This window comes from Lacunisphaera limnophila (assembly GCF_001746835.1).
GTDB classification, from domain to species: Bacteria; Verrucomicrobiota; Verrucomicrobiia; order Opitutales; family Opitutaceae; genus Lacunisphaera; species Lacunisphaera limnophila.
Map to the genome: position 1 here is coordinate 2,557,501 of NZ_CP016094.1, position 56,523 is coordinate 2,614,023.

50 protein-coding genes and 2 rRNA genes (2 of these 52 cut by a window edge) are annotated in these 56,523 nt (G+C 65.9%); 34 read left to right on the plus strand and 18 right to left on the minus strand.

Annotated features, from left to right (window positions below; all coding sequences use genetic code 11):
* From Verru16B_RS10595 to Verru16B_RS10605, 3 genes are all read left to right on the plus strand, one after another.
* Nucleotides 1–1,608: ribosomal RNA gene (locus Verru16B_RS10595) — 23S ribosomal RNA — on the plus strand (it extends 1,302 nt beyond the left edge of the window).
* A gap of 95 nt (nt 1,609–1,703) precedes the next feature.
* Nucleotides 1,704–1,819: ribosomal RNA gene (rrf, locus tag Verru16B_RS10600) — 5S ribosomal RNA — on the plus strand.
* 209 nt (nt 1,820–2,028) lie between these two features.
* Nucleotides 2,029–2,751 (plus strand): TonB family protein, encoded by a 723-nt coding sequence (locus Verru16B_RS10605; RefSeq protein WP_069962257.1) that lies wholly within the window; start codon nt 2,029–2,031, stop codon nt 2,749–2,751.
* Nucleotides 2,752–2,766: 15 nt separating this feature from the next.
* On the opposite strand, the gene Verru16B_RS10610 is transcribed toward Verru16B_RS10605, so the two are convergent.
* From Verru16B_RS10610 to Verru16B_RS10640, 8 genes are all read right to left on the minus strand, one after another.
* Complete coding sequence (locus Verru16B_RS10610; protein ID WP_069962258.1) at nt 2,767–3,378, minus strand: RNA polymerase sigma factor; 612 nt, start codon at nt 3,376–3,378, stop codon at nt 2,767–2,769.
* A gap of 25 nt (nt 3,379–3,403) precedes the next feature.
* Nucleotides 3,404–3,859 (minus strand): Spy/CpxP family protein refolding chaperone, encoded by a 456-nt coding sequence (locus Verru16B_RS10615; RefSeq protein WP_069962259.1) that lies wholly within the window; start codon nt 3,857–3,859, stop codon nt 3,404–3,406.
* A complete protein-coding gene (locus Verru16B_RS18335) occupies nt 3,856–4,197 on the minus strand; it encodes a hypothetical protein (protein WP_157772380.1) in 342 nt (113 codons plus the stop codon). Before Verru16B_RS18335 ends, Verru16B_RS10615 begins: the two co-directional genes overlap by 4 nt.
* A gap of 201 nt (nt 4,198–4,398) precedes the next feature.
* Nucleotides 4,399–4,773, minus strand: a complete 375-nt coding sequence (locus tag Verru16B_RS10620; RefSeq protein WP_069962260.1) for a hypothetical protein — start codon at nt 4,771–4,773, stop codon at nt 4,399–4,401.
* Nucleotides 4,739–6,139 (minus strand): tetratricopeptide repeat protein, encoded by a 1,401-nt coding sequence (locus tag Verru16B_RS10625; protein ID WP_069962261.1) that lies wholly within the window; start codon nt 6,137–6,139, stop codon nt 4,739–4,741. The genes Verru16B_RS10620 and Verru16B_RS10625 overlap by 35 nt, the downstream gene beginning before the upstream one ends.
* Nucleotides 6,139–6,672: a hypothetical protein gene (locus tag Verru16B_RS18130; RefSeq protein ID WP_069962262.1), complete on the minus strand. Its 534-nt coding sequence runs from the start codon at nt 6,670–6,672 to the stop codon at nt 6,139–6,141. The genes Verru16B_RS10625 and Verru16B_RS18130 overlap by 1 nt, the downstream gene beginning before the upstream one ends.
* Nucleotides 6,673–6,886: 214 nt before the next feature.
* Nucleotides 6,887–8,788 carry a hybrid sensor histidine kinase/response regulator gene (locus Verru16B_RS10635; RefSeq protein WP_083270277.1) on the minus strand — a complete coding sequence of 634 codons (1,902 nt, stop codon included), beginning with the start codon at nt 8,786–8,788 and terminating at the stop codon, nt 6,887–6,889.
* A 130-nt stretch (nt 8,789–8,918) separates the two neighbouring features.
* A complete protein-coding gene (locus Verru16B_RS10640) occupies nt 8,919–9,845 on the minus strand; it encodes an HDOD domain-containing protein (RefSeq protein ID WP_069962264.1) in 927 nt (308 codons plus the stop codon).
* Nucleotides 9,846–10,070: 225 nt separating this feature from the next.
* Here Verru16B_RS10640 and Verru16B_RS10645 point away from each other — a divergent pair, with 225 nt between their 5' ends.
* Nucleotides 10,071–11,984, plus strand: coding sequence for an O-linked N-acetylglucosamine transferase, SPINDLY family protein (locus Verru16B_RS10645; protein ID WP_069962265.1), 1,914 nt, complete (start codon nt 10,071–10,073; stop codon nt 11,982–11,984).
* A 20-nt stretch (nt 11,985–12,004) separates the two neighbouring features.
* Here the strand turns inward: Verru16B_RS10645 and Verru16B_RS10650 are convergent, their stop codons facing one another.
* Entirely contained in the window at nt 12,005–12,466 is a 462-nt protein-coding gene (locus Verru16B_RS10650; RefSeq protein WP_157772381.1) for a hypothetical protein, read from the minus strand.
* A gap of 50 nt (nt 12,467–12,516) precedes the next feature.
* Here Verru16B_RS10650 and Verru16B_RS10655 point away from each other — a divergent pair, with 50 nt between their 5' ends.
* From Verru16B_RS10655 to Verru16B_RS10670, 4 genes are all read left to right on the plus strand, one after another.
* A complete protein-coding gene (locus Verru16B_RS10655; protein ID WP_157772382.1) occupies nt 12,517–12,909 on the plus strand; it encodes a hypothetical protein in 393 nt (130 codons plus the stop codon).
* A gap of 20 nt (nt 12,910–12,929) precedes the next feature.
* On the plus strand, nt 12,930–15,134 hold the full coding sequence (locus tag Verru16B_RS10660; RefSeq protein ID WP_069962268.1) for a tetratricopeptide repeat protein: 2,205 nt from the start codon (nt 12,930–12,932) through the stop codon (nt 15,132–15,134).
* A gap of 196 nt (nt 15,135–15,330) precedes the next feature.
* Nucleotides 15,331–21,249 (plus strand): glycosyltransferase, encoded by a 5,919-nt coding sequence (locus Verru16B_RS10665; RefSeq protein WP_157772383.1) that lies wholly within the window; start codon nt 15,331–15,333, stop codon nt 21,247–21,249.
* Nucleotides 21,250–21,340: 91 nt separating this feature from the next.
* A complete protein-coding gene (locus tag Verru16B_RS10670) occupies nt 21,341–22,309 on the plus strand; it encodes a hypothetical protein (protein ID WP_157772384.1) in 969 nt (322 codons plus the stop codon).
* A 264-nt stretch (nt 22,310–22,573) separates the two neighbouring features.
* Here the strand turns inward: Verru16B_RS10670 and Verru16B_RS10675 are convergent, their stop codons facing one another.
* Together Verru16B_RS10675 and Verru16B_RS10680 are read right to left on the minus strand one after the other, a co-directional pair.
* Complete coding sequence (locus tag Verru16B_RS10675; protein ID WP_069962271.1) at nt 22,574–23,386, minus strand: flagellin; 813 nt, start codon at nt 23,384–23,386, stop codon at nt 22,574–22,576.
* Between the two features lie 210 nt (nt 23,387–23,596).
* Entirely contained in the window at nt 23,597–24,409 is an 813-nt protein-coding gene (locus Verru16B_RS10680) for a flagellin (RefSeq protein ID WP_069962272.1), read from the minus strand.
* 312 nt (nt 24,410–24,721) lie between these two features.
* Here Verru16B_RS10680 and fliD point away from each other — a divergent pair, with 312 nt between their 5' ends.
* The 5 genes from fliD (at nt 24,722) to Verru16B_RS10705 (ending at nt 28,336) form a co-directional block, all read left to right on the plus strand.
* Nucleotides 24,722–26,434 (plus strand): flagellar filament capping protein FliD, encoded by a 1,713-nt coding sequence (gene fliD / locus Verru16B_RS10685; protein ID WP_069962273.1) that lies wholly within the window; start codon nt 24,722–24,724, stop codon nt 26,432–26,434.
* On the plus strand, nt 26,434–27,105 hold the full coding sequence (locus tag Verru16B_RS10690) for a hypothetical protein (protein ID WP_069962274.1): 672 nt from the start codon (nt 26,434–26,436) through the stop codon (nt 27,103–27,105). Before fliD ends, Verru16B_RS10690 begins: the two co-directional genes overlap by 1 nt.
* Before the next feature lie 148 nt (nt 27,106–27,253).
* Nucleotides 27,254–27,535: a hypothetical protein gene (locus Verru16B_RS10695; protein ID WP_069962275.1), complete on the plus strand. Its 282-nt coding sequence runs from the start codon at nt 27,254–27,256 to the stop codon at nt 27,533–27,535.
* 4 nt (nt 27,536–27,539) lie between these two features.
* Nucleotides 27,540–27,968 (plus strand): flagellar export chaperone FliS, encoded by a 429-nt coding sequence (fliS, locus tag Verru16B_RS10700; protein WP_069962276.1) that lies wholly within the window; start codon nt 27,540–27,542, stop codon nt 27,966–27,968.
* Between the two features lie 2 nt (nt 27,969–27,970).
* The gene (locus tag Verru16B_RS10705) at nt 27,971–28,336 is read left to right on the plus strand and encodes a hypothetical protein (RefSeq protein ID WP_069962277.1); all 366 of its coding nucleotides are present in this window, start codon (nt 27,971–27,973) and stop codon (nt 28,334–28,336) included.
* Nucleotides 28,337–28,423: 87 nt separating this feature from the next.
* Here the strand turns inward: Verru16B_RS10705 and Verru16B_RS10710 are convergent, their stop codons facing one another.
* On the minus strand, nt 28,424–28,831 hold the full coding sequence (locus Verru16B_RS10710; RefSeq protein ID WP_069962278.1) for a hypothetical protein: 408 nt from the start codon (nt 28,829–28,831) through the stop codon (nt 28,424–28,426).
* Between the two features lie 149 nt (nt 28,832–28,980).
* On the opposite strand from Verru16B_RS10710, the gene Verru16B_RS10715 reads away from it, so the two are divergent.
* The 4 genes from Verru16B_RS10715 (at nt 28,981) to Verru16B_RS10725 (ending at nt 32,264) form a co-directional block, all read left to right on the plus strand.
* Nucleotides 28,981–30,426 (plus strand): sigma-54-dependent transcriptional regulator, encoded by a 1,446-nt coding sequence (locus Verru16B_RS10715; protein WP_069962279.1) that lies wholly within the window; start codon nt 28,981–28,983, stop codon nt 30,424–30,426.
* Between the two features lie 103 nt (nt 30,427–30,529).
* Nucleotides 30,530–30,754: a hypothetical protein gene (locus Verru16B_RS18855; RefSeq protein WP_237023389.1), complete on the plus strand. Its 225-nt coding sequence runs from the start codon at nt 30,530–30,532 to the stop codon at nt 30,752–30,754.
* Nucleotides 30,712–31,077, plus strand: a complete 366-nt coding sequence (locus tag Verru16B_RS10720) for a chemotaxis protein CheX (RefSeq protein ID WP_237023390.1) — start codon at nt 30,712–30,714, stop codon at nt 31,075–31,077. Before Verru16B_RS18855 ends, Verru16B_RS10720 begins: the two co-directional genes overlap by 43 nt.
* Before the next feature lie 20 nt (nt 31,078–31,097).
* The gene (locus Verru16B_RS10725; protein ID WP_069962280.1) at nt 31,098–32,264 is read left to right on the plus strand and encodes a response regulator; all 1,167 of its coding nucleotides are present in this window, start codon (nt 31,098–31,100) and stop codon (nt 32,262–32,264) included.
* Nucleotides 32,265–32,448: 184 nt separating this feature from the next.
* Here the strand turns inward: Verru16B_RS10725 and Verru16B_RS10730 are convergent, their stop codons facing one another.
* Nucleotides 32,449–34,902, minus strand: coding sequence for a hybrid sensor histidine kinase/response regulator (locus Verru16B_RS10730; RefSeq protein WP_069962281.1), 2,454 nt, complete (start codon nt 34,900–34,902; stop codon nt 32,449–32,451).
* Nucleotides 34,903–35,072: 170 nt separating this feature from the next.
* Nucleotides 35,073–35,576 (minus strand): chemotaxis protein CheW, encoded by a 504-nt coding sequence (locus Verru16B_RS10735; RefSeq protein ID WP_069962282.1) that lies wholly within the window; start codon nt 35,574–35,576, stop codon nt 35,073–35,075.
* Between the two features lie 146 nt (nt 35,577–35,722).
* Here Verru16B_RS10735 and Verru16B_RS10740 point away from each other — a divergent pair, with 146 nt between their 5' ends.
* Complete coding sequence (locus Verru16B_RS10740; RefSeq protein ID WP_069962283.1) at nt 35,723–37,930, plus strand: chemotaxis protein CheA; 2,208 nt, start codon at nt 35,723–35,725, stop codon at nt 37,928–37,930.
* Between the two features lie 23 nt (nt 37,931–37,953).
* Nucleotides 37,954–38,832 (plus strand): HDOD domain-containing protein, encoded by an 879-nt coding sequence (locus Verru16B_RS10745; RefSeq protein ID WP_069962284.1) that lies wholly within the window; start codon nt 37,954–37,956, stop codon nt 38,830–38,832.
* Nucleotides 38,833–39,098: 266 nt separating this feature from the next.
* Here Verru16B_RS10745 and Verru16B_RS10750 read toward each other — a convergent pair whose 3' ends face one another.
* The gene (locus tag Verru16B_RS10750) at nt 39,099–39,620 is read right to left on the minus strand and encodes a chemotaxis protein CheD (protein ID WP_069962285.1); all 522 of its coding nucleotides are present in this window, start codon (nt 39,618–39,620) and stop codon (nt 39,099–39,101) included.
* A 182-nt stretch (nt 39,621–39,802) separates the two neighbouring features.
* Between Verru16B_RS10750 and Verru16B_RS10755 the strand changes: the two genes are divergently transcribed.
* Genes Verru16B_RS10755 through Verru16B_RS10765 form a run of 3 tightly spaced genes read left to right on the plus strand, consistent with a single transcriptional unit; the run spans nt 39,803 to nt 43,109 of the window.
* Entirely contained in the window at nt 39,803–40,993 is a 1,191-nt protein-coding gene (locus Verru16B_RS10755; RefSeq protein WP_083270278.1) for a hypothetical protein, read from the plus strand.
* 20 nt (nt 40,994–41,013) lie between these two features.
* A complete protein-coding gene (locus Verru16B_RS10760) occupies nt 41,014–41,442 on the plus strand; it encodes a type 2 periplasmic-binding domain-containing protein (RefSeq protein ID WP_069962286.1) in 429 nt (142 codons plus the stop codon).
* Nucleotides 41,443–41,471: 29 nt separating this feature from the next.
* Nucleotides 41,472–43,109 (plus strand): methyl-accepting chemotaxis protein, encoded by a 1,638-nt coding sequence (locus Verru16B_RS10765; protein ID WP_069962287.1) that lies wholly within the window; start codon nt 41,472–41,474, stop codon nt 43,107–43,109.
* A gap of 509 nt (nt 43,110–43,618) precedes the next feature.
* Here Verru16B_RS10765 and Verru16B_RS10770 read toward each other — a convergent pair.
* From Verru16B_RS10770 to Verru16B_RS10780, 3 genes are read right to left on the minus strand one after another with little or no spacing between them, the layout of a single operon-like run.
* Nucleotides 43,619–44,884: an HD domain-containing phosphohydrolase gene (locus Verru16B_RS10770; RefSeq protein WP_069962288.1), complete on the minus strand. Its 1,266-nt coding sequence runs from the start codon at nt 44,882–44,884 to the stop codon at nt 43,619–43,621.
* Nucleotides 44,877–45,965, minus strand: coding sequence for a protein-glutamate methylesterase/protein-glutamine glutaminase (locus Verru16B_RS10775; protein WP_083270279.1), 1,089 nt, complete (start codon nt 45,963–45,965; stop codon nt 44,877–44,879). The genes Verru16B_RS10770 and Verru16B_RS10775 overlap by 8 nt, the downstream gene beginning before the upstream one ends.
* Before the next feature lie 2 nt (nt 45,966–45,967).
* The gene (locus tag Verru16B_RS10780; protein ID WP_069962289.1) at nt 45,968–46,792 is read right to left on the minus strand and encodes a CheR family methyltransferase; all 825 of its coding nucleotides are present in this window, start codon (nt 46,790–46,792) and stop codon (nt 45,968–45,970) included.
* 222 nt (nt 46,793–47,014) lie between these two features.
* Between Verru16B_RS10780 and flgB the strand changes: the two genes are divergently transcribed.
* The 12 genes from flgB to Verru16B_RS10845 all read left to right on the plus strand — a co-directional run.
* The gene (flgB, locus tag Verru16B_RS10785; RefSeq protein ID WP_069962290.1) at nt 47,015–47,404 is read left to right on the plus strand and encodes a flagellar basal body rod protein FlgB; all 390 of its coding nucleotides are present in this window, start codon (nt 47,015–47,017) and stop codon (nt 47,402–47,404) included.
* Nucleotides 47,405–47,412: 8 nt separating this feature from the next.
* Nucleotides 47,413–47,826 (plus strand): flagellar basal body rod protein FlgC, encoded by a 414-nt coding sequence (gene flgC, locus Verru16B_RS10790; RefSeq protein ID WP_069962291.1) that lies wholly within the window; start codon nt 47,413–47,415, stop codon nt 47,824–47,826.
* Between the two features lie 26 nt (nt 47,827–47,852).
* Nucleotides 47,853–48,194, plus strand: a complete 342-nt coding sequence (fliE, locus tag Verru16B_RS10795; RefSeq protein ID WP_069962292.1) for a flagellar hook-basal body complex protein FliE — start codon at nt 47,853–47,855, stop codon at nt 48,192–48,194.
* A 47-nt stretch (nt 48,195–48,241) separates the two neighbouring features.
* Nucleotides 48,242–49,876, plus strand: a complete 1,635-nt coding sequence (gene fliF, locus Verru16B_RS10800; RefSeq protein WP_069962293.1) for a flagellar basal-body MS-ring/collar protein FliF — start codon at nt 48,242–48,244, stop codon at nt 49,874–49,876.
* A gap of 45 nt (nt 49,877–49,921) precedes the next feature.
* Nucleotides 49,922–50,941 carry a flagellar motor switch protein FliG gene (gene fliG, locus Verru16B_RS10805; protein WP_069962294.1) on the plus strand — a complete coding sequence of 340 codons (1,020 nt, stop codon included), beginning with the start codon at nt 49,922–49,924 and terminating at the stop codon, nt 50,939–50,941.
* A 5-nt stretch (nt 50,942–50,946) separates the two neighbouring features.
* Nucleotides 50,947–51,162 (plus strand): hypothetical protein, encoded by a 216-nt coding sequence (locus Verru16B_RS10810; RefSeq protein ID WP_069962295.1) that lies wholly within the window; start codon nt 50,947–50,949, stop codon nt 51,160–51,162.
* A 3-nt stretch (nt 51,163–51,165) separates the two neighbouring features.
* The gene (locus Verru16B_RS10815) at nt 51,166–51,747 is read left to right on the plus strand and encodes a FliH/SctL family protein (protein ID WP_069962296.1); all 582 of its coding nucleotides are present in this window, start codon (nt 51,166–51,168) and stop codon (nt 51,745–51,747) included.
* A gap of 34 nt (nt 51,748–51,781) precedes the next feature.
* Complete coding sequence (locus Verru16B_RS10820) at nt 51,782–53,107, plus strand: FliI/YscN family ATPase (protein ID WP_069962297.1); 1,326 nt, start codon at nt 51,782–51,784, stop codon at nt 53,105–53,107.
* Nucleotides 53,104–53,556 carry a flagellar export protein FliJ gene (gene fliJ, locus Verru16B_RS10825; protein WP_069962298.1) on the plus strand — a complete coding sequence of 151 codons (453 nt, stop codon included), beginning with the start codon at nt 53,104–53,106 and terminating at the stop codon, nt 53,554–53,556. Before Verru16B_RS10820 ends, fliJ begins: the two co-directional genes overlap by 4 nt.
* Nucleotides 53,553–54,164 (plus strand): MotE family protein, encoded by a 612-nt coding sequence (locus Verru16B_RS10830; RefSeq protein WP_069962299.1) that lies wholly within the window; start codon nt 53,553–53,555, stop codon nt 54,162–54,164. Before fliJ ends, Verru16B_RS10830 begins: the two co-directional genes overlap by 4 nt.
* A 1,237-nt stretch (nt 54,165–55,401) precedes the next feature.
* Nucleotides 55,402–56,034: a hypothetical protein gene (locus Verru16B_RS18340; RefSeq protein ID WP_157772385.1), complete on the plus strand. Its 633-nt coding sequence runs from the start codon at nt 55,402–55,404 to the stop codon at nt 56,032–56,034.
* 116 nt (nt 56,035–56,150) lie between these two features.
* Nucleotides 56,151–56,523: the 5' portion of a flagellar hook capping FlgD N-terminal domain-containing protein gene (locus Verru16B_RS10845; RefSeq protein ID WP_069962302.1), read on the plus strand. Its footprint extends 92 nt past the window's final position; the window shows 373 of its 465 coding nt (coding positions 1–373); its start codon is at nt 56,151–56,153; the stop codon falls past the right edge of the window.

Below are 56,523 nucleotides of genomic sequence, written 5' to 3' on the forward strand. Positions count from 1 at the left end.
GTAACGATAAAGCCGGTTTAAATCCGGCTCGCCTCAATTCCAAGGATTCCTGGGGTAGGTTCGTCCTCCCAGGGTTAGTCGGGAGCTAAGACGAGGCCGTAAGGAGTAGTCGATGCACAGCTGGTTTAATATTCCAGCACCACCTTATTAGAGTTCGATGCCAAGGAGTGACGGAGAAAGCTAACATGAGCGAGGCGCTGATTCTCGTTCAAGTGCGTAGGTTGCCTGGGGTTTAAATACCGGGTGTATCTGAAACACGACGAAAAGTGGAGGCTTCGGCCGAAGCAATTTGTGTGATGCTCAGCTTCCAGGAAAAGCTTCGTGGCTATTTGATAGGGTGCCCGTACCGTAAACCGACACAGGTGGAATAGATGAGTATTCTAAGGCGCGTGGGTTAAATCTCTCTAAGGAACTCGGCAAACTGACCCCGTATGTTAGCTATAAGGGGTGCCTCGCAAGAGGCCACAGATAAGAGTGTCAACCGACTGTTTAGCAAAAACACAGCTCTCTGCTAAGTCGCAAGACGACGTATAGGGAGTGACTTGTGACCAATGCGGAAAGGTGAAAGCGTGAGGTGCAAGCTTCGCGTCTAAGCCCCCGTGAATGTCGGCCGTAACTATAACGGTCCTAAGGTAGCGAAATTCCTTGTCGGGTAAGTTCCGACCCGCACGAATCAAGTAACGAGTTGACAACTGTCTCGGAGAGATGCCCAGTGAAATTGTAGTGGCGGTGAAGATGCCGCCTACCCGCAGCAGGACGGAAAGACCCTATGCACCTTTACTGTAAGCTGTTATTGTCGCTTGATTTTTAATACGTAGCATAGCTGGGAGACTGTGAAGCCTGCCTTCAGGGGCGGGCCGAGTCGAAATATGAAATACCAGTTTTTAATTGTTAGGCGTCTAACCTCGACCCATTATCTGGGCGTGGGACAGTGATAGCAGGTCAGTTTTTCTGGGGCGGAATCCTCCCAAAGAGTAACGGAGGATTACGAAGGTTCCCTCAGCCCGGTCGGTAATCGGGCTATAGAGCGCATGAGTATAAGGGAGCTTTACTGTGAGACCAACAAGTCGAGCAGTTGCGAAAGCAGGTTCAAGTGATCCGGTGGTTGAATGTGGAATCGCCATCGCTCATAGGACAAAAGGTACGCTAGGGATAACAGGCTGATCGCGCCCAAGCGTTCACAGCGACGGCGCGGTTTGGCACCTCGATGTCGGCTCATCACATCCTGGGGCTGGAGAAGGTCCCAAGGGTCCGGCTGTTCGCCGGTTAAAGTGGTACGCGAGCTGGGTTCAGAACGTCGTGAGACAGTTCGGTCCTCTATCCGCTGTGGGCGTTTGTGATTTGAGGGGTTCATTCTCTAGTACGAGAGGACCGAGAATGACGCACCTCTGGTGTTCCGGTTGTCCCGTCAGGGGCAGCGCCGGGTAGCTATGTGCGGAAGAGATAAGCGCTGAAAGCATCTAAGCGCCAAGCTCCTCCCAAGATAAGATCACAATCCGTCGCAAGACGGTGCAAGGTCCGGGTAGACCACCCGGTTGATAGGGCAGAAGTGCAAGCGTAGTAATACGTTCAGCTTACTGCTACTAATGACCTTGCCGGTTTATGCAGATCCAGTTTCTAGGCGTTTATTTGACCTCCTTACACACTTTGTTGGCTGTCTGAACTTTTTATCAATTACTCCGGCTCTGCCGTGAGTTTCCCTTCCTGGTGACCACATACCGGGGGTTCCACCCGTTCCCATCCCGAACACGGCCGTTAAGCCCCGAGTAGCCAATGGTAGTAGGACGTTAGGTCCCGCGAGAGTAGGTCGTTGCCAGGTTATGGCCCGGTTCTTCGAAAGAAGGACCGGGCCTCTTTTTTGCCCGGATGGCCCGCCTCGCGGACAATCGTCCCCCTGGCCTCCATCAACCACAACGTGTCGCGCCGCCGCTTGAGTTGTTTTCGACGTCGTATCCGTTCCACGGTTCTGCTGATGGCCATGGTTGCGGCGAAGGGATATGTTCGGCAGAGGTGTTATGTAGCCTACTGATGAAGATCCTGTCTCCGCTCATCCTCCTGCTGGTCGTTCCCGCCTTGGCGTGGGCGAGACAGGGGGCGTTTCCGGTTACAGAAACCGCGGCTAACGCCGGCATCGGCATCAAGCAAACGGGTGTCCTGACCTATCCTGCCTCCATGATGGGCGAAGGCATCTATTCCGGTGAAGTGCGCGCCGTGATCAGTGTGGACGCCGAAGGCAATCTATCGGACTGGCTTGTGACCGGCTACACCCAACCCGCGTTCGCGGAAGCGGCGTCCGCGGCGATCCAACGCTGGAAATATGAGCCAACCCTGGTCGACGGTCGCGCCCGCGCCTCCCGCGCGGATATCCTGTTTGAATTTCGCCTCGAAGGCGTGATCGTCATGACGCTGCCCGGCGCCTCGACCAAGCACGCGTTCCGGCAGATCCTCGAGGAGCGTTATGCCTACCGGCCTGTCCGTTTAAGCGAACTCGATCGGATCCCGACTCCGGTCCACGTCGTTCCGCCGGTGGCCCGCATTGACGGTCCGCCGCGCACGGTGACGGTCGGTTTCTACATCGACGAAGAGGGACGGGTCCGGATGCCCGCCGTCGAGCGCGAGTCGGCGGACGATTTACTGGCGGCGGCCGCGGTGGCCGCGGTCGAGCAATGGCGCTTCGAACCTCCGCTGCGCAAGGGCGGCCGCGTGCTGGTTTACGCGTATCAGGAATTCACCTTCAAGCCGAAGGAATGAGCCTCCTTCCGGCGATCAACGCCGGTTCGGCACCGGCAGGAGATCGACCAGCAGGTCACGCAACTGTTGCCGGGCCCGATAGAGCCTGGTCTCGATGCCGCGCTCCGAGCAGCCGGTGATCTTGGCGATTTCACGGTAGGAGAGCCGGTCGAAGTGATGCAAAAGCAAGGTCACCCGGAGGTCGTGCGGCAGGCGTCCGATCGCGGTCCGCACCGCAGTCTGGGTCTCATCTTGCTCCAGCAGTTGGTCGGGTGGTGCCTGCTCGGAGGGCAGATCCTCCTGGAACGGTCCCCCCGTGGCCTCGCCGCTGCCGTCGGCCTCCCGCCGCACGAGTGCCACGGTGGGGTGACGGCGTTTCCACCGATGGTGATTGTGGCACAGATTCGTCAGCGTGGTGAACAACCACGCGCTGAGTCGGGTGTCGGCGCGGAGACGCTGCCGCTGCTGGTACAGCTTGACGAAGGTCTGGGCGACGAGATCGTCCGCGTCCGCTTGGTTTTGGGTGTAGCGGTAGGCGAAGCTGTGCAACGGCCGTTGCCAGCGCTCGATCAGTCGGTTGAGGGCGGCCGCCTCGCCCTGTTGAAGTGCAAGCAGACAGGCCTGGTCGGTGGCGGGGTCGTTGGACACGGAGCGCGGGGTCGGCGCCAGATTTTTAGTTGAGCAAGGTTTCCACCAGGGGCTCGGCGGTTGGGACGATCCGGACAAATTGACGGCGTTGCGCGGGGGTCATCACCTCGGCCGAGGCGAGAACCAGCTGCCGGGTGGTGTCGAGGCACCGCTGATTCAGGTCGCGCCGGGTTTCCACAAAGCGGGCGAATTCCAGAAAATCCACCCGATCGGTGGTCTGGCGGGTGCGTTCAAATTCCGCAAATTCCGCCTGCATCAGGGCCACTTGCGCCGACATGGCCTGCAAGCGCGGCCGCGAGGCCTGGTGGAGTTCCTTGATGCGCGCAAATTGGCTGTCGGTCAGGCCAAGCTCGGTGCGCATCCACGCCAACTGGCCCTCCAGGGTATCGGTGCCGATGGGTTCCCGGTGTTGAAAATAGGCGAGATGGGTCGCCGTGCCGACGGCCAGGCCCAGCAACAAAATGAGGACCGGGCGCTTCATGAGCGTTTCTCCGGTTCGGCGCTGTCCACCAGCGGGTCGATCAGCTGCAGGTAGCTGCGGGCGAGCTGCGCATTCCGCTCTCGCTGCACCTGCCCAATGCGGAGTTCAGCCAGGAAGAGGCCCAACAGCGCACAGGCCGCGACAAAACCCACGGCAAAGGCCGGCCGTTCGAGCCACCGCCCAAAGGTGACCCAAGGTCCGGGCTCCAGGGTTCCCCGCGTCTCGCTGGTGGCGATCCGTTGCCAGATCTCGGCACTCAGTTGTGGAGAGGGCTCGGGGGTGGATGACCAGCGGTCAAGCAGTCGATCTAGCGGATCTTCTGGCGGCGGGGTAGGCATGGCAGGGGAATGCGAGGTTGGCCCGAGCATAACACCAGCCCGCGCGGCTGTCCTTCAAATTCTTTGCCTGCCTACTGGGCCAAAATGCCCGGCCAGGGTGGTGCGAACAGGCGCCCCACCGCACCGGACTACCGGGAACGGGCCGTGCAGGTGGAAGTGACCTTGCCGGCGTGGTATGCCCGGCTGGCCGATTCCTGCCGTTCAGGTGTGGCGCTGATAGATCCGCTGCAGGATCGATGCACTGGGCATTTGGGCCGCGGCCGGGGCGGAGGCGCTGGCTCCCGTCAGGCTGAATCGAAGCAGCAATTGCTCGTTTTCCTTGTCGAGTTGCAGGATCTGGAGAATGCGGGCCCGGGTCTTGTCCAGCGCCTGACGGAACGGCGCCCCCTCGGCACTGTGGCGCGGCACGGCGCGCAGGGCTGCGAGCGTATCATCCAGACGGGCCAGCAGGCCCTTCTTTTTCTCCAACAGCGCGGCGTCCGGCACCCGGCGGTGCTGCTGGAGAAAGCTGTTTTCCTCGAGGGCGAGCTGGTGGAGTTCGTTACAGAGTTCCTGATGCTGTTGCAGGGCTTCCATTGGCGTCATTGGCAGGGGTGGGGGGGGCGGGTGAGGGTGGGCTGACCGGGACGGCAGCGCTGAAGAATCGGTTCAATTGTTGCTCGGTCCGGCCGCTCCAGTCGAGCTGTCCGATGCGCCATTGAGCCATGCGGGCAAGCTCGATCATCTCGGGCGTATGCGGGACCTTACCGGGCGGGAGGGCGATCGTATCGACGATGTCCTGGTAGGCCTTGCCAGCGCGCTCGTTCTGACGGAGCCGTTCGTAGCACAGACCGGTCTGGTAGACGATGGGCAGGCGCCAGGTGGTCTCCTCGGAGAGCCGGGCCAGGCTTTCGTAGATGGTCACGGCGCTCATGGTGTCGCCACTCTGGAAGAAATCATTGGCGAGCTGGTTGCCGGTCCGGCGCTGCCAATAGGCCCAGCCCTTGGGGTCTGCGGAAGCGTTGCCATATTCATTGCGCAACAGGGCGAGCGTGATGCCCAGCGCCTCTTCGGTCCGGCCGAGTTTGCGGAGGGTGAGGGCGAGCAGGAACCGGGCCTCGGGCCCATGCGGGTCCGCAGGCCACTGGTCGAGGAACTGGTTCAGCTTGGTGACGGCAGGCTCGAGCTGACCGGCATTGAGCAGGGAACCGGCAGATTTGAAGTGGGCGCGGGCGCGGTCCTCGGGGGCCAGGTCCAGCAGGCGCAGGCGGTCATAGAACTTAGCCGCCTCGGCGAACTCGCCGACCTCGTAGTGGGTCTCGGCGATCTCGAATTGCGCGGTCTTGGCCAGCAGCTGGTAGTGCTCGTAGCTCTCGGGCGGCAGCTTGAGCGTGGAGTTGATGACATTGTAGAACCGGTTGATCGCGCTGCGGTAGGCCCCCATGGCGCGTTGCGACCGGCCGAGTTCCAGCAGTGCGTCGGGGATGCGCGGATCATCCGGATAAAGCTTCAGGAACTTCTCATACGTCGCGACCGCCTTGGTGAAAGTGGTTTGCTGGCGATACATGCGGGCCAGACCGAGGAGAGCGTCACGCTGGTCGGCGAGGGGAAAGCCCCGGTCGTTCATCACGCGTCGGTAGGCAATCTCTGCCGCGGCGTAGTCTTCGCGCTCCGTCAGGCTGTTGCCGAGATTGATCAGGCTGCGGGCCTCCTTCGCCTGCCACTCGGGTTTCTCCGACTTGCCAGTCGCGTGCGGCTCCGGGGCACCGTGGGCGACCGGCTCCGCGGGTTGGGCCGGCGCGGTCGGATCGAAATTGGGCGGCGGGACGGGTGGGGCGTGGACGGCGTGAGAGTCGGCGTGCGCGTCGGGGTGGGCCTCCTTGGCGACGGCCGGTGAAAGCGCGAGGCAGCCCGCGGTCAGGATTCCGCCAACGGCACGCAGGAAGGTGAACCAGGGAGGCACTACTCCACGCGATATGTGGCGGAACTGGGAGGCAGGTTGCCCGGGGCGGGCGGCACCGGTACGCCCGGCAAGATGACCGACATGTCCTCCACGGGACCACCCGAGCCAGGCAGGCGGAACAGAGGAAGAAAATCTTGGGATTGCACCTTGCGACGGGTGTCGTCGGGCAGGATTGGCAGGGCCTTCGGGGTCGGGGCTTCCGGTTTCGCGGTTTCCGACGGCAAAGGTTGCCCAGGTTTGGTCCCCGCCGCATCCGGCGATGAGACCGGGACAGGCATGGGAGGAGTGGAGGCAGCGGCTCGATCGTTGGCGAGCGAGACCGCGGCTTCTTCCGGCGCGCTGGCGGCGACGGGCGGTCCACTGGCGATCGCTTTTACCACCGGCGGCGGTACCGGGGCCGGATCCAGGAACCTCAACGCCGGCGCACCCATGGTCGCCAAGTAAGGCCGGGAGATCGGCGGTTTGATTCCCAGCGTCTGCTGCGCCGCGTAGGCGGTCGCCACCACCGTGAGATGGAGCAGGGCTAGAATCACACGGTACAGGACCGCAGTTGTCCCTCCACGCAGGTGGGACGTTGTTAAACGGCAAGGCATGAAAGGATGATGTTTCCATTTCAGCGGTGGATTCTGATTCGCTGACCTAAGACAACGGTCCATTCGGGGGACACTTGAGCGAAATAGCACGTCTCTTGCGATTTCGTTGCCTTGCTCAAGTTGCTTGAGCGCATGCTTTTGAGCAGCATCTCGCTCAGGCCAAAACGGCGCGGATTTGCCGGCCGAGCTCATCGAGGGTGTAGGGCTTGCGCAGGAAGTTCTTCTGGCCGAGTTGCTCGAACTCTGCCCGCACGTCTGGCGCCAGATGACCGGTTATAATCAGGACGCGCGCGTTGGGGTGGGTGATCTTGAGCACCTTCATCACCTCCAGACCGGTGGCGCCGGGCATGTTGAGATCGAGCAGGACCACGTCGAAGCGCTTCTCCATCCGCCCCAGCACATCGATGGCATCGAGGCCGTCGCGCGCGGTGGCCACGGTATAGCCTTTCCGGGTCAGCGTCGTTTCGAGCAGCTGGCGCAACGGGGCCTCGTCATCGACCACCAGGATGGACTCGGTGCCGCCGGGGAACTCCGTGGGTCGGGTGACCGCCGGGGCCAGCACGGCCGAATCGGCAAAGGGCAGGCAAACGCGGAATGTGCTGCCCTGACCCACGGTGCTGTCGACCTCGATGCACCCTTCGTGGCTGGCCACGATGCCATAAACCACGGCGAGGCCCAGCCCCGTGCCCTTGTTCACGCCTTTGGTGGTGAAAAAGGGCTCGAAGATACGCTCGCGCACATGGGCGGGCATTCCGGTGCCGGTGTCGCACACCTTCAGGCAGGCACAGGGCCGGCGGCCGGGCATGCCGGCGGGGATGGCGTCGCCTTCCAGCCGTTGCGTGGTCAGCGTGATGGTGCCGCCGCCGGCCATGGCATCACGGGCGTTCACACAGAGATTGAGCACGATCTGCTGCAGCTGGTTCTGGTCGGCGAGTAACGGGGGCAGGTTCTCGTCGAGGTTGAAATTGAAGGTGATGTTCCGCGGGAAGGTCTCGGCCAGCAGCTTCACGAGGTCCTGGATGTGCTGGTTGAGGTTCAGTGGTGAGACGCGCACCTCGGCCTTCCGGCTGAAGGTGAGGATCTGGCGCACCAGCCCCGTCGCCCGCTCGGCGGCGCGCTTGATCTCGCGCACGCTCTTCTGGATGACTGCGGGATCGGTGGAATTGAGCACGCACAACTCGGCGTAACCGTTGATCACGGCGAGGATGTTGTTGAAATCGTGGGCGATGCCACCGGCCAGCGTGCCGATGCCCTCCATCTTCTGCACCTGACGCAGCTGCCCCTCGAGCAACTTGCGCTCGGTGATGTCCTCCCGCAGCAGCAGCAGGTTGGAAATCTCGCCGTGGGCGTTCCGCAGGCAGCACACCTGCACGGACTCCCACACCGGGCGGCCGTCGGGGGCCTGCCGGCTGAGCTCGCCGCGCCACTCGCGGCCGGTCCGCACCTGCGCCCGGAATTCCTGATAGGCCTCCTCCCCGCTGTGGCCTTCGCGCAACACGTCGATTTCCCGATCGAGGATGGTTTCGAGGGTGAGACCGGAGGTGGCGGTGAACTTTCCGTTCACGTACTGCACGTTGCCGTCGGCATCGGTGATCGCGATCGCGATGGGACATTGCTCCACGGCGCTCGACAGCTTGTGAAACTGCTCCTCGGCCAGGCGCCGGCGCGTGATGTCGTGACCCACTGCGCGCACCGCGATGATCCGGCCCTCGACGTCGAAGATCGCCGATTCCTCCCAATCGATCCAGCGCCATCCCTGCGGCGTCAGCCAGCGCTGTTCATGGGCGATCGTATGCGGCGGCCTTTGGACCGACTCGTCGGCCCGGGCAAAGCTTTTGATATCATCCAGGTGCACCAGCCCGGGCACCGCTTTGCCCCTCAGCTGATCGGCCGGGCGGCCAAATTTCCGGGCAAAGGCCTCATTGGCCGCCATAAAGTGGCCGCTCAAGTCGCGGCAATAGGCAAACGCGGCGCTGCCGGTCCAGGCACCGAGCAAAGCCTCTGGCGGCGGGTTGGCGGAGGCCCCCGTGGGAGAATCACAAATCACGACTGGCATGTGGACTTGAAATCGGTCCGCGCCGGCAGAACTTGAGGCGCTTGTCGGGTGGGGGAGCCCCGCAGGGCCTGGCCGTCCGGGGTATTAGTTTTTACGCCGCTTGGTTCAATCGAACCTTACGGTCGGACGCTCACACCAAGCCGCTGAGCATCTGTGGCAGGCGGGGCAAGGCGTTGTCGATCGCGGCGCGGGCAATCTTGGTCTCCGGGCCGTCGGCCCCGTAGAGAATCTGCCAGCCCGCCAGATCCAGCCACGCGTCGCGGGCCACCGGCTGGATCTTTTCAAAGCCGCCATGGACCCCCGCATGGCGGACCAGGCAGTCAGCCACCTGCACGGCGGCGGCAAAGATCTGGTGCCGCGGCGCTGCCGCCGGGTCATTGTGGTACCGCACGGCGAGCACGATTTCCTCGCTCATCTTGTGCCGCTCCAGGTAGATCGCCCCGATCCGGCCATGGTCCCAGCCGATCAGCTCGGCCTCGCGTTGGCAGACGTCCGCGGAAGTTTCAAATTTCGTGGCGCAGATCTCCTCCAGTTCCTCGGGAAACGCATGCGCCATCACGACCTTGCCCACGTTGTGCAGCAGGCCCACGAGGTAGTCGGTGTCATCGTCGATGGTCACAGGCAGCGCGCGCATGATCTCGCGCGTGAGGATCGCGGTACCGAGGCTGTGCGCCCAGAGATCCTTCCAGGGCAGCGGCCTGCTGCCGGCCCCGGTCTGAAATGCGGCCATCTCCTCGATCACGGGCGTGGCCATGGCGAGTTCCCGAATCTGGCGCAGCCCGAGGAAGAAGATCGCCTCCTCAATGTTGCTCACGCTGTTCGAAAGGCCGTAGTAGACTGAATTCACCATCCGCAGCAGCCGCGCCGTCAGCGAGGGATCGCGCCGGATGATCTCGGCGATCTGCGATGACACGCTGCTCTCCGAGTTGACCAGCTCGCGCAGCGCTTGGTTGATCCGGCCCAGCGACGCGAGCTTCGGGCAGTTGTTGATCCGCTTCCGGATGATATCCTCCGAGTACCGGGCGGCGGCCATGGGCGGGTTGGATGTGATCGACATGGTGGGCGGAAATGCCTGCGCCCCGCCGGGGTGGCCGGAGGTGACGCAGGACTGGCCAAACAACGTCGCGCGCGGGATAATCTTGAGCGTTTTCCCTGTGTTTTGCCGGTACGAACTCACTGCGGCCCCGTGGTTTTGCGCTTAAGCCGGGGCCGCGGGCGCCGATGCAGGGGGAAGCGAATCTCCCCGTCTCCTTCCCGGCGCGGGACGTTTGCGTTTTCCCGCATGCCTCCCGCCCAATTCCAACGCCTCCTGCAGGAAGGTCTCGTCCACCACCGGGCGGGGCGGCTTAGCCAGACGGAGGCACTTTATCGCCGGGCACGGGCGCTGGCCCCCAACCACTTTGATACCCTGCACCTGTCGGGCATCCTCTCGCTGCAGACGGGCCGGACCGCCGAGGCGGTCGACCTGCTTATCCGTGCGCACCGGCTCGCGCCCAAGAACGCCGCGTGCGCCCAACGGCTCGGCCTGGCGCTGACCATCGCCGGGCGCGCCGTCGAGGCCGAGGCTCCGCTCCGCGCCTCGCTGGCGCTGGACGAGAAATCCGCCGAGGCTTGGGACACGCTCGCGCACTGTCTCAAGGTGCAGGACCGGCTCACCGCGGCTCTCGAGTGTCATCAGCGCGCGGTGGCCCTGCAGCCGGCGTTTGCGAAGGGACACTACAATTGCGGCCTCACCTTGAGCCTGCTGGGGCGCCACGCCGAGGCGCTCGCCTGCCACGACCGGGCCCTGGCGGTCGACGCCACCTACGCCAAGGGCCACTACGGCCGCGCCCAGGTGCTCCAGCAGATGCACAATATTCCGGAGGCCATCGCCGCGTATGATCGCTTCCTCGCGTTGGAACCCGCGAATCTCGAGGCGCGGGGCTACCGGCTCTACGCCCTCAACCACCTCGACGGTCTCGACCGTGACCGGCTCTTTGCCGAACACGTCGCCTATGGCCGCGCCGTCGACCGGCAGTCGGTGCCCGCCTTTGCCAACCTGCCGACTCCCGAACGCCGGTTGCGACTGGCCATCCTTTCGCCGGACCTGCGCTCCCATTCCTGCGCCTGGTTCCTGGAGCCGCTGTTGCGGCATCTCGATCCCGCGCAGTTTGAACTCTATCTTTACCATGATCACTTCCGGGAGGACGAGGTCAGCGCGCGGTTCAAGGCCCTGGCCACCGTCTGGCGCAACTTTGTGGGCCGCCCGGCCGATGACGTCGAGCGCGCCATCCGGGCCGACGCCCCCGACATCCTCGTGGATCTGGTGGGCCACACCGGCATGACGCCGCGGCTCCCGCTCTTCGCGAAGCACCTCGCCCCGGTACAGGTGAATTACCTCGGCTATCCCAACACGACCGGCCTGACTGCCATGCACTACCGCTTCACCGACGCGGTGGTGGATCCCGTGGGTGAAGCCGACGCCTTCGCCACGGAGAAACTCGTGCGTTTCGCGCCAACCGCCTGGACCTACCAGCCCCCGGCCGTCACGCCCGCGGTCAGTGTCCGGAATACGAATCCGGGAACGGACGGCGCCGCATCACCGCCGGGGATCACTTTCGGTTGTTTCAACAACGTCGCGAAAATCTCCGACACCACGCTCGGCCTCTGGGCCCGCGTGCTCGCCGCCGTGCCGGAGTCCAAGCTGCTCCTCAAGGGGCGCGGCTTCGCCGATGAGGGCTTCCGCCGGAAATACTTCGACCGCTTCGCCGCCGCCGGCCTGCCGCCCGAGCGGGTGGAATTTCTCGAACGTACGGCCCGGACGGAGGACCACCTCGCGCTCTACGGCCGCGTGGATATCTCCCTCGACACCTTTCCCTACCACGGCACCACGACCACCTGCGAATCGCTCTGGATGGGCGTGCCGGTCGTCACCCTCATGGGGGACCGCCACATCGCCCGCGTCAGTGGCAGCCTGCTTACGGCCATCGGCCGATCGGAATGGATCGCCCACACGGCCGACGACTACGTCCGCATCGCCATGAAACTGGCCGCTGATCCCACCAAGCTGGCCCAGATCCGGGCGGGTCTCCGCGATCAGGTGAAGCATTCCCCGCTGGGTGATCATGCCGGCCAGTCGGCCCGGTTTGCGTCCGCGCTCCGCGATTGCTGGACCGCGTGGTGCGCCACCCGCACCAGCGCCCGCGCGGTGGCCTAGACGGGTGGATCACCGGCGCCTCAGGCGTAGCTCACGTAGGTGTCCTGAATGGAAGCCGTGATCCGGTCGACGGTTTCGGCCCCGGCCTTGAGCAGGGTGATGCCGAGATCAATGCAACGCCCCGCAACCGCCGCGCGCTCGTCGTTGGCCAGGGCCCCTCGTCCTTGGAGCCAGACAAACAAATCGCGGCCCTGTTGAATCGCCTGCTGATCAGTCATGACCGACCGGCGATACTGTAAGAGGGCCTCGCTGTAGGCGATGCACTTGCTGCTCAGGATGGCTTTGGGCGTGGGTTCTGCCATGGGAAGGCCCCAGCTATTTCCGGTCACCCGGGCCAAGGCAAGACCGTTGCCGGTCGCGGCGTCCTTGGTGCCGGGAAAATTTTGCCGGATGGACACGACGGCGGCGGGACTCAGGCGGATGGGAGATTCCAGGTCAGGTAAATAAAAATTCTTCCTGTTTGGCTTCAGGAGATTACGCAAGGTGGGGGACTGATGGGCGCGGGCCTTGCAACCGGCAGGATGCTCCCAACATGCGTGCCCTGATTTTAACCGGTTCACCTGCCAGCCCGACTTCGCCGCTGCGCGTGGTCGGCGAGCAGATCGTGGCGGGCCCGGATTGGCCTGATGCACAAACCCGTGATGGCCTCTGGATTTCCCTGCGGACACCCGTGGGCCATTACGATCTGGCCGATCTGCTCAGCAAGATCCCCGCCGACCAGTGGCCTGAAGAGATCGTGTGCCTCGCGGACCTGACCGGCCGCAGCCAGCCCCGCAACCTGGGTGCCTTCGCCGGTACGAAGACGCTTCTCCTCCCGGCCTGCGCGGATGAAGCCACGGATCTCCCCGCGGTCCTGAACAGCATCGGCTGCGAGCCCTTCGATTGCGTCTGTCCCCTTTCCGCCCCGCTCCGGATCGCCTCCTGATGTCCTGAACCCGTGTCGCCATGCCAACTACCGCCGACCGCCCCGCTGTCCTGCCCCTTTCCGCCCTGCTCGAGCGCTGCCTGCTCGCCGCCGACCTGTACGCCGAGTCGCCCGACCAGCCGGAGTTCACGGCCAAGCTGAACCTAGCCCGGCACGAGGCCGCGAGCGCCATCATTCTCCTCGGCCAAAACACGCCGGCGGAGGTCAAGGCCGTCATTGATCTGCAACGCAAACTCGCCGCCTCGGGCGCCACGGATGCCGTCGTGGATGCTGCCGATCTCGACCTGGCCGAGCAGTTGCTCGCGAGCGGCCCGATGGGTCTGCTCGCCGCCATGGTCGTGGTGCCGGCCAGCCAGTGGCCCGGGGCGCCGGCACTGGCCGATGTCCCTCCCGGACTCTGGCCCGCTTACACGGCCTGGCTCTTCCATGCTCCGCAGGGTTTCTGTGCCGTCGGCCAGGCCGAGGCCTATGGCGCCCACTATCTTCGCCGGCTGCAGGAACTCGCCGACGCGGCTGCCGCCAAGCCGGACGCGTTGCAGGTCAAGGCCGCCCTCCAGGTCTTCGCGACGCTCAACAACACCATCGCCCTCTATTTCACCACGGATTCCCTGCGCCGGCACATGGAGCTTCGCGGCCGGCTCCTGACCGCAGCGGCGCGCGTGGACCGTCGTACGAGCTTTCCCGCCACCCCGCGCGCCGGCCGCCGCCTTCGCGTGGGTTTTGTGAACCGGCACTTTGGCTCGCAGACCGAGACCTACACCACGCTGCCCACTTTCGAGCACCTCGACCCCGCCCGCTTCGAGGTGCAACTTTTCACCCACCACGATCGCGGTACGGCCCTGGAGCAATATGCCGCCGCCCGCGCCGGCGCCCACACGGTTCTCCCTGAGAAACTCGAGGAACAACTCAAGGTCCTGCGCGCCGCCGCCCTCGATGTCGTCGTCTTCGGCACCAATGTAACCGCCGTTTGCCACGAGGTCACCCGCCTCGCCCTGCACCGCGTCGCACCCCTGCAGGTCGTCAACAATTCATCCTACACCACCACCGGCCTGCCCGAGATCGATCTTTACGTGTCCGGCACCGCCACCGAGCACGCCGACGCTCCCGCGCATTTCACTGAACGTCTCGCCCTCCTGCAGGGTCCCGCCCACGCCTTCAATTACGAGGCCGACCGTCAGCCTCCCGTTGGCTGCTGGACTCGTGCCGCTCTCGGCTTCCCGCAGGAAGCGGTGGTTTTCGTCTCCGCGGCCAACATCCACAAGATCATTCCTGAGATGCGCGTGGCCTGGGCTCGCCTCCTTGCGGCGGTGCCCGGTTCCCGGCTGCTCTTGCACCCCTTCACTCTGAACTGGTCGTCGACTTTATCCACCAAGCGCTTCTGTGCCGAGTTCGACGCCGTGCTCGCGGCCCACGGCGTCGCCTCCGATCGCCTCGTCGTCTCGAGCGTGCGCTTTCCCTCCCGCTGCGATGTCGGCGAACTGCTCAAGGTGGGCGATCTCTACCTCGATACGTTCCCCTTCGCCGGCGCGAACTCGCTCATCGATCCGCTCGATTCCGGTCTCCCCGTGGTCACGCAGGAGGGCGACAGTTTCCGCTCCAGCATGGGCGCCGCGCTGCTGCGCCAACTCGGTCTCGCCGAACTCATCGCACCCGATGCCGCCTCCTATCACGACCTCTGCGTGCGCCTGGCTGGCGATCCGGTGGCCCGCGCCGCCCTACGGGCCCGTATCACCGCGGTGATGGAGTGCCAGCCCCTCTTTCTCGACCCCCTCGCTGCCAGCGACGGCTTCGGCGCCGTGCTCGAGCAGGCCTATGATGAACTCGCCGCTCGCGGCCGCGAGGCCTTCCGCCGCGACAACCGCCCGATCGTGGGGCCCGAGGTCTTCTCCACCGCTTTCCGCCAGGCTCGGGGCCGCGCTCTGCTGGCTGAGGGCGAGGCCACCCGCGCGACCGACTATTTCCTAAACGCCGTCCAGCAGGACGGCCGCAACCCCTCCCTTTGGCACGATCTGGCCGATGCCTTGCGCCGCAGCGACCGGATCGACGAGGCGGTCCAGGCACTGCAGACCTGCCTCCAACTCGACTCCCACCATCTCGCCGGCTGGCAGCTCCTGGCCGAGCTTTCCGAATCGCTCGGCCATGCCGAGCTGCTGACCGAAGCCCGCGGCATGCTCGCCACCTTGCAAGCCGGACCGTCCGGCGATCCGGCCCTTTGCGTGGCGTAGGTTATGAAACGGCCGAGGCTGTTTCTCGCTGAAAATACGGATCACTCTCGGCGGCAAGTTTTGCCTGATTGCCTGATGGCTACAAAAGAATGCGGCAACCAACTGATCATCAGATGATAACCTGATGAAAGCAGGTGATGGCACGAGATATGGTATAAGCGTGTTGTGATCTCCAGCGCAGCAATCTCTTCCCCTCGTGCCACTTGAGGTCATGCCGATGTCAACGATACCGACCAGTCACACGGCTTTGCGACAATTGCAGGATCAGATAGCTCCGGTGGTGGAGCTTTTGCCACCCATTGTTGAAACGCCGCGCCGATGGGGGGAGATCGACTCATACGGAGCCAATTGGATGATCGCGCGCCGGCTTGGGTTGTCCAAGCCGCTTGAGACGTATGCGACGATCAACTGGAATCATGGTATAACCGATCCCGGTCAGGTCAGCGGCGAACCTTCGGAACTGTGCAGCGTATTAAATTACAAGTTTCGGAATGAAGGGCGCGATCGGGTGGTCCTCGTCGACAATGAGAGGACGGAACGACTCCTGAGGGCCGCCGGATATCTGCGTACGCGCGCCATCGGCCTGCCGTTTATTTACGAGGAACAGGAAACGAATATCGCGCGCCTCCCCGGGAGCGTACTAGCCATGGGGACCCATTCGACGCCTTGGTTCTCGCTCTTCGATCCGAAGGTGAACCCGGTCGACGGACAGTCCCCCCACCTTGCTTTTCCCCGGGCGGTTGCCGCGTTGCGGGATCGCTTCAAACTTGTGGTGGGCTGCATTGGAGCAAGCGATGTCCTGCTGGGCAACTGGATCAATGCCTACGAGCACAATGGCCTTCCGTGGGTGACCGGGGCGTGGATCAATGATCGGAATGCGCTGCTGCGCATGCAGCGCCTGTTCCGCTCATTCGAGTACGTTGCGACAAATGCGGCAGGCTCGCATGTCTTCTACGCCCTCTATTGCGGCTGCAAAGTGTTCTGGTACGGCGATGATACGGATGTGAGCATGTTGCAGGTTGCGCGGCTGGACCCGGCATCCATCCGGCACACCAACGATTCGACTGTCGGGAAAATCCAAGAGGGGGATGCGCGGTTTCGGGAGCTATATCCATTTCTGTTTTGCCCACCCCAGGAGGCCGTCACCAATGTTGCGGTCGGGCAAGCTGTGCTTGGTGAATCGCACCGCGTGCCGCTTGAGGAGGTCGCGGCTTTGCTCGGCTGGAAACTGAAGCGGTCTGTAGAGGGCAACTGGCAGCCAGCGGATCCGCTCGATTATTGCTCAATTGAGGAACTGATAGCGCGCTTCAAGGAGACATTGAAATCCGGGGATTCCGGCACCCTGAAGGACCTGCTGCTGGCTTTGGTCTCCCGCGGGAAAACCCCCCGCAACGGTTACCTGGCGCTCGCGCACAAGTATGCCGCCGAGGGACGATTGGCCGAGGCCCAGGATGCCGTGGCGGAAGAACTGCGGCATCATCCCGACAACGCCGAGGCCGCGAAGTCCCTTTCAGCCCTGGCCCGGCGGTTATCCGTCGGAGATTCGGCGGGGCCGACCGTTCGGCCGCGGCGGGTGCTGTTCCTCGCGCACGGGCCGGGGCAGGTGAACGGACCGAATATCTGGCTGACGCGCCTGTTGCCTGAACTGAAGTCCCGCGGCTTTGAACCGCGCGTGCTGATGTTCATGACGCGAGCGGGTGAGTGCCCGATTGCCGGGCAACTCCGGGCGGCCGGGGTGCCGGTGGATGAGCAGCCTTTCGCCCACACCGAGGACATGATCCGGAAAATTCTCGGTCACGTGCAGGCCCACCCTTGCGAGGCCTTCGTACCCAATTTGAACGTACCGGGCTATTTCGCGGCCGAGCACCTCAAAGCCGCGGGGATTCCCACCATCGGGGTGTTGCATTCCGATGATGACTTTCATCGCGATCTGATCGACGAGTTCATCCGCGACCGCCAGGGCCGCTACCTTTCGGGCGCGGTCGTGGTGTCGGACTTTCAGGAGGAAGTGATGAGGAAGGTTACCTGCGGCTCAACCCTGGTCGTGCGCGCGCCTTACGGGGCGCCCGTGCCCCCGCAGGTGGCCATGTATTCCGACCGTCCCTTCCGGTTCATTTATGTCGGCCGCCTCGTGGAGGAACAGAAGCGAATCTCCGAAACCGTGACGGCGATGATCGAAATCCTGCGCCGTCATCCTGCCGCTGAGTTTACGCTTTGCGGCGACGGCACCGCCCGATCCGCGGTCGAAAAGCTCATCGCCCAGTCCGGACTGGGTGACCGAATCCACTTGCTCGGCAACCGACCATCAACGGAGGTGGCCACCTTGCTGCTGGCCAGCCAGGCGTTCGTATTGCTCAGCGACTACGAGGGCATTCCGATCGCGTTGATGGAGGCGATGGCGTGCGGCGTCGTACCGATCTGTACACAGATCCGTAGCGGGGTGGGTGAACTCATCCGGTCCGGGGAAAACGGCTTGCTGGTCGCGGATCGCGGCCCGGATTTCATAGCCGCCGCTGAAAAGCTGCTGACCGACTGTAAAACATGGGCCCGCTACTCGCAGGCGGCCCGGAACACCATCGAGCAGGGATTCTCCATCTCATCGAACGCCGGACATTGGGCTCGATTGCTTGACCAACAGATCGCCACGGCGCCCCGCGAGGGTCGGCCCATCCTCATTCCGGCGGAATTTCATCTTCCTCCTGTACGCTCCAACCCGAAAGGCATCGCCCGCGAGGACCGCCGGCGACCGAAATCTGCCATGACTTCCGCCGCCCCGCACCCGTTCATCAATCCGCCCCTTGAGCTCAACAATATCGATCTTTATGTTGTCCGCAGCGGTATCCTCCGCGCTCTAAAGGAGGCCCTGCCTCAGTTCCACGGCACTTTCCTTGATATCGGTTGTGGCGTCATGCCGTACCGGGAGTTGATCACCGCCGCCCCGTCACGCGTGAACCGGTACATCGGTCTCGATATGGAAGGCTCGGAGATCTATCAGGCAAAGGTCGACCTGCGCTGGGATGGCAAACGCATCCCTCTGCCCGATGCCTCGGTCGACTCGGCCATGGCCACCGAAGTTTTGGAGCATTGTCCCGAGCCGCTCATCGTTCTCCAGGAAGCCCGCCGCGTGCTCAAACCTGGTGGCGTGTTCTTTTTTACCGTGCCCTTTCTCTGGCCGTTGCACGACGCCCCCTACGATTTTTACCGTTACACCCCGTTTGCACTGGAGCGGCTTTTGAAGGAGGCCGGATTCGAATCCATCGAGCTCCGCGGTACCGCCGGCTGGAATGCCAGTCTCGCGCAAATGATCGGGCTCTGGCTGAAACGCTCCCCGCTGGCGGCCGCCGAGCGCAACCAATGGGCCCGCGAACTCTGGCCGCTCTTCCAAAAGTTGGTGGCGACGGACACGCTGCCCGCTGATGCCCGTGCCGGCAACACCATGGTTCCCGGCTGGACGGGTATGGCCCGGGTGCCGGTCGCCCAGGCGGAACCGGCCAGACGACAGACCGCGGGAGATCTCCCGGTGGTGTTGGTCCGTTCGCACGAGTTCAACTACTCCGAGACCTTCGTCGAGGATCACGTCAATCACCTCACCTCGAACCTGACGCTGCTCTATGGCTATCCATTCCCGCGGTTCCAGCGGGGCGGGCAGTCCGTGCTGCCGGCCGGCACGGAGCAAAAAATTCAAGCCACTCTGGCCGCCAAGGGCCCGATCACCGGTGAGCTGTGGGCCGAGTATTCTGCTGGCCTCGCTGCATTCCTCGCCCGGTCAGGAGCTAAGGCCGCCCTTGTCGAGACCGGCCTGATGGGCGCCTTTGTGCATGAGGCGTGCGAACAGGCGAAATTGCCCTTCGTGGTGCATTTTCATGGGGTCGATGCGTTTGGCCGGGAACTGCTCGAACGGTGGTTGCCACGCTACCGCAAATTCTTCGCCAGCGCGGCGAGCACCCTTGCGGTCTCCCACGCGATGCGCACGCAACTGCTCCAGCTGGGTGCCCAGCCGGAACGTACCCTGCTCGCACCCTACGGTGTGGCCATCGACCTCCCGGCCCTCGCCCAACCCGCCAAAGCGCCCCCGCATTTTGTCGCCGTCGGCCGTTTCGTCCAGAAGAAGGCACCGCATCTCACCCTGCAGGCTTTCGCGGCGGTGCACCGGGCCATGCCCGAGGCCCGGCTGGTGATGATCGGCGACGGCCCGTTGCTCGCGTCCTGTCAGCAGTGGACGGTCGACCACGGGCTTGCGGCCGCGGTGACTTTCGCCGGCGTCCAATCGCGCGACGGAGTCTCCCGCGCCATGGCGGCGGGCCGGGTCTTTGTGCAACACAGCATCGTGGCATCAAACGGCGACAGCGAAGGCCTGCCCCTGGCGGTGCTGGAGGCGGGCGCCCATGGCCTGCCGGTCGTCGCGACGCGACATGCGGGTATTCCCGACGCCGTGCGGGACGGCGTCGACGGCTTCCTTGTCGCGGAAAAGGACGTTGAGGCGATGGCCGGGGCGATGCTCCGTCTGGCCCAGGATTCCACGCTGGCCGCGCGGCTTGGCGCCAGCTTCCGCGAACGCATCGCTGCGGAGTATTCGCGGGATGGTTCCCTCACCCGTTTGCTCTCCATCTTGCAGGCAGCGGCGCAGTCCGACCCTCGGCCACAGGGTGCAATGGAACCGACGGATATCACGCCGGCACTCACGCCACGCGAGACGGTCGCAGAGGATCGCAACAATCAGAACGCATACTTGGAGTTGGCCGCCGCGATGATCGATGAGGGGCAAATTGCCGGCGCCTACCTGGCGGTGGCCGAGGCCCATCGTTTGTGCGGTGGAGCCGACCAGACCAAGGATGCGCTGCAGCGACTGGAGGAACACGGCGCACTTTCCCTGCCCCAGGTGCAGGCCTACCGGGAACGGGTCGGATGGATGCCACGGGAGAAGCATCCCGCCCCGCACCGCATCCTGGTTGTCACCAATCTGCTTCCGCCCCAGGAAATGGGGGGCTACGGGCGGACCGTGTGGGAATTCTCGCGCGAATTGATGGCGCGCGGGCATACCGTGAGGGTGTTGACGGCGAACATGCCGCACCTCACGCGCAAGCCGACCGCTGAACATGAGGCATTCGAAGCGCAGGTTCGGCGTACATTGACTCTCACCGGCGACTGGAAGGGCGGGGTGGTTGTCGTCGAACCGGACGCGGGGCGGCGCAAAGCGATTCTACGCGACAATCTCCAGACGATTCTGAGCGAGATCGACACTTTCGCCCCGACTGTGATCATGGCGGGTAACCTCGATTTCGTCGGCCATTTCTTTATCCAGCCGGCGCTGGATCGTGGCATTCCGGTGCTCCATCGTCTGGGCAATGCCTATCCCGGGTACGATCCCGCGCAATCGCCCAAAGGCCCGTTGTTTTGTCTCGCGGGTTGCAGCGCATGGGTAAACGACGGCCTCCGGGCGAAGGATTATCCTATCTCGCGTTACGAAGTGGTCCCTCCCGGGTCACCGTTGACGGAGTACTTCCGCGCATGGACTCCGCAGCGCAAGAAGCTCCGTATCGCCTATGCCGGACTGCTCATGCCATACAAGGGCGCGCATGTGCTGGTGAACGCCCTCGCGCTTTTGGTGCGAGCAGGCATTGATTTCGAATGCACCCTCGCGGGGGACACGACCCGACCGGAGTATCTCGAATCCATGCGCGCCGTCGCGGCCGAGCACGGATTTCTCGAACGTCTCCACCTGCCGGGCTTCCTCGCCAAGACCGAGCTGGCAGCACTTTATGCACGCTCTAACGTGCTGGTGTTTCCGAGTGTGTTTGAAGAACCCTTCGGGAAGACGCAGATCGAGGCGATGGCTGCGGGACTGCTGGTCATCTCGAGCGGTAGCGGCGGGGCGTCAGAGATCGTGGAACATGGCAAGACCGGTCTGCTCTTCAAGGCCGGCGATGCGCGGGCGCTCGCGGAGCGGCTTGCCGTCGCACACCGCAACCCTGCGGCCGCCGAAAAAATCGCGATGGCCGGCCAGGCCCGCGCCTTTGAGTTCACGACCGAGGCCTCGGTTTCCCGCATCGAGGAGGTCTTTGATGATCTGCTGTCCGCCCCTGCTCGAGATGTGATGGCGGTTGGCGAGAGGTAGGCCACCTCGCGTTATGATGCGCCGGATCCGGATTTGTTATTTTAATGCCTGGGCCGGCCGACTGGAACCTGCGGCTGATTACCTCGGCCGCGTGCCTGCGCTGGACCTACGGCCGCTCGTTACCGATCCACGGGACCGCGAGCTCCTCCGCAAGGCGCGTCTCGACTGCGACTGGTACGCGGCCAACGCCCGCTGCCTCGCGGCGCTGGCCCATCCCGCGCTGGAATTTCTCCCCGCCTGGGTGGTAGGCCCCAAGGCTGTGCTCGACCTCGCCAAGGCCCCGCGCGATACCGGCGAGGAACGCTGGCTGATCACCATGGCCCACCAGCCCCAGCAGCTGGGTGATCTGGCCGGCAAAGTCTTTGCCTTTTTGGCCAAGGCGGGCGTGCGCCACGGTTTCTATGCCTTCGACGAGGCCAGCCGGTTCATGCCGTGCTTCAACGCGATTGCCCCGCACCTCGATCTCCTCATCCACGACGAGCGGCCCCTCGCCGAAGCGGGCCGCGCCTTGCTTCGTCCCGCGTGCGTAACCCGGCGCCGGAGCTGGGTCGCCAACTTCGCCCCCGGCGAGGCCACCTTCAACGAGGCGCCGGAGGAGAAGATCTACTTTCTCGGATCCCAGATGGGCCTGACGGCCCACCGCCAGCGCCAGATCGACTTTCTCAAACAGCGTTTCAAAGACCGCTTCGTGGCCAGCCATGACCACAGCACCCCGGTCGACGGACGCGCCGCGCTGAACCGGTACAAGGTCGGTTTTTGTCCCGAAGGCCGGAAATTCGCCACCCCGGCCATGAGCGCCAGCCACACCGACCGGCCCTTCTGGTCGGGTTGCTTGGGCATGGTACCTGTCAGCGAAGATTCAAAAGCCGGCGGGCGCCTGGAAAAACTCCACGCCGCCGGACTGATCATGCGCTACGCCCACGGTGATCTGGCCTCTCTCGCCACGGCCTGCGAACGGGCCCTGGCCATGGATACGGCCACTCGTCGCCGCATCCACGAGCACTTCACTGCCCACGAAACGGTGGGGGCGGTGTTGGCCGAGGCGATTGCTGCGGTGTGAGGTGGCGGGCACGCCCATAGGGCGGGCAGGGGCGACCTGAAACTATCGGCTCTATAAGACCTATACGCCGTATGGGGTCCCTATCTGTGGACGCAAAAAACCTCCGGGGGTGGGACCCGGAGGTTTTTTACGGATAGAGAAGGCCCCTGGAAGGGTGCCGCGGTCTTCCGTCGAGGCGCTCTGATCGCCCGCCCGGACCGGCCGCCCCTTGCGGGACGGCCGGCGTGGTTGGGCGAATCAGAACAACCACTGACTGGAGACCGTTTAGCCGATGAGGCGGAGGGCGACCTGCGCGCTCTGGTTGGCCTGGGCCAGCATGGCGGTGCCGGACTGAACCAGGATGTTCCAACGCGCGAGTTGCGTGCTCTCGGACGCCACGTCCACATCGGTGATGCGGCTGTTGGCGGCCTCGATGTTGGCCTTGTTGACGGTGAGAACCTCGGCGGCGAAGCCCAGGCGGCTCTGCTCGGCACCGTTCGAAGCGCGCATCGTGGCGACGCTCTGGATGGCGTCGGTGATGTCGCTCAGGTCGATGTCGGCGAGGGAGCTCACACCGGTGTCGGTGAGGCCGCCCACACCGGCCGCGGTACCCTCGAGATCGCGACCCGCGAGGGCCACGGTCTGGCCGCCATCCTCGGACACCTCGACGGTGAGGGAGGTGCTGCCGAACAGGGCGACGCTGTTGAACGTCTCGCCGGAGAGCGAAGTGAGCTCGTCCTGCAGGGCGGTGAACTCGGCGTCGTAGTTCGCGAGATCGTCCGCGTTCTTGGTCGGATCACTGTACAGGGTCTTCAACTCGCTCATGCGGTCGAGGACCTTGCCGGTGACCTTCAGCACGCCGTCCTGCGACTGCAGGAAGGACACGGAGTTGCCGATGTTGCTGGCGGCGGCGCCGGAGCGCTTGGCCGCGGCAGACAGCTTCATCGACACAGCGAGACCGCCCGCATCATCGGACGGGTTGACGATTTTCGAACCGCTGGAAAGCCGGTTGAGGCTTTTCTGCAACGAGGTGTTCGAAGCGGACAGGTTGTTGGCAGCAACCGTGGCCGCGTAGTTGGTATTAATCACGACTGACATGGTATCTATCCTTGATTTATGCGACCTTCCGTCGTCGCCACGGACCCGGCTTGGCGGCGCCGGGTCAGACCGATCGAGGCGAATGCCTCAAAGGGGCGGCATGCCACGGGGGCACACCGAAGGGGGGAAGAACATACAGACAACCGCACTTGGTTTACGCGGCGGGACCGGCAATCACTCCGATCCCGCGCGGACTACGGGCGCTCCGTTTTACTGGAGCAGGCGGAGCGCGGTCTGCGCGCTCTGGTTGGCCTGGGCGAGCATGGCCGTGCCGGACTGGACCAGGACGTTCCAGCGGGCGAGTTGCGTGCTCTCGGCCGCCACGTCGACATCGGAGATGCGGCTGTTGGCGGACTCGAGGTTGGCCTTGTTGACCGTCAGGACCTCGAGGGCGAAGCCCAGGCGGCTCTGCTCCGCGCCGTTGGTGGCGCGATAGGTCGCGACGTACTGGATGGCGTCGGTGATGTCCGTGAGGGTGATGTCGGCCAGCGAGGTCACGGAGGTGGCGATCAGGTTGCCGATGCCCGCAGCGGTGGAACTGAGGTCCTTGTCGCTGATGTTGACGTTGGACGACCCGTCCTCCGAGACCGCGACACTGAGCGTGTCGGTGCCGAACAGCGCCACGCTGTTGAAGCTCTCACCCGTGAGGGAATCGAGCTCGGACTGCAGCGCGGTGAACTCGGCGTCGTAGTTCGCCAGGTCATCGGTGTTCTTGGTCGGATCGCTGTACAGCGTCAGCAACTCGCCCATGCGCTCGAGCACCTTGCCGGTGACCTTGAGCACGCCGTCCTGCGACTGCAGGAAGGAGACGGAGTTGCCGATGTTGCTGGCGGCGGCGCCGGAACGCTTGGCCGCGGCGGACAGTTTCATGGACACGGCGAGACCGCCGGCATCGTCGGCGGGGTTGACGATTTTCGAGCCGCTGGACAGACGGTTCATGCTCTTCTGGAGCATGCCATTCGAGGCGGCGAGGTTGTTCGCCGCGACCGTCGCAGCGAAGTTGGTGTTGATGACGACTGACATGGTATCTTCCTTGATTTTGAGTTGCGACGTCCGTGTCGCATTCGGCTCGGGGAGAAACGGTCCCTGAGCGGTCCGGCCTTGGTTCTGATTCGCGGCAACCCAGATAACGGCCCGACCTCGCGAAAGATTTAGACATGATTGGCACGGGATTTATTTTTTGCCCCGGTTTGCCCCTCCGTTTGCGGGTTCGGTTTTCGCTCGACGGCGCGCCTGGCGACGCGGGGGTTTTTCGGCCTCCAAAATAATTTTGCCGGGCTTAACTTTCCCCCCGGGTGACCGATGAAGGGGTGGGGCAGTGTCCCCGCTCCTCTCATGGCCACCATGCAACTCTCAGGACTCGCGTCCGGTCTCGACTGGAAATCCCTCGTGGACCAGTTGATGGACATCGAGCGCGCGCCCATTGACCGGATCGAGCGTGAACAGTTGGTTAACACCCAGCAGTCCAACGCATTGAAGGACCTGAATACCCGGCTTGCGACGCTGCAGACCGCGTCGACCACGCTCAGCGACCAGAGCCTTTTCTCTGGTCGGACCGCGGCTTCTGGCACCACCGGCTCCACCTGGAATCTTGCCGCCACCTCGGGCACTGCCGCCGGTAGCTATGCCTTTAACGTCACCCAACTCGCCACCAAGGCGCGCCGGGAGGGTGCCGCGGACATCACTTCGGGCCTCAACACCACTGCCGATGTCTCCGGTCTGACCTTGGCCACGCTGCGCACCGCCTCGATCCCCACCGCCGGGACCTTCACCATCAACGGCACTGCGGTGACCGTCGCCACGACGGACTCCCTCGATACGGTTTTCGCTGCGATTGCCACCGCCACCGGCAACGACGTGACAGCCAGTTACGACCCGCTGACCGACCGGATCACCCTCGACAGCGCCACCGATGCCGAGATCGTCCTCGGCGCGGCCAACGACACGAGCAACCTCCTCGCCGTGCTCAAGCTCGCCAACAACGGTACCGGCACCCTCACCAGCCACGGCACCCTCGGCTCCGCCCGCACCAACAGCACGTTCGCCACGGCCGGATTGCGTACCGCCATCACCGCGGTGGACGGCACGGGCGCCGGCTCCTTCACGCTCAATGGCGTCAACGTTGCCTACAACGTGAATACCGATTCCATCAGCACCGTGGTCAAGCGCATCAACGCCTCCGGCGCCGGCGTCACCGCCAGCTACGACGCCGTGAACGACCGCATGACCCTGGCCAACAACACCACCGGGGATCTCGGGATGACCGTCAGCGAATCCGCCGGCGGCCTGCTCGGGGCGCTCGGCCTGACCAGCGGCCACACCGTGGTCCGCGGCGAGAATGCCGAGTTCAGCGTCAACAACGGCGGCACCATCATCAGCACCAGCAACACCCTCGATGCCACCGCGCACGGCATCACCGGCCTGACCGTCACCGCCGACAGCACGACCGCCGAGACCATCACCGTCGGGGCCGACACCGCCAAGATGAAGGAAAAGATCGACGCCTTTATCACCGCCTTCAACGCGGTCGGACTCTTCATCGACGAGAAGACGAGGGTCACCTCCACCAACGGCAAGGTCACGACCAACGTTTTGACCAACAACCGCGAGGTGCAGGCCTGGCAACGCGACCTGCGCAGCCTCGGTTTCAGCGCCATTGCCGGACTCGGCGCCGTCGACCGCCTGGACGACCTCGGTATTGTGACCGACCGCGACGGCCGACTCTCCGTGGGCGACACCACCAAGCTGGAGGCCGCCCTCACCGACAGCGCGGCGGACGTCGAGGCCTTCTTCACGACGGCCACCACCGGCTTTGCGGCGAAGTTCAAGACCCGAGTCACCGCGATGATCGACTCCGGCGACGGGGTCCAGGAGCGCCTGGCCGCGACCAACAGCACCTTGGACCGGCAGATCGCCGACCTCGAGCGCCGTCTCGTCCAGCAGCGCGAACTCCTCACCAGTGGCTTCATTGCCATGGAGTCAGCCCAGTCGCAGATTCAGCAGCAGAGCTCGGCCATTGCCAACGCCTTTGGCACCAGTTCCTCCTGATGAACCACCGTCTTTTATCCCTTTCCGGGCTTCTCGTGCTGGCCCTCGGCGTGCTCGCCGGCTGCCAGAACCCGCCGGGGCATGCCGATCCCCTCGGCCTGGACAGCGGGCCGGGCTACACACCGGTCAATTTCCGGGGCGATGCCCAGATGCCCGGCGACCTGCACCGCGTCGTCGTGCTGCCGCTGCATGGCGGCGGCCTCGCCGCCGAGGAGACCCTCGAGGTGCTGGATGGCGTGCTCCTGAACGCTCTCCAGCAGCAGCAGCGCTTCGAGGTGATCCCGCTCTCCCGCGCGGACTGCCACCGGCTGTACGGCGCGGCCGATTTCTCCTCGGTGGCGGCCTTGCCCCACGGTTTCCTGGATCAGATCGCCACGCGCTATGCGGTCGACGCGATTCTCTTTGTTGACCTCACCGCCTTCCGGCCGCACCAACCGCTGGCGGTCGGGTTCCGGGCCAAGCTCGCCCGCGCGCATGACGTGCGCATGGTCTGGGCCTTCGACGAGCTCTTTTCGGCCGAGGATCCTAACCTGCGCCAGAGCATCCGTATGCGGCAGCGCACCGCCGTCCAGGCCCCCCTGGTGGATCCGACCCCCGCCGTGATGCAAAGTCCGGCCCGATTCAGCGCCGTGGCGGCCGAACTCATGTTTCGCACCCTGCCGCCCCGCTGAACCAGCCCGGGCTGGTAAAACGCTTACATGCACTTTACGTCTTTCCCTCTAAAGTCCGCCGCTCCGGCGACGATTAGCCACCTATCTCAAACGGCGTTCCCTGTAACAACAGTCAGAGGCTGACCGTGTTAAACCACAACGAAAGCCCATGATCAATTCCGCGTCTTCTTCCGACCGTGTGCTGCGCCCTGAGGGCGTGGTGCTCCATGCCAAAACGGCGCCCACCGGCGCCCAGGCCGCCGACCGCTTTTCCCCGGAAAATTCGGCCGCCCTCAAATCCGCCCTGCAGGCCCAGCCCGCGATCCGCCCCGAGGTGGTCGCCCGTGGCCGGGCCCTGGCCGCCGATCCCTCCTGGCCGTCGCCGGAGATCCTTCGCTCGGTCGGCAGCGCGTTGCTGTCCAGCCCCGATCCTCTCGACCAGGCGGACTGAGTCCATGTACGCCCAGAATTACGCGCGGACCTACCGCGCCAATTCGATCCTCACGGCCAGCCCGGGCCAGCTCGTGCTGCTCCTGTTCGACGCCGCCCTCAACTCGCTCGCGATCGCCCGCCAGGCCTGCGACCACGCCCCGGCCGATCCGCGCCAGTACGAGATCGTCAACGCCCAGCTCACCAAGGCCCAGAAGATCATCGCCGAGCTCCAGGGCACCCTGAACCTCGAGGCCGGCGGCGATTTCGCCCGCACGATGCACCAGCTCTACGACTATTACGACCGCCGCCTGGTCGAAGCCAACCTCCGCAAGCAGAGCGCCCCCATCGCCGAGGTGGAACGCCTGCTCGGCGAAGTGCGCAACGCCTGGTCCGAGATGCTGCGCCAGCAGGAGACCTCCGTCCCGTCTCCCGCCCTGCACCACGTCGCCTGACGATGGAGACCCCCGTCCAGACCGCACAGCGTCTGCTCACCGCGCTCGAGGAGCTGGTGGGGCAGGAGACGCTGCTCGTCCGCACGATGGATTTCGTCGAAGCCGTCGCCGTCCGCGAGCGCGCCGCCCCGTTGGTCGAAAAACTGTGCGCCCTGGCCGCCGTCCCCGCCGTGGCCTCCCTGCGCCCGCGCGTGGACCTGCTGCTGGAACGCTCCGGCCAGAATCATCATTTTCTCGACGCACAGCTGGCCCGCCTCCAAGGGGAGCTGGCTCGCGTCAATGAGGCCCGCGGCCGCCTGCGGCGCGTCGCTCCAGCCTACGGCCAACCGGCGCCCGTCACGCAGTCGCGACTGAACACCGCCGCCTGACCCTCCGGGGTTGCTCCGGCGCCTACGCGGTACGTCTCGCGGTCGGGGATTGGTCCCCGCCATGTCTTGGGCCGGCCGCGCCGGTGCTCACCCCACCGCCACCGCGGGTTCGGCCACCATCGGCTCCACGGCCGTGACCGCCACATGGGCGGGCGCCCCGGCCATCCACGTGGCCGCCAGGCGCCGGGCCTCGGTCTTCCACGAACAGTCCGGTTTCGCAAAGATGGAATGCATCACGGTAGCCTCGCTGCCCGCCCAGTTGAGCTGGGCTTTGAGGCAGCCCGACCCGTCGGCCAGCATGTAACTTTGCAGCAAAACGGAGCCGCGATTCTTCATGCCTTGGTCGGGCAGTCGCACGCCCAACTGCAGGCGGGCCAGCCCACTGCGGTAGTTCACCGCCCGGCTCGTCTGCCAGGATCCGTCATCCGGCGAGGGATCATCGGCTTGCAACGCACGCTCGAAGTCGGAGAGGAAGGAAAGCAGGCGGGAATTCATATCGGCGGATGTAAAGGAAGGGGACGCACCTGTCCCCATCGGACGCCCCGGCGCTTTCTTGAGAAATATATTTTTCAAGGGCGTTGAAAAGGCGTTGAACCGGCTCCCGGGCCCACCTATCTCTCATGGCCCCCCGTAACTGACCTGACATGCCGCTCGAGAAAGTCCTCATCGTGGAAGACGAACCGGTGGTGCGGAGCCTCCTCCAAGAGATCTTCACCCGCCGCAAGTTCACCGTATCCGTGGCGGAGACTCTGGCCCAGGCCGAGGCCATCACCCTGCGGGAGTCCTTTGACCTGGTGATGCTCGACATCCGCCTGCCGGACGGCGACGGCCATCACTTTCTGGAACGCCTCGCCACCCTGCCCGAACACCCCCTCGTCGTGATGGTGACCGGCTATGGCACCATCGAATCCGCCGTGGCCTGCATGCGCGCCGGCGCCTTCGACTACCTGGTCAAGCCCTTCCGGCCCTCCCAGATCGACATCCTCATCAAGCGCGGCCAGGCCTTCCGCCAGCTCGAGCAGGTCAGCCAGCTGCTCAGCGACGACCAGGACGACGCCCTGCTCGTGGGCCGCAGCCCCGTCATGAACCGCCTCCGCCAGCTGATCGAGCGCGTGGCCCCCACGGACGCCACCGTGCTCATCACGGGCGAAAACGGCACCGGCAAGGAGATGGTCGCGCGCGAGCTCTACCGCCGCAGCCCCCGCCGCGCCCAGCCTTTCATCAAGGTCAACTGCGCCGCCATCTCGGAAAATCTCATCGAGAGCGAGTTCTTCGGCCACGAAAAGGGCGCCTTCACCGGTGCCACCGACCGCCGCGCCGGCCGCTTCGAGCTGGCCAACCAGGGCACGCTGCTCCTCGACGAGGTCAGCGAGATCCCCGGCTCCCTCCAGGCCAAGCTGCTCCGCGTGCTCCAGGAGCGCGAATTCGAGCGCGTCGGCGGCAGTCGCACCATCAAGGTCAACGTGCGCATCATCGCCACATCCAACCGCGACATGCTCTCTTACATCGAGAAGGGTTCCTTCCGGCAGGATCTGTATTACCGCCTCAACGTTTTCCCGGTCCACGTGCCCGCGCTCCGCGAGCGCCCCGAAGACATCCTCATGCTCGCCGGCCACTTCCTCGCCCGCTGCAGCCGCCGTTTCGGTGCCAAGCTCTCCGGCTTTTCCCCCACCGCCGAGGCCGCCATGCTCGCCTACCGCTGGCCCGGCAATGTCCGTGAACTGCAGAACACCATCGAGCGCGCCGTGATTCTCACCGAGCCCCACCGGCCGGTGTCGGCCGCCGCGCTTGGCCTGCCCAACGCCGGCGGGGGTGATTCCGGCGAATCCCTCCTCAGCGCCGATTCCTTTGACTTTGAGCAGACGGACGGGCTTTCCGCGACGGCGGCGGTCGCCGAGTCGAGCCCCGCGGGCGTGCGCCCCATCGCCGAGATGGAGAAGCAGGCCATCAAGGCCGCGCTCCAGCAGACCGGCGGCAACCGCACCAAGGCGGCCGACCTGCTCGGTATCAGCATCCGCACCCTGCGCAACAAGCTGCAGGAATACCGCGCGGAGGGCGACCTGGTGGGCGCCGAGGCTGACGAGGAATAGGCGGATCGAACCTCCCGGCGAAAAACATCGCCGAACGTTGCTAAAGTCCCGGGCCGGCCGGCCGATATCTGGCAAGCGAATGATCGCTGCTCCTCGCCTCCCCATGCCTGCCGCCACTCAAGACATCTCCGAAACCCTGATCCGCGACAACATCAACCGCGCGGTCTGCGACGTGTTCAAGACCATGCTGCACCGCGTCGCCCGTCTCGGCGCGGTCTCCATCTCCGGCGGCCCCGAGGCCTGCCCCCGGCCCTGCGCGACGAAAACCTGGCCGCCAACCCCCAAGTGGTCGGCACCGTCGGTTTCCTCGGCGAGGTCAACGGCCTGATCTACCTCTACTTCGAGGGCGACTTCGCCAAGCACTGCACCGGCCACATGCTCGGCATGACCGATGCCGAGGTCGACGAGGCCGGCGACGAGGTCATCAACGACGCCATCGGCGAGATCACCAACATGACCGTCGGCAGCTTCAAGAACGGCCTTAGCGACCGTGGCTTTCCCTGCAAGCTCACCATCCCGTCCATCCTGCGCGGCCGCAATTTCTGCATCGAGCCCATCAGCGATTCCCAGCGCTTCATCTACTCCTTCGACTGCGAAGGCGAGCGCCTCGTGGCCGATATCCTCCTCAAGTCCGGCGATGCCGGTGAATAATCCCTTTCTGCCTCCCTCCCATGCGCAACAAGATCCTGACCGTTGATGATTCCAAGACCGTCCGCATCATCGTGCGGAAGACTTTCAAGAGCTACGACTGCGAGATCCTCGAGGCCGGCAACGGCGTGGAGGGCCTCGCCCTCGCCGCCAAGTCGATGCCCGACCTGATCCTGCTCGACGTGACCATGCCCGTCATGGACGGCGTCGAGATGCTCACCAAGCTCAAGGCCGATCCCCAGCTCAAGGGCATCCCCGTCATGATGCTCACCGCCGAGGGCGGCCGCGACCACGTGCTCAAGATCGCCAAGATCGGCGTGCGCGACTACATCGTGAAGCCCTTCGAGGAGGACGTCCTCATCGAGAAGGCCGGCCGCATCATCGATCTCAAGCCGCTGGCCGACAGCCCGACCAAAGCCCGCTCACTCACCGACCCGGCCACCATCCTTGTCGTCGAGGACAAGCCCGCCATCATCCAGCAGATCCAGGAAGGCCTCAAGCATACGCCGTGGAAGGTCGTCGGCGCCACCACCCAGGGTGAGGCGATCGACTTCTGCACCAAGTCGCCCCCGGACATCGCCATCCTCAGCCTCTCCCTGCCCGACGAGTCGGCCTTTGCCCTCTTTCGCCTCCTGCGCACCAACGTGAAGACCAAGTACACGCCCGTGTTCGGCCTCGTCGTGAAGACCGAGGTCAACACCGTCCAGCAGGCGCAGACCGTCGGCTTCACCACCGTCATCACCAAGCCCATCGACCCGCTCGACCTTGAGGCCCGCATCGCCAAGGCGATGAACCTCGATACCTCGACGCGCTATTTCACCATCCAGGACGGGTTCTTCCTGTTCAAGATGCCGGAAAACAGCACGCCCGCCGCTCTCGCCGAGATCGCCACGTACCTGAAGCCCAAGCTCACCGAAGCGGTCGATGCCGGCCACAACAAGGCGATCATCAACTGCGAGGCGCTGAAATCCCTCCACATGGGCGTGATCAAGCAGCTCGTCACGGCCATGCAGCTGTGCAAGGACACGGGCGTCAACTACGCCCTGGTCGGCAACCACCAGCTCACGGCCGAGTGCAAGGGCTTCGAGGAAACCCGCTCCTGGAACTTCCACGAGACCCTCGAGGAAGCCAAGGCGAGCATCACGAAAGCGCCGGCGGCCAGCGCCGCCCCGGCCCTCGCGACTGCCTGAGGGAGTCCGCCCCCCGTCCCCATCCGGCACCCTTCTTGGGTGCCGTTTTTTTTTTGGGACGTTCGCTTCAATGCGTACCAGCGTCGGCCTGGCTGTCGCCGGCCTCGCGGGGGCCGGTCCGGTCATCAACGCCGGCGCCATGTGGCTGTTGGCCTGAATCCCACCGCGCCGGCCCGGCGGTGTCTCAATGCGGCGCGGCAGGTTTCGTGACCTGCCCGTTCAGGCAGCGATGCAGCGCGCCGGCGAGCTCCGCCAGCGCGGGCGGCTTGTCCAGGATCTCGCGCACCCCGATTTGGCGCAGCTTCGCCTGCTTGCCCGGCTCGATGAAACCGGAAAGCAGCAGCACCGGCAGCTCCGGTCGCCGCACCAGCGCCTGCCGGGCGAGTTCATCGCCGGGCAGACCCGGCATGGCCAGGTCGGTCACCAGCATGTCGAAGGGATTGGTATAGAGGAGCGCCAGCGCCTGGAAGGGCTCGCCGCAGTAGGTGGCCTGGTAACCCAGTTTCTCGATCAGCCGTGTGATCACGGTGCCGCTGTCCGGCTCGTCGTCCACCACGAGCACCCGCTCGCCCCGCCCACCCGGCAGGTCCGCCGGGGCCCCGGCCGGCGCCGGTGCCTCGGCCGGTGGCAGCGTCGGCAGGAAAATCTCGAACAGCGTGCCCCGGCCCGGGGTGCTGTGCACCCGGATCGCACCGCCATGCGCATGCACCACGCTGTGCACCACGGCCAGCCCGAGGCCCGTGCCCTTGCCCGCCTCCTTCGTCGTGAAAAAGGGCTCGAAAATACGTTCCAGCGTCTCGGCCTCCATGCCCGCCCCGTTGTCCTCCACCGCCAGCCGCAGGTGCGGGCCCGGCTGCAGCGGCTGATGGTCGGCGGCAAAGGCCAGATCCACCGCATACTCGGCCAGCGTCACCTGGATCGTGCCGCCCGCCTCGGGCAGCGCGTGCCACGCGTTGGTGCAGAGATTGAGGATGACCTGGTGGATCTCCGTGGGATCCGCCAGCACCGCCGCGCACCCGGGGTCCAGGTGGCTCTCTAGCCGGACCATCGCCGGCAGGGTGGAACGCAGCAGATCGAGCGACTCGTGGGCCACGCTTTGCAGCCGCACCGGGCTGCGCGATGACTCCGTCTTGCGGCTGAAGGTCAGGATCTGTTGCACCAGGCCCTTGGCCCGCTCCCCGGACTTCATCACACCCTCCAGCCACGGCACGGCCGCGTGCCCGGGCTCCAGGTCGGCGAGGCTGAGCTGCGTGAATCCCAGGATCCCGGTCAGGATGTTGTTGAAGTCATGGGCAATGCCCCCGGCCAGCGTGCCGAGCGATTCCATTTTCTGGGCCTGCCGCAGCTGGGCCTCGCTCCGCCGCAGGGCCGCCTCGGCCTCCTTGCGCTCGGAGATGTCCCGCAGCATGTTCCGGCCCTCGAGCACCCGGCCGTTCGCGTCGCGGACAAAATCCGTGTTTTGCTCGACCCAGAATTGCCGGCCATGCTTGGCCACCACGCGAAACTCACAGGTGACGTGCCGGATGGAGGGATCGTTGATCCACTGCCGGTACTTGGCCATGACCTGCGGCCGGTCCTCCTCGGCCACCAGCCGGAAGCTCGACTGGCCCACCAGCTCCCCGGGCGCAAAGTCGCCCAAGACGTACATGGCCGGGTTGCAATAGGTGAAGATGCTCCGCCGGTCCGCGATGTAGTTGCCCTGGCTTACACTCTCCACCAGCGAGCGGTAAAGCTGCTCGCTCTCCCGCAGGGCCGCGGTCTTGGCCTCGGTCACCTGGATGGCATCCTCGTAAACGGAGGCGTTGTGGATCGCCAGCGCCGCCAGCTGGGCCAGGAGCACGCCTTTTTGCCGGTCCTCCGCATTGAAGCACTGGTCGGCCTCGCGCATGAAGCCGAGCACCCCCAGGCAGCGCGGACCGTGCAGGATGGGGAAGAGCGCGATCGCCTGAAATCCCGCCTGCCGGTACTGCGGCGCCGGCTCCGCGCCCGCGATGAGGCCGTGCCGGATGACCGGCTCCCGGGCGTCGATGGCCTGCCAGGATAACGCGGCCTCCCGGCGGCCGGCCCGCTGGCCGCCCCGGGTGGGGCGCGCCCCGCCGTAGGCATGGGTCACCAGTTCGTCACCCTCCACCAGCGCCACCTCCACCTGCGTCGCCTCCAGCAGCGGCGCCGCGTGACCGGCCAGGGCCTCCAGGATCGCCGCGCGCGACCGGCGCTCCATCAGTTCCAGCGTGGTCTGGTTCAACGCCTGCAAAAATTCCAGCTGACGGGACGCGGCGAGCTCGGTGGCCTTGCGTTGGGTCACGTCGATGTTTGTGCCGATCATCCGGCTCGCGCGACCTTGCTCATCATGGCCGGTCACCCGGCCGCGGCTGTGCACCCAAAGCCATTCGCCCTGTTGGTCCCGGAAACGGTATTCCTGGCTGTATTCCGCCGTGCGGCCGGCAATGCAGTCAAAGGAGGCCTTCGTGGCCCGTCGGCGATCGTCGGGGTGGACCCGGGCCAGAAGCTCGCGGATCGGGGTGACGGTCTCGCCCGGCGGCCCGCCGAGCATGCGCGACCAGTTGCCATCCAGTTGGACGCGGTTGGCCGCGACGTCGTAGTCCCAGATGCTCGTCAGCGTGGCTTCCAGCGCCAACGCCAGCGCCTCGTCGCGACGACGGCCGGATTCACCCGGCCCCCCGGACGGGGCGGGGAGGGCCGGGTAGGCGGTTGACTCATGGGGTCTACAAGCCGTAGCGGACAACGCCGGGTCTGTCCAGCCGGCCGGTCGTCGCGGGGCGCCTGGTGCCAACCCGGCCCGCGGCCTTACCCGGCGGCCTGGGTGATCTGCTGCACCGCCTCGGGGGCGACCACGCGGTCGATGTCGAGCAGGGTTTTCACCTGGCCCTTCACCTTGGCCAGACCCAGCAGGTAGGAAGTGTCGATGTGGCAGCCGAATTCCGGCGTCGGCTCAATCTCGGCGTCGGTGAGGGTCACCACCTCCTCGACGCAGTCGACGATCAGGCCCATCTGCACCGTCTGGCCGCTGGCGGGCCGGACTTGCACCACCACGATGCAGGTGCGCTCGGTGAACTCGGCCTCGAGGCCGAATTTCACCCGCAGATCCACGATGGGGATCACGCGGCCGCGCAGGTTGATGACGCCCTTCACATAGGGGGGCAGTTGGGGGACCGGGGTGATTTTAAGCATCCGGATGATCTCGCGGACCTTCAGGACGGCGATGCCGTAGGCCTCGTGGGCGAGACCGACGGTGAGATATTTGCCGGCGTGACGCGCGGCGGTGGTGACGGTGGCGGGCTGGTTGCTCATGGTTTAACGGGCCGACGGCCCGCTGGGGTTTTATCGGCTCTTCCCCTTGCCGGTTGAGCACGATCTTCCACCGGCGAAGCGTTTTACCTTAAGCCGACCCGCGGCCCGCCGATAACGGGGACGAACCACCTACCTCCCCGGGCCTCATGCCTAAATCACCTGAGAATTACGCGGCGCTCGAGAACGCCGTCAACCGCCTCGCCTCCGAATCCATGCTGGCCACCGCCGGCCGCGACGATGGCCTTGTCCCGGCCTACAGCCTGGTCGGCGAACTGTGCGAACTGTGCAGCGGGCAACCCGCCCTGCGCGAGCCGCTGACCACGCTCCTCGCCGCGTTGGAAAAGTGCCTGGACTCCGCCCAGCCCTTCTCCGTCGAACTCCTCGCGCGCCTGCGCACCACGGTCGAGTGGCTCGGCTCCGCCATCGACGCCGTGCGCAACGATACGACCCTGCCGCCCGCGCCCGGAGCGGCCGCTCCCGGCACCTCGCCGGCCGGCGCACCCGGGGACAACCCGGCCGCCCCGAAAGCCGAGTCCCGCGATGTCCTGATGACCTTCCAGCTCGAGGACAACCAGGAGTTGCTCTCCGAGTTTCACGCCGAGGTCGTGGATCATCTGCAGCAGATCGAGGCCGCCCTGCTCTCGCTTGACCATGAGCCCGACAATCCCGAGGCGCTCAATTCCATCTTCCGCTCCTTTCACACCATCAAGGGCAACGCCGGTTTCCTCGGGCTCGTCCCGATGCACACCCTCGCCCACGAGGTGGAGTCGCTGCTCGATCTCGCCCGCAACCACAAGCTGCGCCTGAATTCGGTGATCATCACCGAGGTCCTGCGCAGCCGCGATGCGCTGCAGGCCCTCACCCAGCAGGTCGGGGTCGCCCTCGAACAGGGACGTCTCCCCGGCGAAATCATTCCCGTCAGCCACCTCATGGCCGCCGTCAAGCGCCTGGCCGTGCCCGATGGGGCTATGCCGGAGCCGGCTCCCGTCGAGGCCTTGGTGGTGCCGCCGCCCGCGCCCGTCGGGGCCGCGGCCCCGGTGCCCGAGCCGGTTGTCCCCGTCGCCGCCATCGCGCCCGTGGTACCCTTCGTGGCCGAACCTGCCCCCGCCGAGGCCGCGGCCGAGGCCGCCGCCCTGGCCGCCGCGGGCAACTCCGCCGCCAAGATCGCCGCCGGCGCGGAAAAAGCCGCCGCCGCCGGGCAGACCGTCCGCGTCAGCACCGAGAAACTCGACTCCCTCATGGATGTCGTCGGCGAACTCGTGATCGTGCAAAGCCAGATCATGGAATCCGCCCGCAGCATCGGCATGGAGAGCGGTTCGCCCCTGCAGCGCAATGTCACCCACCTCACCCGGTTGACCAAGGAACTGCAGCACACCTCGATGGCGCTGCGCATGATTCCGATCAAACCCACCTTCCAAAAGATGGAGCGCCTCGCGCGCGACCTCGCCCGCAGCTGCGTCAAGAAGGTCGCATTCGTCACCTCCGGTGACGAGACCGAGCTGGATCGCACCGTCGTGGAGGAGATCGCCGACCCGCTGGTCCACATGGTGCGCAACGCCATGGACCACGGGCTAGAGCCCGCCGATGTCCGCCTAGCCGCCGGCAAGCCCGAGACCGGCACCGTCCACCTCAGCGCCTACCACCAGGGCAGCAACATCGTCATCGAGCTCCGTGACGACGGCCGGGGCATCAACCCCGACGTCATCTACCGCAAGGCCGTGGAAAAGGGCGTCATCGCCCCCAACGCGACCCTCAGCCGCGAGGAGATCTTCGCCCTCATCTTCGCCCCGGGCTTCTCCACCGCCGAGAAGGTCACGGCCGTCTCCGGCCGCGGCGTCGGCATGGACGTGGTCAAGCGCAACATCATGAAGCTGCGCGGCAAGATCGAGATCAATTCCGAGGTGGGGAAGGGCTCCGTCTTCAAGATCAAGCTGCCGCTCACCATGGCCATCATCGACGGCCTCGTTGTGCGCGTCGGCCAGGACCGGTTCATCCTGCCGGCCACCTCCGTGCAGATGGCCCTCCGCCCCGCCCGCGACACTATCTCCACCATCCAGGGCACCGGCGAGGTCATGGAGCTCCGCGGCCGCATCCTGCCGCTGCACCGCCTCCACCGCCGCTTCAACATCACCGCCGACATCGAGAATCCGTGGGAGGGCATCGTGGTCATCATCGAGCACTCCGGCCGCACCTCCGCGCTGCTCGTCGACGAGATGGTCAGCAAGCAGGAGGTTGTCATCAAGAGCCTCGGTTCCTTCATGCAGGGCCTGCCCGGGGTCTCGGGCGGCGCCATTCTCGGCGACGGCAACATCGCCCTCATCCTCGACCCGGCCTCGATCCTCCAGGTCGCCTGATCCCCCTTACCTCCCTTTCCTCCATGAGCGCCCCTCTGCCCCCGACCATCGAGAAAGTCTGCGAAGCCGCGCTCAAGCTGCCTTGCGCGCCCTCGCTCCTGCCCCGCCTGTCCCAGGCCCTGCAGAGCGACTCCAGTTCCGCGCAGGACATCGAGCGCCTGATCTCCCTCGATCCTTCGCTCGCCGCCTGCACCCTCCGGCTGGCCAACTCCGCCGCTCTGGGCCGCGGTTCCGTCGCCACCGTCGAGGAGGCCGTCTTCCGGCTGGGCGCCAAGGAAATCTACCGCCTGGCCGCCCTCGCGCTGGTCGGCCGCTGGGAGGGTGGAGTCACCTCCGGCTTGCGCTGGTCCCCCGGCGACTTCAGCCGCCACGCCCTCTGCACCGCGATCGCGGCCGAGGTGCTCGCGAGCACCACAGAGCGCATCGATCCGCAGCTGGCCTACACCGCGGGTCTTGTCTGCGACGTGGGTAAACTCGCCCTGGCCCACAGCTGCCATGACTTCTACCCGGCCGTCCGTGTTTGCGCCGAGCAGACGAAATGCACCTGGGAACAGGCCGAGCGCACCGTGCTTGGCTACCACCATGCCGATGCCGGCACCCGGCTCCTCAAGGCCTGGAACTTCCCCGCGCTCTTCATCCGGGCGGTCGAGCACCAGTTCCTGCCCATGAGCGCCCCGGCGGATGCCCTGCCGCTGCTCGCTCATCTCCACGCCGCCAAATACCTCGCCACCTCCATGGGGCCTGGTGTGATGGAGGAGGGTTTTCTCACGCAGATCCACGGCGCTTTCCTCACCGAGTGGGGCTTTACCACCGACATCCTTGACTCGGCCATGCCGATCGTCCTCGAGAAAGCCTCGGCCCGTCTGGGCGAGAAGCTGCACAACGGCACGATCGCCCTGTGAAAAAGGCGGCCCGCTTACGGGCCGCCCCACGGTTTCGGCCTCCCGTCGAGGCCGCGTTTTCCAATCTGCGCCGGGACCATTCCTCGCGGTGGACTAGATCCCTGCGGAGGTGTTCCGGCATCGTAGCCTGGGCGGATCCTGCTGGCAGCCGCTGGCCCATCAGCCTGAGGTTCGGTCATCCCCGCAGACCCGTCAGTCGAACCTAGCCCAAAGTATCACGGATCAGGCCGGATCCGGGGTACTAATTCTTTAACCCAGACTCTCGCTCAACCCAGCGCGAGCTGGCTCTTGCCATTCGGGGTCACGAGTCGCACGTCACCGGTGCTCAATTCCAGATGCACCGTGCGGTTGAATGATCCACCCGTGTCGCTCTGCACGACGCGCAGCGCGTGGGTGTTGATGAAATCCATGGTGGCGCGGATGTTGCGCTCGCCGATCTTGAACGGGTCCTGGCCCGCAATCACGCTCGCGCCGCCGGCGATGAAGAGCTTCAGCCGGCCCCGTTCGGCCTTGAGGCCGATCAGCGCCTTGAAAAAGAGGGGCAGGCCCGTGTCGGCGAACATTGCCGGCTGCGTGATGGCCTTCTGCGGCGAGACCGAGGCCTCCGGCAGCATCAGGTGGAGGATGCCCCCGCACTTGGCGCCGGGATCATAGGCGATCACGCCGATGCAGGAACCCAGGGCATACGTGCTCAGCACGGTGCTGGCGTTGTTGGACACCGCCATGTCCCCCACGCCGATGACGACGCGCTGGGCAAACAGGGAGGCAATGGTGGGAGAGCCGCTCATGGGGATTACGGCCGGACCACCCGGGAGATGGGCCGGGTTGGGGAAAAGAGTAGGGAGGACATGGACCGCGTATGAGGGAATACGTCCGCGCGGCCCCGTACTTGAGGGCATTTCTGCGCCCGGATATTTTTTGTCAAAACACGCTACAGTCCCCCGCAACCCGTGCCGTTGCGCATCCTACCATGATGCACCCTGTAAACCACCTCCCGCGTGCGGCCGGCCTTTTCGCGCTGCTCGCGTTTTTCACCTCCGTGTCCGCTTCCGTCAGCGTCGGCACCAAAGACAATATCCAGATCGGCGGCTTCTTCAGCCAGGGCTGGATCCAAAGCTCCGGCAACAACTACCCCGTCGAGGCGAAGGACGGCACCTTCGACTTCCGCGAGATGGCGGTCAACGTCTCCACCACGGTCGGTTCCCACCTGCGCGTCGGGGCCCAGGGCTTCGCCCAGACCATCGGCAACTATGGCGATGACGAGGTTCTCCTCGATTGGGCGGTCGTCGACTACAACTTCCGCCAGGAGATCGGCCTCCGCGTCGGCCGGGTCAAGCTCCCGAAGGGCCTCTACGGCGAGGCCCTCGATGTGGACGCCGTGCGTCCCTTCGTCTTCCTGCCCATGTCGCTCTACAATCCCGTGGTGCGCGACTTCAACTCTGCTTTCAACGGCGGCATGCTCTACGGCTCGGTGGAACTCGGCCGCGCCGGGTCCGTCGACTACAAGGCCTTCTACGGTGAAATCCCGATGAAACCCAAGCAGGGCGTCGCTGACTTCTTCAACACCACCTCCCTGTACGCCAGCGCCGGCGTCAGCACCATCGGCATGGATCACACGGCCGGCGGCCACCTCCTGTGGACCACCCCGGTCAACGGCCTCAAGCTCGGCGGCTCTTACTCCGAGCTCAGCGAGCTCTACGCCAAGGGCCCCTTCGCCTTCTTCCCGGCGGCCAGCGTGAACCTCACGACTGACAGCTACACCTACGGGACCGTCTTCGGCGAGTATGTGACCGGCGACTGGACCCTCGCGGCCGAGTACCAGCGGGTCCGCGGCACCTTCGACATCATTAATCCCTTCTCCGCCAGCGTGGCGCGCACCGGCAGCACCAACTGGTATGTCTCCGCCGCCCGCCGTCTCAACGCGCGGTTCGAGACCGGCGCCTACTACAGTGTGCAGAAGGACGACTACTCCAGCACCGGCGAGCACAACTACGACACCGCCATCAGCTTCCGCTATGACGTCAATGAGAACGTCCTCATCAAGGCCGAGTACCACTGGATCGATGGCACGATGAACGTCTTCAACACGCCCCGCACCCCGAACGCGGTCATCAAGGACTCCTCCTCGTTCTTCGCCGTCAAGACCACGCTCAGCTTCTAAGTCCCCGGAATCCACCACCCATGAACACCTATTCCAAGCGCCTCCTCGCCGGCCTGCTGTTGGCCCTGGCCACTCTCCTGCCGGCCGCAGCCGCCCCCGTGCTCATCACCAACAAGAACGTGGCGGCCGAGAAAATCGACGCCGCCACCCTCAAGTCCGTCTTCCTCGGGAAGAAGGTCGCCTGGGATGGCGCCGGTCGCGTCGTGCTCGCCGTGCTCAAGTCCGGTCCCGTGGCTGAGGAAATCTACAAGGCCCACGCCGACATGAACGCCAGCACCTTCAACAACCACTGGCGCCGCCTCGCCATGACCGGCGGCGGCACCGCGCCCAAGGCCTTCGACTCGGAGGATGAACTCCGCAAGTTCGTCGCCGAGACCCCGGGTGCCATCGGCTTCGTCGACAGCGCCGCCGTCGACGCCACCGTGGCCACCCTCGTGCCCACCCCCTGAACCGTCGTTTCCGCCGATCCTTCCCTCCCATGGCCGCTTCTGCTTCCCGCCCAAACACGCTCAACCTGCGCCGCTCCTTCCTGGGCATCACGCTGGGCTTCGCCTTCCTGGCCGCCCTCATCGTGTTCCTCGGGGCGATCTCGTTCCGCCTCTCCCGTACCGGCTCCAGCCGCACGGCGGAGCTGAGCGAACGTCTGCTGCCCGGGCTCCAGTCCCTGGCGCGGTTGCAGGAACACGTGCTCAAATACAACCTCGCCAACCTCGAGTACGTCACGGGACGTGACGAGGAGACGCAGGCCCGGAAGCTGGCGCAAGCGGGGGCGCACCGGCGTGAGATAGGGGAGCATATGACCACCCTCGGCGGACAAATCGTATCCGCCGAGGCCCAGGCTGCCCAGGCTGACGTCCAGTCCGCGCTCACGCGCTACGACGCCAGCGTCGGCCGCCTGCAGGAGGCCCTCAAGGCGAGTGACTTCGAGCGCGCCATGCAGATCCTCGACGGCGATGTCGCCCGCGACTACACCGCCGTGGAGACTGCGCTGACCGCCCTCAACAACCACGTCTTCACCCTCTCCAGTCACAACGGCCGGGCCACGCAGGAGGTCCTCGCGGACAACCTGCGCACGACCCTCATCCTCAGCTCCATCACCGCGGGTCTCGCCGTGCTGCTCGTCGCCGGCGTGCAGTTCCTCAACTACCGTGTCAGCCGTCGCTTTGGCTTGCTGTCCGTCTCCCTCGGCGACGAGGCCAGCGACATCAACGCCAAGGCCGCCGGCTTCAACGCCACCAGCACGCGCCTGGCCGACGGTTCCAGCGAGCAGGCGGCCGCCCTCGAGGAAACCAGCGCCTCCCTCGTCGAGATGGCCAGCATGACCAAACGCAACGCCGACTCCGCCCAGCAGGCCAAACGCATTGCCGCCGAGGCCCGCACCGCGGTGGATGCCGGCGCCGCCGGCATGCAGCGGATGACTGCTGCCATGACCGCGATCAAGTCGTCCAGCTCCGAGATTTCCAAGATCATCAAGACGATCGACGAGATCGCCTTCCAGACCAACATTCTCGCCCTCAACGCCGCCGTCGAGGCCGCCCGCGCCGGTGAGGCTGGCGCCGGTTTCGCTGTCGTCGCCGAGGAGGTCCGCGCCCTCGCTCAACGCAGCGCGCAGGCCGCCAAGGAGACCGCGGAGAAGATCGAGGCCGCCCTCCACAAGAGTGACGAGGGTGCCAAGGTCAGCGTCGAGGTCTCCGACATGCTCGGCACCATCGTCGGCCAGGTCCGCCGCATGGACGAACTCGTCGTCGAGATCGCCACCTCCTCCGGCGAGCAGTCCACCGGCATCACCCAGGTCAACGAGGCCGTGACCCGCATGGACCGCATCACGCAGGCCAACGCCGCCAGCGCCGAGGAATCGGCCGCCGCCGCGCAGGAACTATCCACCCAGTCTGCCCACCTGCAGGACCTCGTCGACGACCTGCGGCACCTGGTCGGGGCCCGGGCCAAGGCCAAGGCGCCCGCGGCGTCCCCTGTCTCGGTTCCCGTCCACAGCCCCGCGGCCCCGCGGCCGACCTCCTTTGCCTCGGCCGCCGCCGCCCCGGCCGCGCCCCGCGCCAAGGTCCCCGTCGCCGCCGGCTCTTCGGCCAGCGACGACAGCTTCTGGACCGGATCCTGAGCGTTCCCCCTGATCTTTGGTTAGGTGTGTAGGAAGGGCCCGCCGGTTAACGGCGGGCCCTTCTTTTTTGGCCGATTCCCACCCGCCGCTCCGTCCGCCTTCTCCCTCCGCCGGCGTCCTGGGTAGGCTCCCCTGCGTCAAGCCAACGGGACGTGTTGTCGAAACGGGTCTCTGGGGAATCTCTGCTCGTAAACGACTGCCACCAGCCCCCGGCAAAGCGAACTCAAGAGGCCGACATGCCACCTCTGAAAGGCTCGTGCTCCACCGTCCCGCGCGGATCTACCTCCAAGTAGTCTATTAAACTACGTCGGTCTCTCGCGGTTTCCGGCGATGTCCGGGTGTAGAGAGGGTCTCTCTGGATCTACGCTGCTGGCCCCGGGTCGGTCCTTAGTTGCGGTAAGGCCCGCCGGGGGGACTCTCCACCGGGTAAGCTCTCCGGGTGATGGTTACGGCCCCGGCACACCGTGGCTCCGGTCCGCGTCCCGGCGTTGGCCGAGGTCCGGCGCCGCTCAGGAATACACCAGCAGCCGCTGGCTGATGGGCGCGATCTGGTTGTGATCGCGGATCTTGTTGATCGTACCCGGACCGAGCAGCTGGCCCTCGCCGATGAGCAGCAGGCCGTGCGGGCTGTAGATGCCGGTTGCCAGCACCATGCCGGGCTCCAGCTCCTCGAGCAGGATCTCGCGCACACTGCGGGGCAGGTTCACGAGGTTGGAGACCTTCAGGAAAAGTCGGATGGCCTCGGGGTCGTAATGGGTGCCCGATTTGGCGAGCAGCTGGTCGATCGCCGCCTGCTTGGGCAGGCCGGACTCCACGTACCCGACCGCCACGGCCAGACAGCGCGCGGCCCACGGGATGCGTTTGCCGGCGAGGCCGTCCGGGTAGCCGGTGCCGTCGTAGCGCTCGTGGTGGCCGCGGATGATGGCCCCGGTCTCGGGTCGCGGATCCACCAGCGCCGCCAGGGTCTGGCTGTACACGGGGTGGTTCTGCATCGTCGCGCGCTCGCGTTCCGTGAGACTGGCCGGGGCGGAGCGGAACGTGCGCAGCAATTCGCGGGGCACGCCGATCAGACCGAGGTCGCAAAGCCAGGCGGAGGCATGCAGCGCGTGGCGTTCCGGTTCGCTGAAATGCTCGGTCTCGCCCATCTTGTTGGCGAATTCCACCAGCAGCTTGGCCTGGCCGCCCAGCACGGGGTCATAGGCCGTGAGGATGCGGCGGCAGAGCTCGAGCGAGCTCTCGTAGCGCGAGGATAACTCGGTGTTGGCCACATCCAGCTTGGCGCGCTCGGTCTCCAGGTCGCGGACCTTCTGTTCCAACTCGCCGTTGGCGACCGTCAGCTGGGCGTTGAGCTGCTGCGAGCGGGCCTGCAGCACCTCGTTGCGCATGATCAGGTCGTGGCGCTGGATCGCATTGCGTACCGTGGCCAGCAGTTCCTCGCGGAGCCAGGGCTTCGCGATGAAGCGAAAGATTTCACCCTTGTTGATCGCCTCGACGATGGTGGGCAGCGCCAGCACCGCGGTGATCAGGATGCGCGAGGCGTTCGGGTGCGTCTTGCGGCTCTCGACCAGGAAGTCCAGGCCGAGCATCTCGGGCATGCGCTGATCGGAGATGATCACCGCAAACTGCCGCTCGGCGAGGATGGCCAGCGCCTTGATCGGGCTGGAGCAGGCGACGACATGGTAGCGCTCGCGCTCGAGCGTTTCCTTCAGGGCACCCAGGACGACGGGTTCGTCGTCCACGATGAGAATAGTGTGGCTCAGGGTCGGATCACTCATGGCGGTAGGCCGCCGGGGTGGGCGGGGTCGAATGGGAGAGGGGGGCGAGAAAATGCGCGGTCAGGTGGGCCGCCATGCGGTCAAGCGGCAGCTGGCGCTGGGCGCCGCCGTTTTCCCAGGCGGCCTTGGGCATGCCGTAGACGATGCAACTGGCCTCGTCCTGCGCGAAGGTGCTGGCGCCCTTTTCGCGCAGCCGCAGCAGGCCCTCGGCGCCGTCCTTGCCCATGCCGGTAAGCACGCCCGCGATGGCGTGCGGGCCGGCCCCGCAATCGGCGGCCGACTTGAACAGCAGGTCCACCGCCGGGCGTTGATGCCAGATCTGGGGGCCATCCACCACCCGCACGCGGTAGTGGTCGCCCTGCCAGGCCAGCATCAGGTGGAAGTTGCCCGGGGCCAGCAGGGCCATGTTGGGGTCGAGTCGTTCGCCGTCCACGGCCTCGCGTACGGGAAAGGCGCAGAGGCCGTTCAGCCGGTCGGCGTAGGCCCGGGAAAAGCCGGCGGGGATGTGCTGCACGATGGCGATGCCGGGCAGGCCGGCGGGCAGGGCGGTGAGCACCTCGCGCAGGGACTCCGGTCCCCCGGTGGAAGCGCCGAGCAGGATGCAGGCCCGCCGGTCGATGCGCAGCCGGCCGGGGAGGGCCCGGGCGCCGGTCGGCGCCACGCCGGCGCGGCGAATCCGCGCCACCGCCGCGGTCTTCACCATGGCGATGAGCTGCGGGCCGAGGTTGCCAAAGGAACTCGAGCCACTCGGCTTGCCGAGCACATCCACCGCGCCGAGGCGCAGCGCCTCGAGCGCAAAATCCGAGCCGCGCTGCGACAGCGAGCTCAGCACGATCACCGGCAGCGGCCGGTGCTCCATCAGCAGCCGCAGGAAGGTCAGCCCGTCCATGCGCGGCATCTCCAAATCGAGCGTCACCACGTCCGGCTGCAGTTCGCGGATGCGGTCCCGCGCCTCGTAGGGGTCCGCCGCGGTGCCGACCACCTCGATGCCCGGATCGGCGGCGAGGGTGTCCGTCGCCACCTTTCGCACGAAGGCGGAATCATCCACGATCAGCACCCGGATTTTGCGCGACGGATTCATGGTCAGGAGGCCGGCGCCCGGCGGTACGTCGCCGGTCGCACCGTTTGCAGAGAATGGTTGATGCCGGTGAGGCTTTCCGAGTGCCCGACCAGCAGATAGCCGCCCGGCACGAGCCGCCGGGCCAGGCGGTTGACCAGCTCCTCCTGCGTCTGCCGGTCGAAGTAGATCATGACGTTGCGGCAAAAGATCACGTGGAAGGACTCGTTGAGCGGGGAGTCGCGCTCGAGCAGGTTCAGCTGGTGGAAGGAGAGCCGTTCGCGCAGCTCGGCCCGCACGCGGTAGTTGCCCTCCTGCGGCCCGATACCCTTCTGGAAATGCTTGCGTACCACCGGCACCGGCAGCCGGCCCACCACGTCCTCGGTGTAGATCCCCTGGCTGGCGCGCGCGAGGATGCGGTGCGAGATGTCCGTGCACTGGATGTGCCAGTCCCAGCCGGCCGGCATCGCCTCAGCCAGTGTGATGGCGAGCGAGTAGGGCTCCTCACCCGAGGAACACGCCGCGCTCCACGCGAGGAAGCGCGGCCAGTTCTCCGTGCGCCGGCGCTGCTGCATCTCCGGGATCACATGCGACCGCATGAAGTCGAAGTGGGCGTTCTCGCGGAAGAAAAACGTGTGGTTGGTCGAGATCGCATCGATGAGATGCGACAGCTCCTCGGTCGCCTCGGGCGAGCGCAGGAGCTGGCAGTATTCGGTCACGGTGCCGAGGTTGGTGGCCCGCAGTCGCTTGCCCAGACGGGCACTGACCATCTCGCGCTTGTCGGCGTCAAGACAGATGCGGCTCCGTTGGTAGACCAACTGGCGGATGAAATCGAACTCACTTTCCCTCATATGGTTTTATCCCCCTAGGCATCGGCCTAAACCGGGCGCGATTAAGGCCGCTGCGTAAAAAAAGCGGCCGGACCCCGCCGCCTGCCCGGCAAATTTTGCCTTCGGTTCGGGCGGCTGGTGGTGGCGCGGTGCGTCGCGCGGAGAGAAAAATATATCACCTTACCTATCAGGGGTTACAGCGCTGTGTGCCGAGGGTGGCACGCCGCATGTTATGGTTCGGGCATGATCGACCCGGTTTTCCAGTCCCAAAACTACCTCTTGGCCAGGAAGCTTCTCGATGCCAGCGCCCTGCAGCAGGAGGCCATCGCTTCCAACATCGCCAACGCCGAGACCCCGGGCTACCGCCGGCTCGATGTCTCGGCGGATTTTGCCGAACAGCTCAAGGCCCGCACCCAGTCCGGCGAGATCACCCGCGGGGGCGCCGCCTCCCTCCAGCCCACGCTGGTCCAGGATCCCTTCGCCCGCTCCGTGCGCCCCGACGGCAATTCCGTGGAGATCGAGAAGGAACTCCTCGCGATGAACAAGAACGCCGTCGAGTACGAGTTCCTCACCGAGGTCATCTCCGGGAACATCAAGCAGCTCAAAATGGCCATCACCGGCCGCAGCACCTGATCCCCGCCATGAATCTCATCGCCGGCGTCGACATCACCGCAGGGGCCCTCAACGCCCAGAAACTCCGCCTCGATCTCGTCGCGCAGAACATCGCCAACGCCCACACCACCCGCACCCCCGAGGGTGGGCCCTACCGGCGCAAGATCATCTCGTTCGAGAGCGAACTCGTGAAACGCGCCGGGGGTGCCTCCCTCACCAGCGTCAGCGTTTCCGGCATCACTTCCGACAAGAGCCCCGGCCAGTCCGTCTACAATCCCCAGCATCCCGATGCGGGTCCCGACGGCTCCGTCATGATGCCCAACGTCAACCTCGCCTTCGAGATGGTCGACCTCATCACGGCCACCCGGGCCTACGAGGCCAACCTCTCCGTCGTCAAGAACGCCCGCAACCTCGCCATGAAGGTCTTCCAGATCGGCAAGTGACCGCCCGCCCCTGATCTCTCCGCCCCATGTCTCCCATCGGCTCCACCTCCGCCCTCTCGGCCTTCCCGCTCCAGCCCCTCGACGTCGCCCAGACCGGGGCGCGTATCGCCGCCCCGCTGCCCGACGGCATGCGCCTGGCCGCACCGACCGAGAGCTTTGGCAACATGCTCGACGGCCTCGTCTCGACCGTGGCCGAGAAACAGGCCGCCTCGGCCAACCTCACCAAGAGCGTCCTGCTGGGCGACAGCGACCAGCTCCACCAGAGTGTCATCGCCATGCAGGAGGCTTCCGTCGCTTTCACCCTGATGGTCGAGGTGCGCAACAAGCTCGTCGAGTCCTACCAGGAACTCATGCGCATGCAGGTGTGAGCCGCCTGAGCTTCGGAGCCTAATTCCCTGATCCCAGCACCCATTTCATGAAGAAATTTGCCCAGTCCCTCCTCGATCTCTGGTCCCACCTCGGGCTCAACCAGCGCGTGTCCCTCATGGTCGCCGCCCTCGCCGTCATTGGCGGTATGGTCGCCGTGGTGCTCTGGTCCCGCCGGCCTGACTACCAGCTGCTGTACGCCCGCCTCGGTGACAAGGACTCCGCCGCCATCATCAGTCACCTGCAGACGCTCAATATCCCGCACCAGATCTCTTCCGGCGGCAGCACCGTCTCGGTTCCCGCCGACCGCGTCCACAAACTCCGCATGGATCTCGCCGCCAAGGGCATCCCCAGTGGCGACGGCGTCGGCTTCGAGATCTTCGACAAGGGCCAGTTCGGCCTGAGCGACTTCGTCCAGCGGACCAACTACCTGCGTGCCATCCAGGGCGAACTCGCCCGCACCATCAGTCAGCTCGCCGGCGTCCGCGCCGCGCGCGTGATGATCGTCCAGCCCGAGAACCGCCTCCTCCTCACCGACAACGGCGTCAAGCCCACCGCCTCCGTCTTCGTGGACCTCGGTGGCAGCCGCCTCGAGATCGACCAGGTCAACGCCATCCGTCACCTCGTCGCCAACTCCGTGCAGGGCCTCGTGCCCGATCAGGTGGCCGTCGTCGACAACCGCGGCCACGTCCTCTCCGAGGCCCTCAAGCAGGATCCGACCCTCGGCACCGCCTCCTCCCAGATGCGCTACAAGCAGCAGGTCGAGGACTACCTCGCCAAGAAGGTCGAGACCATGCTCGCCCAGGTCATCGGCCCCGGCCAGGCCGTCGTCCGCGTCTCCGCCGATATCGAGACCGAGGCCACCTCCATCACCGCCGAGGTCTTCGACCCGGAGGGCCAGGTCATCCGCTCCCAGACCCAGACCGACGACATCAACAACACCAGCGAGACGCGCTCCGGCGGTGGCGCCGTGGGCGTCAGCGCCAATGTCCCCGAGAAGGCCGCCTCCGCCGAGACCGTCACCAACCGGCCCACCTCCACCAGCGAGCAGAACCGGAAGAACCGCACGACCACCTACGAGATCAACCGCACCCTCACCAACACGACGCGCAACCCCGGCACGATCAAGAACGTCACTGCCGCCGTCCTTGTCGCCCAGCGCCCCCCGCTGGTCCCGGCCGCCGCGGCCACCCCGCCCGCCGAGGGTGCGGCCGCCCCGGCGCCCCAGCCTCAGCCGCGCTCCGCCGAGGAGCTCAATGCCCTCCGGCAGGTCGTCGTCAACGCCCTGGGCCTCAAGCCCGAGCCCGGCCAGACCCTCGACACCATCGTCACCCTTCAGGAGGTCGCCTTCGCCGTCGAACCCGTCAGCGACCAGATCCAGGCCATCCAGACCGAGAACAAGTGGCAGGGCTGGATCGAGGCCGCCAGCCGCTGGTCCGCCGTGGGCGGCGCCGGTCTCGTGCTCCTCCTCTTCCTTCGCATGCTCTCCCGCCAGAAGCCCGAGCCGGTTCCGGTCGAGGTCCTCGCCATGCCGCCGGAGCTCGCCGCCCGCTCCCTCCAGAACGGCAACGCCGTCACGCCCGAGATGCTCAACGAGCTGATCCGCCAGAAACCCGCCAACATCGGCACCGCCCTGCGCGACTGGGTCGGCACCCCGCCTGCCGCCGCCGCCAAGAACAACTGAGCCGTCTCAGATCAGAAATCCAAAATCTGAGATCTATCCCTCCCCATGGCCGACATCGATTATCCCAAGCTCACCCGCCAGCAGAAACTGGCCGTCTTCCTGATCTGCGTCGGGCCGGAGGCCGCGGCCGAGGTGCTCAAGCAATTTGACGACACCGAGATCGAGAATCTCTGCCGCGAGATGGCCGGTTTTCCCATGATCCCCGACGCCGTGCAGAAACAGGCCTTCGAGGAATTCGCCGGCGTCGTCGCCGGTGGCGTCCAGTCCGCCTCCGGCGGCATCAACTTCGCCCAGCGCACGCTCGAGATCGCCAAGGGCGGCCACAAGGCCTCCGCCATCATCGGCCGCGTCGGCCCCGCCTCCGGCGCCTCCCTCGATGTCATCAAGGACATCTCCGAGATGGAGGGCCGCCAGATCTACAACCTCATCAAGCACGAGCAGCCCCAGACCATCTCGTTCATCCTGTCCTACCTCGAGCCGGCCAAGTCCGCCGAGGTGTTCCCGCTCCTCAGCCCTGAGTTGCGCGAGGAGGTGCTGGAGCGCCTCGGCACCATCGAGTCCACCTCGCTCGACCTCGTGAACAAGATCGCCCGCAGCCTGGGCAAGCACTTCGACAACAAGACCCGCCCCGCCTTCCACCACAGTGGCGGCGTTCGCGCGGTCGCCGGTCTCCTCAACAGCCTGGAGAAGGATCTCAGCAAGACCCTTCTCGGCCGCCTCGAGGAGCGCAACGCCGCCCTCAGCGCCGCCATCCGCAAGAAGCTCTTCAGCTTCGAGGACCTCAACCGTCTCCAGTCGGCCGACCTGCAGCGCATCCTGCGCGAGGTGGACTCGAGCAACCTTGCCATCTCGATGAAGTCCGCCAGCGAGGCGCTCCGCACCAAGGTCATGTCCGGCCTCTCCAAGCGTGCCGCCGAGGGCCTCAAGGAGGAAATCGAGCTGCTCGGGCCGGTCCGCCTCAAGGACGTCGAGGCCGCGCAGGACGTCATCATCCAGGCCGTCCGCCGCCTCGAGGAGGAGGGCCAGATCTCCATCGATTCCGATTCCCAAGCCGTCGTGGCCTGACCCCCATGCACGATTTCATCCAACGCCTCAGCTTCCACGCCCCCCGCGACCTGCCCTCGGCGCTCCCGCCGGCCGTGCCCGAGTGGGTTCGCCTCAGCCTGTTGCGCAGCTTCGGGGAGGATCACCCCACCGGGGTCCGGCCCGCGTTCGCCCCGCCGGCGCGTCCCCCGCGGCGCACCCGCCCCGCCGGCCGCCCGGCCCGCGCAAAAGCCGCCGCCTGACCCATGGCCTTCGCCAAGCTCATCGCCTTCGACCGTCCGCTCGCCGGTGCCGTCCTGCCCGGCCGCGGGGGGCCCCTGTTCACCGAGACCGAGGTCGCCGCCCGCGCAGAGGCCGCCTACCGCAAGGGCGTCGACGCCACCCACTCCCTGATGGACCAGCGGCTCGTGGACATGCGCGTGGAGATGGAGCAGCTCAGCGACGGCGTGCTCCGCCAGCTCACCACCGTCGAGGCCGCCACGCTGGCCCAGTTGCGCGAGGCTTTGCCCGCCCTCGCCATCGACATCGCCCGCCGCCTGCTCGCCGGCTTCGAGCCCCCCGCGGCGCTGGTGGAGAAACTCTGCCACGAGGCGCTCGAGCAACTTTTTCCTGAACGCGAGGGCCTGGAACTCTCCCTCTGCCCCCGCGACGCCGCGCTCCTTGAGCAGGTCAACCCGGGCTGGATCGCCCGCTACCCCGGCCTGAAGGTCAAGTCCGACGCCAACCTTGCCCCGGGCGACTGCCAGGTCCGCAGCCGCTTCGGCCTCACCGACGCCCGGCAGTCCACCAAGCTGGCCGTGCTCTCCCACGGCCTCACCGGCGAATGAACCCGGCCCGCCCCCTTTTCCCGGAGACCCACCCATGAGCACCGCGACTATCGGCCCCCTGATCGATGTCCTGCGCTCCCAGGTGCGCCACGCGCCGGCCGTGCAGCGCGTGGGCACCGTCACCGGCATCGCCGGCCTCATCATCGATTCCGAGGGCCCCAACGTCGGCCTCGGTGAGATCTGCGTCGTCCGTTCGCCCCGCACCGGTTACTCGGTCCGGGCCGAGGTCGTCGGCTTCCGCGAACACCGCGTGCTGCTCATGCCGCTCGGCGACACCGCCGGCCTGCACGTCGGCTGCGAGGTGGCGGCCGCCGACCGGCCGCCGCTGCCCATGCCCGGCCCCGAGTTGCTGGGCCGCGTGCTCGATGCTCTCGGCCGCCCGATGGACGGCCTCGGCCTGCTCCCGCTTGACCGCTCCGAGCACGACAACAAGCCGCCGCACCCGCTCCGTCGCCAGCGCATCAAGGACCCTCTCCCCACCGGCGTGCGCGCCATCGACACCTTCGTCCCGCTCGGCCGCGGCCAGCGCCTCGGCCTCTTCGCCGGCTCCGGCGTCGGTAAGTCCACCCTCCTCGGCATGATCGCCCGCGGCTGCAACGCCGACGTGGTCGTCGTCGCCCTCGTGGGTGAGCGCGGCCGTGAGGTCCGCGAGTTCATCGAGAAGGACCTTGGCCCCGAGGGCCTCAAGCGCGCCGTTGTGGTCGTGGCCACCTCCGACACCTCCGCGCCACTCCGCCTCCGCGCCGCCTTCACCGCGACCTCCATCGCCGAGTCCTACCGCGATGCCGGTAAGAATGTCCTCCTGATGATGGACTCGGTCACCCGCTTCGCCATGGCCCAACGCGAGATCGGCCTCGCCATCGGCGAGCCGCCGACCACCCGCGGCTACACACCGTCCGTCTTCGCCATGCTGCCGCGCCTGCTCGAGCGCACCGGGGCAGGGGAGCATGGTTCCATCACCGCCATCTACACCGTCCTCGTCGAGGGCGATGACATGAACGAACCCGTCGCCGACGCCGTGCGCGGCATTCTCGACGGGCACTTGGTGCTCTCGCGCCAGCTCGCCCACTTCAATCATTACCCGGCCATCGACGTGCTCGAGAGCGTCAGCCGGCTCACCCGCGACATTTGCGCGCCGGACGAGGTGGCTCACGCCGCCGCCGCCCGCGAGCACCTCGCGCTCTACCGCAAGAACGAGGACCTCGTGTCCATCGGCGCCTACCAGAAGGGCTCCAGCCCGGCGCTCGACAAGGCCATCGCCCTCAGCGAGCCGCTCAAGCAGTTCCTGCGGCAGGGCGTGAACGAATTTTCCTCCCGTCCGGAAAGTTACCAACGCATCAAAACCATCGTCGCCCCATGAAAAAGTTCCGCTTCCCCCTCCAGCCCGTGGGCGTCCTGCGGTCCCATCAGGAACTGCGCGCCCGCGAGGTCTTTGCCGCCGCCGTCCACGTCTACGTCCAGGCCGAGGAACGGCTGGCCGCGCTCCGCCAGCGCGTGGCCGAGCTGGCCGAGGTCCTCTTCCACGGGCGGACCGACCGCTTCCTCGCGGCCGATGCCGCGGCCCTGTTCCGGGTCTATCGGGGCGAGTGCAATACCGTCATCGAGGTCGAGCGCGAGGTCATCGAGGCCCGCGCCGCCATGCAGGCCCGCCGCCAGGAATACATCGAGGCCAACCGCCGTCTGAAGACCGTCCAGAAGCTGGAGGAGAAGGCCCGCGAGCGCCACCGGCTGGAGCTGCTCCGCGCCGAACAGGGTGAACTCGACGAACTCGCCGGCTTCCGCGCCTTCCGCTCTCCCGTCCTCTCATGAACAAGGTAATCGCCAATCCCGCCTTCGTCGCCGTCCTCGGCATCCTCTCCGGCACCCTCATGGGCCTCGGCTGGTTTCTCCGCGCCGGCGAGCTGCTCATGACCCAGCTCATGGCCACCATCCCCGCGCCCGTCGTGGTCGAGGGCAAGGCTCAGGGCTGGGATTTCTGGACCATCGAGATCGAGGGGCTCTCCTCCGAGTTGAAGGAGGAACGCGCCCGGCTCCGGTCCCAGGCCGAGACCCTCAACCAGCGTGCCGCCCGTCTCGCGTCCGAGCAGCAGGAGCTGTCCAAGATCCGCACCGACATCGAGGGCATGCGCGCCGAGATCGCCCGCAAGGTCATCGAGATCACCGCTGACGAGGCTCGCAACCTCAAGTCTCTCGCCGCCACCTACGCCACGCTCAGCCCCGCCGCGGCCGTCTCCATCCTCCGCGAGATGGACGATACCACCGTTGTGAAGATCCTCTCCTTGATGAAATCCGACGTTGTCGGCCCGATCTTTGAGCAGATGGCCATCACCCCCGGCCCCGATGGCACCATGGCCAAGCGCGCCGCCGCCCTTTCCGAAAAACTTCGTCTGATGAAGTCCACCAAGACCGCCTCCTGATTATTCCTCCGGGGGGCCAAGGCCGGCCCCATTCCGGTTCCAAGGATGGATTCTTCCCATGAATTCCACCTTGCCCACTTTCCTCGCTGCTCCTGCTGCCGCCGCCGGCCCGGCCCCCGTCAACGCCGCCCTGGCCGGCTTGCTTTCCGCGCCGGCCGGCACCCCGGCCGGTGACGGCCCCACCGCGTCCCCGGCGGATTTTTCCACGTGGATGCCGGCCACCTCGTCGGCGCAGGTCCTGCCGGGCCCGTCCGCCCCAACAATACCCGCCGTCGCCGCGGGCCTCCGTTTTAATGCCGCGCCGATGCCTATCCCAGGCACGCCGCCCTCCGATCCGGCTGGCCCCGTGTCACCGGGTGACGCTCCCGCCGCGCCCGCCGAGCTTGTGTTTATTTGGAACCGCCAGGTCGCGGCGACGGAATCTGCCCCGAGTGGAGCACGGCCGGCCCGCGCCCCGGACGTACCGGCGGAAGTGTCGGACGAAATCCGGCAACAAGCCGTCGCGTTTGTGGCCTCCTTGCTCCACTCGCTCCTGCCCTCGGTTACACCCCCGGCCATTCCTTCCTCCGGGTCTTCCACTCCGGGTGCGTCCCCCGCGACCACGATCGGGGCCGGCGCTGTCCGCGACGCCTTCCCAGGCCCGATCCCCACCTCATTCGCTCCGGGGATTTCCCAGGACAGCTCATTCGACCCGCGTGCCGCGACTGTATTTTCCCCGAACCTGACCAGCCCCGGGGCCGGGTCCCGCCAGGCCACCGCGACGGATCGGCCTGATTCGCGGGTGCCGGGTACTGCGTCGCCGGTTGTTCCCTCGGCGGATGCCGAACTCGCATCCGTTCCCAACGCTCCCGCCCCCCTTCCATCCCCGGTGTTCGTGCGCGGCGGAGATGGCGCGTTGGAGCTCAGACTCCCGCTCGCCCCCGTCCCGGAGCCGCCGGCCGGCGAGTCTACCCTTGCCGATGCTCCGGTCGAATTCCACGCGGAGCTGCATCTCCCCGGCGAACCCGTCGTCCGCGTGGAGTCCGCCGGCTTTGCCACCGCGGCCGTGTCCACCGCCGCCGCCATGGGCGCTCCCGGACTCAACCCGGAAAAAATTGCCGCAAAAAAACCGGCCCCGGCCCCGTCTCTGGCGAGCCGCCTGGAGGCTGTTGAAAGAAAATTTGTATTCACTGGGGACAAGCAGGTTAGCACCAGGTCACCCCGGGCTGGCATCGCCGTTGCTCAAACGGATGCCATCATGCCAGCCGCCCCGAATGAGGAATCCCGCGCCGTCCGCAGTCTCCCCGACTCGACGGTTCTGCCGGTGCGCGCGGATTTTTCTGTGGCTCAGTCCCCCGCGGAGCGAATCACCGCGCCGGCGCCTGGGCCCTCGGGGTCCGCTTTTGCCGGCCGCGCCGTCGAGACCGTCACCGGCCTCATCGAGGCGCAATTCTCCGCCAGCATGCAGAAGACCGGCAGCGTCCACCTCCGCCTCCACTTCGGCGGCGAGGATCTGAGCGTGCACGTCGCGATCCGCGATGGGGCCGTCCACACCGACTTCCGCACCGATTCCGCCCCGCTGCGCGCCGCCTTGGAGCGCGAGTGGTCGGCCGTCACCGCCGCCGCCCCCGGGCAGATGCAACGCTACCTCGACCCGGTCTTTTCGCCCCATACGCCCACCGCGTCGGCCTCCGCCGACAGCGACGCCCGCCAGCCGGCTGGTCAGCAGGCGCAGTCCGACGCCCAGCACCGGGCTCCGCGCGAGGGCTTTTCCGACCATCCCACCTTCAACCGCCGCTCCCTCGTCGGCGAAGCCTTTAGTCCCGAGCCGGCCACCCCGCGCGTGGCCGCCTTCTTGCCCACCTCCGTCCGCCTCTCCGCCCTCGCCTGAACTAAACCAAGTAAGAGGTAAGAATTAAGAAGGAAGAAAGTCAGAACATCCAAACCAATGCCCGCCCGCTCGATTTCTTAATTCTTCCTTCATCCTTCTTCCTTTCCCTTCCTCCCATGCCCGTCTCCGCCACCGAATCCGCCAGCGCCTCAAGCACCCTAGCTTGGGGCAATTCCACCACGGCCGCCCGCACGCTGAAGAAAACCTCCCTCGGCTCCGACGATTTCATGAAGCTCCTGGCCGTACAGTTCCAGAGCCAGGATCCCATGAAGCCCATGGAGGATACCGCCTTCATCGCCCAGATGGCCCAGTTCACCTCCCTTGACCAGAGCAACTCCCTCGTGCGCGAGATGGGCTTGCTTCGGTCCGACCAGCAGAATCTGACCGCCAGTGGCATGCTCGGCCGCACGGTCACCGTTAGCGATGCGGACGGTCTGCCCGTCAGCGGCCAGGTCACCGCGGTCGAGAATACCGCCAAGGGCCCCGTCC

Excerpts from the sequence above, each read along its gene's own strand:
- Verru16B_RS10605 (WP_069962257.1), top strand. The coding sequence starts at position 2,029 with ATGAAGATCCTGTCTCCGCTCATCCTCCTGCTGGTCGTTCCCGCCTTG.
- Verru16B_RS10615 (WP_069962259.1), bottom strand. The coding sequence starts at position 3,859 with ATGAAGCGCCCGGTCCTCATTTTGTTGCTGGGCCTGGCCGTCGGCACG.
- Verru16B_RS18335 (WP_157772380.1), bottom strand. The coding sequence starts at position 4,197 with ATGCCTACCCCGCCGCCAGAAGATCCGCTAGATCGACTGCTTGACCGC.
- Verru16B_RS10620 (WP_069962260.1), bottom strand. The coding sequence starts at position 4,773 with ATGGAAGCCCTGCAACAGCATCAGGAACTCTGTAACGAACTCCACCAG.
- Verru16B_RS10635 (WP_083270277.1), bottom strand. The coding sequence starts at position 8,788 with ATGCCAGTCGTGATTTGTGATTCTCCCACGGGGGCCTCCGCCAACCCG.
- Verru16B_RS10640 (WP_069962264.1), bottom strand. The coding sequence starts at position 9,845 with ATGTCGATCACATCCAACCCGCCCATGGCCGCCGCCCGGTACTCGGAG.
- Verru16B_RS10645 (WP_069962265.1), top strand. The coding sequence starts at position 10,071 with ATGCCTCCCGCCCAATTCCAACGCCTCCTGCAGGAAGGTCTCGTCCAC.
- Verru16B_RS10655 (WP_157772382.1), top strand. The coding sequence starts at position 12,517 with ATGCGTGCCCTGATTTTAACCGGTTCACCTGCCAGCCCGACTTCGCCG.
- Verru16B_RS10660 (WP_069962268.1), top strand. The coding sequence starts at position 12,930 with ATGCCAACTACCGCCGACCGCCCCGCTGTCCTGCCCCTTTCCGCCCTG.
- Verru16B_RS10675 (WP_069962271.1), bottom strand. The coding sequence starts at position 23,386 with ATGTCAGTCGTGATTAATACCAACTACGCGGCCACGGTTGCTGCCAAC.
- Verru16B_RS10680 (WP_069962272.1), bottom strand. The coding sequence starts at position 24,409 with ATGTCAGTCGTCATCAACACCAACTTCGCTGCGACGGTCGCGGCGAAC.
- fliD (WP_069962273.1), top strand. The coding sequence starts at position 24,722 with ATGGCCACCATGCAACTCTCAGGACTCGCGTCCGGTCTCGACTGGAAA.
- Verru16B_RS10690 (WP_069962274.1), top strand. The coding sequence starts at position 26,434 with ATGAACCACCGTCTTTTATCCCTTTCCGGGCTTCTCGTGCTGGCCCTC.
- Verru16B_RS10695 (WP_069962275.1), top strand. The coding sequence starts at position 27,254 with ATGATCAATTCCGCGTCTTCTTCCGACCGTGTGCTGCGCCCTGAGGGC.
- fliS (WP_069962276.1), top strand. The coding sequence starts at position 27,540 with ATGTACGCCCAGAATTACGCGCGGACCTACCGCGCCAATTCGATCCTC.
- Verru16B_RS10705 (WP_069962277.1), top strand. The coding sequence starts at position 27,971 with ATGGAGACCCCCGTCCAGACCGCACAGCGTCTGCTCACCGCGCTCGAG.
- Verru16B_RS10710 (WP_069962278.1), bottom strand. The coding sequence starts at position 28,831 with ATGAATTCCCGCCTGCTTTCCTTCCTCTCCGACTTCGAGCGTGCGTTG.
- Verru16B_RS10715 (WP_069962279.1), top strand. The coding sequence starts at position 28,981 with ATGCCGCTCGAGAAAGTCCTCATCGTGGAAGACGAACCGGTGGTGCGG.
- Verru16B_RS18855 (WP_237023389.1), top strand. The coding sequence starts at position 30,530 with ATGCCTGCCGCCACTCAAGACATCTCCGAAACCCTGATCCGCGACAAC.
- Verru16B_RS10725 (WP_069962280.1), top strand. The coding sequence starts at position 31,098 with ATGCGCAACAAGATCCTGACCGTTGATGATTCCAAGACCGTCCGCATC.
- Verru16B_RS10735 (WP_069962282.1), bottom strand. The coding sequence starts at position 35,576 with ATGAGCAACCAGCCCGCCACCGTCACCACCGCCGCGCGTCACGCCGGC.
- Verru16B_RS10740 (WP_069962283.1), top strand. The coding sequence starts at position 35,723 with ATGCCTAAATCACCTGAGAATTACGCGGCGCTCGAGAACGCCGTCAAC.
- Verru16B_RS10745 (WP_069962284.1), top strand. The coding sequence starts at position 37,954 with ATGAGCGCCCCTCTGCCCCCGACCATCGAGAAAGTCTGCGAAGCCGCG.
- Verru16B_RS10750 (WP_069962285.1), bottom strand. The coding sequence starts at position 39,620 with ATGAGCGGCTCTCCCACCATTGCCTCCCTGTTTGCCCAGCGCGTCGTC.
- Verru16B_RS10755 (WP_083270278.1), top strand. The coding sequence starts at position 39,803 with ATGATGCACCCTGTAAACCACCTCCCGCGTGCGGCCGGCCTTTTCGCG.
- Verru16B_RS10760 (WP_069962286.1), top strand. The coding sequence starts at position 41,014 with ATGAACACCTATTCCAAGCGCCTCCTCGCCGGCCTGCTGTTGGCCCTG.
- Verru16B_RS10765 (WP_069962287.1), top strand. The coding sequence starts at position 41,472 with ATGGCCGCTTCTGCTTCCCGCCCAAACACGCTCAACCTGCGCCGCTCC.
- Verru16B_RS10770 (WP_069962288.1), bottom strand. The coding sequence starts at position 44,884 with ATGAGTGATCCGACCCTGAGCCACACTATTCTCATCGTGGACGACGAA.
- Verru16B_RS10775 (WP_083270279.1), bottom strand. The coding sequence starts at position 45,965 with ATGAATCCGTCGCGCAAAATCCGGGTGCTGATCGTGGATGATTCCGCC.
- Verru16B_RS10780 (WP_069962289.1), bottom strand. The coding sequence starts at position 46,792 with ATGAGGGAAAGTGAGTTCGATTTCATCCGCCAGTTGGTCTACCAACGG.
- flgB (WP_069962290.1), top strand. The coding sequence starts at position 47,015 with ATGATCGACCCGGTTTTCCAGTCCCAAAACTACCTCTTGGCCAGGAAG.
- flgC (WP_069962291.1), top strand. The coding sequence starts at position 47,413 with ATGAATCTCATCGCCGGCGTCGACATCACCGCAGGGGCCCTCAACGCC.
- fliE (WP_069962292.1), top strand. The coding sequence starts at position 47,853 with ATGTCTCCCATCGGCTCCACCTCCGCCCTCTCGGCCTTCCCGCTCCAG.
- fliF (WP_069962293.1), top strand. The coding sequence starts at position 48,242 with ATGAAGAAATTTGCCCAGTCCCTCCTCGATCTCTGGTCCCACCTCGGG.
- fliG (WP_069962294.1), top strand. The coding sequence starts at position 49,922 with ATGGCCGACATCGATTATCCCAAGCTCACCCGCCAGCAGAAACTGGCC.
- Verru16B_RS10810 (WP_069962295.1), top strand. The coding sequence starts at position 50,947 with ATGCACGATTTCATCCAACGCCTCAGCTTCCACGCCCCCCGCGACCTG.
- Verru16B_RS10815 (WP_069962296.1), top strand. The coding sequence starts at position 51,166 with ATGGCCTTCGCCAAGCTCATCGCCTTCGACCGTCCGCTCGCCGGTGCC.
- Verru16B_RS10820 (WP_069962297.1), top strand. The coding sequence starts at position 51,782 with ATGAGCACCGCGACTATCGGCCCCCTGATCGATGTCCTGCGCTCCCAG.
- fliJ (WP_069962298.1), top strand. The coding sequence starts at position 53,104 with ATGAAAAAGTTCCGCTTCCCCCTCCAGCCCGTGGGCGTCCTGCGGTCC.
- Verru16B_RS10830 (WP_069962299.1), top strand. The coding sequence starts at position 53,553 with ATGAACAAGGTAATCGCCAATCCCGCCTTCGTCGCCGTCCTCGGCATC.
- Verru16B_RS18340 (WP_157772385.1), top strand. The coding sequence starts at position 55,402 with ATGCCAGCCGCCCCGAATGAGGAATCCCGCGCCGTCCGCAGTCTCCCC.